Source organism: Gracilimonas sp. BCB1 (assembly GCF_040117685.2).
Taxonomy (GTDB): Bacteria; Bacteroidota; Rhodothermia; order Balneolales; family Balneolaceae; genus Gracilimonas.
Window position 1 is genome coordinate 1 of the sequence record NZ_JBEDYP020000007.1, and the last position, 57,671, is coordinate 57,671.

Below are 57,671 nucleotides of genomic sequence, written 5' to 3' on the forward strand. Positions count from 1 at the left end.
GTGTAACCTACTCGTTCAGTTAGCCATTGGGTGTTTAACCACTGGTGCAGCTTTGAACATCTAGGTTTTCGCATTTATCGTGAAACGCTTTCGCGTTTTTCGTGCGCCGCTTCAAAGGATAGTCAACTTAGTCTTATCAGATTTACTTGAGATGCTATGGCTTGTTAAAGTAAACAATCCAAAATTGCTTATAGATAAGCTCATCAAAGAATTAGAATCAAGACTAAATACAAATCTCTCCAAAGACGAAGACTTCCAAAAGTTCCTCCCTATAATTCAAGAAGTCTTAGCTCAGAAAAGCGAAAAGTTTAATCCACCTAAAGATAATTTTGACGAGTCATACAATGAACACCTTAGTGAGTTATCTACAATTTATCCAATATTAAGCTATCGATTAAGGGGTAAAAATAGGCTGATTAATATCAGTAAAACTGTTGCACAACTTGAAAAAGGATATTTAAATAACTTAAAAGAAGCAGGTTTAGAAGATATAAATACTCTTCAGATCACCAATTACTTGTCTTCTGAAATGAAGGAATACAATTTTAGTCAAGTTACTGAAACAATTGAATCGAACATAAAAGAAGTTTCTTCTAAGTGTGGACTGAAGACTTATTTTAAAACGAAAAAGTACCTAAATGATATTGATGAATTAATAAATGAAAATATAGATTCTGGCTTTGCTATAGCATTCGAGAAATTAGAGTCTTTTATAAAAGAGAGTAGCTTAAAAGATCAAGTTAAATGACCCAAGTTTAATTTCTACCATAGGGGGACAAAATTATTTATCAATTGACGCCTCAATTTTGCCAACAATATCTGTTAATCTAATACCTAATCCTTCAGATATGTCGGTCAAGGTAGTAAGAGTTGGCTGCCTTAAACCGCGCTCCAGATAGGAAATATAATTAACATGCAAGTCAGATAATTCAGCAAGCTTTTCTTGGGTGAGCCCTTTCTCCTTTCTCAACTCCCTTATCACATCACCAGTTGCTTTTTGTATCTGTTCACTTTTTTTCATGCCATGAAGTAAGGCATGAAGACTTTTTGAATACACACACCATAGTGTGTTTTTATTTATTCTTCATTACATTTCTAAGAATTCAGTAAAACAAAAACTTAGACCTTATGAAGACATCTCTTATGTACATCAAAAGCATTTCACTATTAGGCTTAATTCTTGTTATTGCATCTTGTGCTTCAACAACTCCACTTTCAGAAGACCAGCGAGAGGTCGTAACTGTAGAAAACCACTCATTAAGCCAAGCGGAGGCTTATACTAAATCTCTTTTATGGGTTGCTGAGACTTATAACTCCGCCAATGAGGTATTACAATTGCAAAATAAAGAGACTGGCACTTTGGTTGTTTCTGCCCTTAATACCATAACAAGGGCAGGTGGCTTGGTAAGCTTTTCTGTTTCATACAATATGACCATCGACTTTAACGAAGAACAGGTGCGGTTTACACAACGAATAGGAAGCCCACAAGACCCGTCCATAGGTGGTATTTCCTCTGCGGACGCTGAAAAGATGCATCAGCATTTTGAGTCGCTTCGAATAAGCTTGCTGGATTACCTTACAAAATCGGATGATTTTTAGAAACTCATTAACTGCCTCTAAAAAAGATACTACGAGTTCAATAGCTCGATATAATTTGCACATAGTTATACTCAGACTGCCAGCAACAAACCTATGGACTCCACTTTCTCCATATTCTCTCATTAACCATTTCAGGATTTTACTTTCTCTTCCCATACCCATCTCAAATTAGTGTGTTTTGAAATTTCCATGCTTCCGAGAGCGGTACCTGATCCCAGCTTTGACCAAGTCAGGTAAATCAATACACACCTTGCCTGATTTAGCCCTCAAAGCTTCGCTATTAGGAGAGCCATACTTTTGGTGCAAAGCAATCTGATTAGACTCCTCATCCAAGACCACTTCCAGAGATTCAAGGAATATATAGCTGTATTCAGCAGCTAATTGCTTTAGGCTGCGTGCATTGCTTATAGATATACCCAAGCATGACGCAACACTTTTAGAAGCCACAGGCCAGTATTTCTCTCTGTTTAACTTTAAAGCTTTAGAGGGTATTAATTCATCAAGCGGTAGGTTTTGTGACAGGCTTCTCAATTTTAGCCCTTCCCTCATTAACTTGATAAACCTTTCCTGGGGGTTGTTCTTCCTGTTAGTAAAGTTTTTATAGCTCAATAAGCCGATACAGGCACCGGCGCAAAAAGCTTTAACAGTTTTCAGGTCTTGATGCCATAGTTCTACTGAAACTCGATACTCTACCCTCGCAACACTGCACAGGTAATCTACACCCCTCTGAGCATATAACTCTCTATTACTATCAAACCCCAACCAATTAATTTCAAGGAGGTTGTTAAGATTATTAGTAATCGACCTTTTGGACTTGTAACCAAGTGTCCGCTGTAAAAACCTTATATCTTTTGCTTCGATTTTAAAGAACGGCCCGTAATAAAATTTCAGATTGAGGTAGAGTTCGAATACAGGGCCTCTGGTTCGATAGTCGGAAAGCATGTATTGAAGAATACCTACTGGCACAACCAGCTTATTCAATTCCCTTTTCATCCTACCATCTCTATGATATCATCCCGATGATAGAAAATCTTATTCCCCACCTTGCTGTATTTCAGCTTTCCGGAGCTTCGGTATCGCTGCAGGGTAGATTTGGAAACTCCGAGAAAGTCTATGGCCTCATCATTGGTGAGCAGCTCTTTATCCGAAGTATCAGAAGGTAGCTCCTGTAGGTGCCCCAGCTTTTCCTCCACTATCAGGGAAAGCCGTTCATCTATCAGGCTCACAAATTGGGACTTGGTAAGTATGATGAGTTCTTCCATCGGTCGGTTTCATTTAATTCGACTCAATGGTATTCAGATAAGCTCACCGGATTAAGGGAAAACTATTTTCCCATTTCCCCATTTTTTATTTCCAGCCTAAATGACCCCTTATAGTGCTTTCATCTGGATGGAGGTTTATTTCAGCATACTCTTTTTGAATGAATGTAATTATCTCCCCTGGCTTCGCATTCTCTCCTAACTCATTAATTGCTTTTTCATAAAACTGATCTGTTTGTTTGTACTTTTTCTTTCTGCCAACCTTTTTCTTTTCGACAGCTTTATCCTTCTTTCCTGACTCCTTTTCCAGTTCCTCAATAATTGGAATGAATGTGTCTTTAAATCGCTCTTGAATGCTTTCATGGTTTTCTCGCTTTATCTCTGGCAATATCATATTCAGAGATATAGCAAGTTCATTCGTGTATGACTTTTCTCCTGTTAGTATTGGCCTTACCATCTCGTTTATAACCTTCTTAGCCCACTTATTCTGTCTTGGCCAACTTTCAGCCTCACTTAACCCCTTGAAAGGAATAGTGCGGGCAAAGCTATACACTGCTTCATTTATTTGTTTATACAGCAGAAATTTTTCAGGAGGTATCATAAGAAGTTGTCCTTCATTTCATTATCGAGCGCATCCTGATCGAACTCATTTAGATATTTTTCTGTGATATTTAGAGTGGCATGACCAAGGGCTTTAGAGATGTTGTAAAGGTCCCAACCTTTCACCCTCGCTATATCCGCAAAGGAATGCCGTGCTACATGGAAGCTTATTTTCTTTTCAATTTCTGCATCCTTGGCAATCTTCTTTAAATACTTATTGGCTAAGGCATTCTTTGAGGAGATTTGATTGTAGAGCTTCCGGGCATCGGACAAGTCTTTTTTGGGATTGAGCAGATCAAAGATATATTCGGTCTTACTTATCCCTTCCCACTTTTCCAGAATAGCCACAGCCTGGTCAATCAGATATACCTTTTTAGGCTTGTCTGTTTTGCTCATTCTGTACGAGATGTACTCACCTGACCAATCATCCCATTTCAGCTGACAAACATCAGAGAACCTGATACCCGCACAATAGAAGGAAAACAAAAAAGCATCTCTCACTTTATTGATCAGCTCCTTGTCACCATACTCCAGTTCAACTATCGATTCTATTTCTTCCACAGTGAGACGCTCTCGGGATGGAGTATCTTTTTTAAAGCTCAGTTTTTCAAAAGGGTCTTTCTTAGGAGCTATGATGTCCTCATCAATAGCCTTTCTGTAAATCGACCTCATGGTTTTAAGGTTGCTGGTAATGGTCGTGGCGGAATTGCCCAGCTCTGTAGCTAAGTAGGTTTCATATTTCCGCAAATAAACCGTTGTGATATCATCGAAGTAAAGCTTCCCTTTTTGAAATTCAGATAGCTTTATGAATACTGACTTATACCTTTTACTCGTGCCGATCTTCTTTTTCTTACTGAGCTCCTCTGCATAATCTAAGCCATACTGGATGAAGTCTTTATTACTACCTTGAGCCGAGTCATCTGTAAGTATGTCCTTGATTCTGGTAGCAGAGGGCGAAACTCCTTTTAGTCTAAGCTCGAGTGAAATGGATTCACATTCTGCAAGCTTGTCGGCTATAATCTTATTTATCTTTTGAGCCTCTTTCCCATCCCCCAAAACCTTTTCTCTTTTTTCACTCCATTTACTCTTATGAATATTAATTCGGGTAGAATGATATAAAGTTTTTTTAGAATCCGCTATGCTAATGTAAATTGGGTATGAGCCATCTTTGTTTTGACGATAGGTATAGAGAATAGGCTTAATCGTAGCCATCAGGCTAAAGGTTGTGTTAAAGGTAAATTGCAGTTCAATCGAACTCAATCAAAAGCAAATATACTAAAAAGCTGCTTTTAAGTTACCTTTAAGAAGTAAATTGAAACAAGCGAGATTCAGGAAAGCTCAAAAACGTAGTCCCGGCGGGGTCACTTGAACATTCAACATTAAATGTTGAAGTGTAGCCTATTTCACATTTCGTTCGGTTTATCAGGGAGTTTCCCCATCAACCTCAAAGCCTAACATCATTCCGGCGTCCAGGTGTTCGCCGATGTGGCAGTGCATCATCCACTTTCCGGGGTTGGACATTTCAATCAGTAAATCTACCGTAGCACCCACAGGGATAATCGAAGTGTCTTTCCAAACCATGTTGGGATTTTCTACCCCGTCCATGCTCAGCACCAGGTGGCGCTGCCCGTGAATATGAAAAGGATGGTTCATGGGGTGAAAGGTATCCGGGTCGTTAAATAAGCGAAGCTTGATCACATCCCCTTTCTTGAAATCCCAGTAGATATCCATGTTCTTTTGTCCGGTTGCCGGATCCCGAAGAATCCACTCCACCTGCTTGCCGGTAGAAAGCCAGTTCATCATCGGCATGGTATCATTCCACTCGATGTGAGGCACATAAGCGGTATCCAGCTGCATGGACTGCATAATGGGAATGGGCAGGTTTTTAACCGCTACCGTCATTTCCAGCTCCTTATCCACCGGCTTATTAAAATAGGGCTCAAATTCGGCTATATCTTCTTTCACATCTTCATTTACCCGCAGGGTATTGAAGGCTTCGGTGTGGTTTTCCTCCACTTTGTTCTTCGAAACCGTAACCATTCCAAGCGTATCTTTGTGGGGATAAAATTCTCCCCTAAAATGATTGATGGCCTGAATGGAATTCAGGATGGGGTAGGTGCCCGGCTCTTCATATAGCACCTCTACAATATATCGCTCGGCCACGGCAATGGGCACGTTCTCGGTATACACCTCTTCTTCAAACTTGCTGACATCCGAGCCAACCACTTTCACCTTTGCTCCTTCGAATACCATATTAAACGTTCGGGTATTGGCCACGTTGGTGATGTAGAACCGCAGCACTTCATTTTTATCGACATTCAGCTTGTAATCCGTTTTTCCGTTTACCAGCATCACATTTCCAAAACGACCCATCAAAGCGTGAGTTGGGCTCGATTTCCCCCATGGAATCATCCCCTGATCATCGATAAGTATATCATCCAGAATCAGCATTTCTTCACGGTTCACCGGGCTGTAGTAATCCTCTTCGGGCGGGGCGACCAACATGTTTCCATACAGCCCAAGGTCCTGCTGAATGTATTCCAGCACATGCGGATGATACCAGTACACGCCGGCATCCCGGAAAAACAATTCGTAAGTAAAAGACTCACCTATCATCACCGGGTCCTGGGAAAACATGGTTCCGTCAAAGCGATAGTCGTGCCTTAGTCCATGCCAGTGAACGGTTGTCGGAAATTCGATTTGGTTGTTGAACTCTACCACTACCGTACTGTTCTGAGGAGCTTTTAACAGCGGACCGGGATATTGACCGTTATATCCGTACATCACATAGTCTTTCCCCTCCAGGGTACGACGAACAATGGATGCCTGCAGCTCAACCGTATCTCCATCGGCCAGCTCCATAATCTCTCGTGGTTTTGCAAAGGGAATATCCTCTTTAGTAAGCCCAAGTCCGGCAATTAAAGGTTCCACCGGTGGCAGCTCGTTATGCATACCCGGCAACATGGGCATTTCCATATTCATCGGAGGCATTCGCCAAACGGCTTTGGAGGTGTCCATATTCATAGCATGCCCGGCCATATTATGGTGTTCATGCTGTGCTTGAATAGAGAGGGAGGCTCCTGCAAAAAACACCAGCAGGAGGAAAAATTTAGGGTACAGCTTTTGCATTAATAATATCCGTATTTGGCACAAGGTTCCTGGGCAAAGGGTCCGTGGCCGGCCATGGTATGCATGAGTCCGCTTCGGGATAAACCACGAAAGGCAATGGGCCCAGACCACATCGAAGAATTACTTTTTGGCACTGCTTTTTCCAGTGTGATAACCACAATGTATTTATTCCAGTCTACCGTGCCGCTTGTTTCCAGATTCTTATCCAAAGAACCCAGCATCTTTACCTTATCTAAGTTGGGGGTCGTAACCCATGCCACAAAGGTTCCTTTTTTGGGCTTATTCACTTTGTTCAGTTTTATATCCAGCCGATGGCGGTATGAGCCGTCTTTGGTGATGGAAATACCGAAGGGGTTAGGGTTGAATTTCATTACCGCTTTCCCTTTTGCAAGACCGGTTCCGGGCACATTCTTTGTAGTTACCAGGTCGATGGTATAGTATTCAGAACCGACTTCTGAACATTGCAGAGGCGGAGCAATATCCGCTGCGCCGGTCCCGGCTTCAAGCTCCGGGCTCAAAGCCAAACAACCGAACATTAGGGTGATAATGAAGGTTCTTTTCCAGATCATAACGACCAACCTGTTTACTTCAACAATTTAGTTTCCTGTAGGACCTTCATCCCAGTTTTGAGCACTGGAGATATTCGGCAATCCCCAACCGCGACCATTCCAGCCCTGGAAGTCTTCCAGTTTAAATGCCCAGAATCCTGTTCCCATATCACTAACCACAATCAGGCCGTCTTCATTGCGCACATCCACACCAAAAGCTCCGTTACAGGTGTTATCTCCACACATTCCGGACTGATGTTTTCCGAGAAAGGTATCGTAATATGCTATGGTTTTAGGCTCATCGGGACTGAATAAATCCACCACCAGCAAGCCATCTTCATAACCGGATACAAATAAATACGGCCAGCGCACTTCGTGATTGTGCACCAGGTTTTCGTAATCAAAATTCCAGGAGCTTATGGGGTCACTGATATTCTGAACTTCACCGTCAAGAGCAGGTTGCAGGTCAAAAATGCGTAGCGGAGCGTGCATGTATTCTGTTTCCCCCACAATGTAGCGACCATCAGGAGACGGAGTAACCGTGTGCCCCCAAACAACTCCACTTACACCGGTCACCGAAGCCAGCAGGCTAACCGAATCCATTTCCGTCACATCAAACACAAAATAACCGCCGGCTCCACCACCGTAAAAACGATCTTGCTGACTGTCAGGATGATATCCCACATAAAAATCATGGTATCCTAAAGAAGCACCGGCTAAACGGGCAGGGGTATCCGGGTTAGGAATAGTGCCGGCAAGGATATCTTCTTCCCCTTCAACGAACTTACCCAAGTCATACACATAAGCATCATCCCCGGATGTTGTGGCAAACAAAAGCGGACGACCATCTGAATGCTTGTACATAAATATATTGTGGAAACCTCCGGGATGTTCGGCATTTCTCACATACCCCACCGTTTTTACCTTGTTCACATCCGGCAAGCCGGTTACGTCAACAACCACGGCGCCCGCATCGGTATTAGGTCCACCCTGAAAAAACTGCAGCGACTGTACCACATAATATCGGTTTTTATGTTTGAAATATTTCGGATCCATTCCACCCAGTCCAACGTGTAATTCTTCATTCGGCATTCTCCACCGATAAATAACTTCTGCTTTTTCAGGATTGGAAAGGTCGATGATATCAAAACCTTTCTCAGCTTGCATTCGGCCCACATAAGCATATGGGCGGCTTACTTCTTGTTCAATTACAATATCTGTAACGCTTAGAGGCGCTCCCAGTGGTACATGAGAAAGCACCTCAAGATTATCGCTTCGCTTTGGCAGTTCATCGTTTACCTGAGCGAAGGCTGTAAACCCGCTCACGTTTAGAAAGAGAATCACCACATAAATAAATGACTTATACATATATCCCGATTTAGCATTAATAAGAAGCTGCTAATTACGAAATACCATCGGGAAATGGAAGTGGCTTCACAAATCTTATCAAATTAAGATAGGAGCAAAAGAATCAGAGTGCTTTTTCCTTACCTCTCATCACAGCACCCAGAATAGCGGTGAATAATGCGGCTCCAATGATAGACCAAATAATTGGGAAAGGACTACCGCTGATCTCAATGGTCCAAAGTTCGGGAAGGCCCAATTCGCTGGCAATCCATTTGCCAATGATGGCACCTATAAAACCAACCCCGGCTGAGATCAGGCAGCCTCCAAAGCTATAACCGCTGATGCTTTGTCCAATTCCTCCACAAATAGCTGCGATCAGCAGTAACAATAGAAATCCAAAAAATGACATAATACTTAGGTAAGATTTTAATTTCGGTTCAGGCTTTCTGTTCTAATACTACAGCCGGCTCCAGAGGTTTCACGATTACGTGCTCGTCCACGTCAAACAAAAGCCGGTTATCCGTATGAACAATGTACTTATCTCCCTTGAAAAGTACATGGTAGGTGATGTCGTGTCCGCGAAATTCCCGTCCCACAATAATACCGCTTTCGTTACCATTCTCTTTGCACCGTTCAATGGTCAGATGCTCCGGGCGGATGGAACATAAGATCAAGCCCTCGGCTTCTTTGTTAATTTTAACCGGCCCCAGGCGGGTTTCCACATTATCAGACCCATCAGCGTGAGCACGAAAAAGGTTTGTCCGGCCTAAAAACTGGGCTACAAACTGAGTTCTGGGATGATAGTACACTTCTTCAGGGGTCCCGATTTGCTCAATCTGCCCGTTATTCATAACTGCGATTCTATCGGCAAAAGATAGTGCTTCTTCCTGATCGTGAGTAACCAGAATAGCACTCATCCCGGATTTCTTGAGAATAGCCCGAACTTCTTTTCGGGTGGTATCGCGGAGCATGGCATCGAGCCCTGAAAAAGGCTCATCCATTAAAACCAGCCGCGGCTTGGGAGCGATGGCCCGGGCAAGTGCAACCCGCTGTTGTTGTCCACCGGAAAGTTCATCAGGCATACGGTGCTTATACTTTTCCATCCCTGTTCGGCAAAGGACCTCTTCAGCTAAAACCGGCCTTTTTCTCTTCTCTATTTCCCGGAGTCCAAACGCCACATTATCCAGCGCATTCATGTGTGGAAAAAGGGCATAATCCTGAAATACAAATCCTATTTCTCTTTTCTGTGGGGATAGCCTTTTCCGGGTACTTTCCACCAACTCATTTTCGATGTGTACTTCACCGGCTTCGCATTGCTCAAAGCCTGCAATTAAGCGTAACGTTGTGGTCTTCCCACACCCGCTGGGGCCTAAAAGTGCGAATATTTCATTCTTACCAACCTCGAAACTGACATCGTTTACAACGGGCCCGCTTTGGTCGAATGATTTCGTTAATCCGGATATTTTTAACAGAGAGTTTTCCATGTAGTTGCTGAACCAAAATATCTTCATTTAGATTCAGTCTACATAAGATACGGACTAATCTGATACTTCTGAAAGTTTTGGACCGTGAATATTTGTGAAACAGGTCGGGATAATGTAAGTTTAATTCGTTTCGGGTATACCATTTACAGATAATTATCAACTAACTACTATTCTTATGAAAAAAGTAAGCATCTACACCTTATTGCTGGCAGTGGCTTTGGTGAGTTTCCAGGCATGCGGAGAAAGCGAAGAAGAGCGAAGAGCTAAAGAACAAGCACGTCTTGACTCTCTAAGACAGGTCCAGGAACAACGGATAGCCGAAATGATGCAAGCCCGGGAAGACAGTATTGCCCAGGCCCAGCAGAAACAGGAAATGATGGAAGAACAACAAGGTCCTCAGTTTGCTGAAGACGGTACTTATGCTGTTCAGGTTGGTGCTTTCCGTTCTGAAGAAGAGGCCAATGAATATAAGGCCACACTGACCAACCGTGATTATCCACACGTATATACGGTTAAAATAGGGAAGGAAGAAACCGGTGATGTGTGGTTCAGGCTGCGGGTTGGTTTTTTTGCTGAGAAAGCTGAAGCTGAAGAATTTGGAGCTGAACTGGGTAGTGAACTGAATACCGGTTATTGGGTTTCTAAAGTTCAGAGATCGGGAAGCTGATCCTGTTTTGAGCCCAAATAATTTATAGTTGTATCTCTCCCAAGCATTTGCTTAATTACAGATGCGCTCAAGTAGCGTCTCTCTTGATGAATAGTCAGCCCCACACATTAGATAAATGTGCGGGGCTATTTTTTTGCATCTTTTTTATTCCAACTTCGTAACCTTCCACTCCGAAAAACTTTCCTAATTCTACGGTTTACGTTATTATGCAGCTTCAACATCATTCACCAACCTCAATAAAAGTGGAATGAAAAATTTCAGTATTGCTACACGCCAACATGATCACGTAAGTATACTGGATATCAGTGGAGAACTTGATGCGCATACGGCTTCTCAGCTTGAGAATGCACTTAAATCGTTAATTGATGAAGAAAGCTATGCTATCATCGTCAACTGCTCCGGTCTGGATTATATAGCCAGTGCCGGTTTGGGTGTTTTTATGGCTTACATCGAAGATGTGAGGAGTTTAGGCGGCGACATCAAACTTACAAATATGAACGACCGCGTTTATAACGTATTCGACCTGTTGGGCTTTCCAACCCTGTATGATATCCTGGAAGATGAAAAAGAAGCCTTAAATAGCTTTGACAATTAAATAACCAAGAGAGTGGCTGGAAATAATAACATACAAACCCTTTCTGTTGAAGCTTCTACAGAGCATCTTGCCAAAGTGCGGGATTTTGTAGCTGCCCATGCCGAGAATATCGGACTCAGCCAAAAAGATATATCAGAAATCCGGCTGGCAGTGGATGAAGCCTACACAAATATTATTAAACACGCTTACAAAAATTCCCCCACCGAAAAAGTGAATATAGAAATTGGCTCCAACGCCAGTCAGCTATGGATTTCATTGATGGATGAGGGAAAGAGTTTTGATCCGAGCACCTACAGCGAACCGGATCTCATGCAGCGCATCAAAGAAAAGAAACGTGGCGGTATGGGAGTTTACCTGATTCGCAAACTCATGGATCAGGTACAGTATAACCGCAAAGGGCATACCAACGAAATACGTATGGTCAAAAACCTTTGACACATCGTGGATACTAAAACTTCTCTTTCGAACACTGAAGAACGACAAAGCCGCTTTGAGCTTCGCACCCTGCTGGAAACCAGCCGAATGCTCATCGAGTCGCAGGAACCGGATTTTGTTCTGAACAACCTTTTGCTGATTACCATGGGAAAACTCCTCGTTCCCAAAGGCATGATCCTTATTAACAAAGGCTCGAACCATTTTTATCTGGTAAGCAAGATTAAGGGTAAAAGTGATCTTGCAGAAGAAGATGTTGTTCAGCTTGAATTTCCCGAAGGCGAGCTGGATCGCACGGTAATTAAAGCCGAGGAATTTCCTGAAATTTCCAAAACGCTGGGACTTCCTGAGGATAGTATCTTTTTTAACCTGAGAACCACTAACCACCATTTGGGGTTTTTGTGTCTCGCGCCTAAAGGAAATAAGCAGCCACTAACAGCCAGTGAGCTGGAGTTCATAGAAAGCCTGACTATTATTTCCTCCGTAGCCATTGCCAATTCCCGGATGTTCCAGGAGCTGCGTCTTATAAACCGAAAGCTCGATCGTAAAGTACATGACCTGAATACCCTTCTGGAGCTCAGCAAAGATTTCAACATGATGGTGGACCGGGATGAAATTGCCCGAACCTTTAAGTTTGCCATGCTCGGGCAAATGTTAATCCGGACCTTCTTTTTTGTGTTAGAAATTGACGGAGAAAAATCTATCGTTTCCAGCAGCGGCTTGAAGGAGCAACCCTCTGTGAAAGAGCTGAATACTCTTTTTGAACTTGAAGATGTTTTCTATTGCGATGAAGAGCATGACTGCCCTTTTTTGGAGAAAAATGACATCAAACTGTTAATCGCCCTTCGGTTTCAGAATGAAAAAATTGGTGTTGTAGGAGTTGGCGCCCCGGCAAATAATGAACCTTATGGCAAAGAACAGGTTAACTTTTTACAGTCGTTAGGCAATCTTGCTCTGCTTACTATCCAGAAAACATTATTGCTCGAAGAGCGGATAGAAAAACAGCGAATGGAAGAGGAACTTAACCTCGCCAAAACCATTCAGCAAGGGCTCCTTCCTTCGCCAATTCCAACCATTGAAGGTTTTGATTTAGAGGCCACCAATATTTCCTCCCGTCAGGTAGGGGGCGATTATTTTGATGTGCTTGAAACTCCGGATAACGGACATATACTCGCCATTGCGGATGTGACCGGGAAAGGAGTACCGGCTTCGTTGTTGATGGCCAATCTGCAGTCGATGTTACATGCCTTAGCTCCTATCGACATTACGCTGGCTGAGGCTACAGGAAGTATAAATGACATCATTCATAAGAATACTCCGGCTGATAAATTCATTACTTTTTTCTGGGGAAAAATATCGGCAGATGGCAGGCAATTCAATTATGTGAACGCCGGGCATAACAACCCGATGCTATTCAAAAAAGGCAGCAAAGAACCGATAGAACTTGATGCCGGCGGGGTAATTTTAGGCGCTATGCCTTCTATGATGCCTTATGATTCTGCCTCCATTAACCTGGAAGCCGGCGACACACTGATTTTTTATACCGATGGTGTAACCGAAGCGATGAACCCTGAGCAAACCGAAGAATACGAGGAAGAAAGGCTTATCCGGTGTATTCAATCCCATCTTGAAAAATCATCGGACGAAATAATGAATGCCGTTATTGATGATATCATGGACTTTTCGGATGGCATCCAGTACGACGACATCACTATACTGGTACTAAAGGTCAATTAAAGGTTTTAAAACCTAAAACCCCGGTTCCTGTTGCAGTCTTCTCTCTGTTATGCGCCAGTATGGTCTGATAGGTACTATATCGATTCATAATTTCATTCACATACCTCACCGTTTCTATACCCCGGCAAAATCCATATCGGGCATTTTGATAGTACTTGCGCTGCATCAGCTTTAACAGAGATTCTGATACATCTTCCCATTTATTAGGATCTTTGTTATGATCAATAGTGAGCCGTCGGGCATCAGCCAGGTGACCGGAGCCGGCATTATACGCAGCCAATGCAAAAGACCATTTATTCGTGGAATCCATATAGGCATAATGGTCAAGATGAGAAGCCAAAATTTTAGCACCTTCCCGAATATTCACTTCCGGGATGTACAGTGAATCGGATGAAATTTCTGAAAACCTTGGCAAAACCTGCATAATTCCAACGGCCCCTGCCCAACTCACCGAGCTTGGATTAAACTTCGATTCCTGCGCAGCTATAGCAGTAAGCATCACCCAATCTACATCCATTTCATCGGCAACCTCACGAATCATGTTATCATATGGAGAAATGGTACCGTACTGCTCTCCCCGGTAATTGGGGCTGTAATAATCAGCAATTTGGTTCCCCGACTGAAAGTATTTTTTCCGTAATACATTTAGAAATGCAGAACGTTTGGGGACCCCATCCTCATCAAAACGAAAATGCTTGTAGAGAAAGCGATTTAGTTGGTACTCAAGGTCGGGGGCATTTTTACGGACTGCCCATGCAATGGTATCACTTTCGGCTATAAGAGGCCCTTTAACCAGTCCGTTCATGTATTTATCGGCTGCATCAAAAATATTATCATCGGCAACGGTAGCTTCATACGTACCATCTGCCACTTGAAATAGTACAGACTCGGTGTCCATATCTTCCGGAATAATATTGATGTTCACCGGGAATCCTTCATCCTTTAACTCTTTTAATCGGACGTAGTACGAACTGTTTCTGCGCACGCTGATGGGAATCTCCTCCATATCAGATATGCTTTCAGGCTTAAAACCCAGGTCATCAGAAATGACAATCAGCTGATCAACCATATTATACGGACGTGTAAACTCTACTACTTGCTTTCTTTCGGGAGTGATGGTGTAATTGGCCGCTATAATATCACCACGACCACTATTGAGCAGATCATAAGGACTTTCATCGGGACCGGTAATCACAACCTCAAGGGCAAGGTCATTTTCTTTAGTGAAGGCTTTCAGCAGCTCATATTCAAACCCCACCTGAATTCCTTTATATAGAAAATAGGAGCCTGAACTGTAACTGGTAACCATACGGAGTACGCCATTCCTTTTAATCTCTGCAAAGTCTCTCTCAATAGGTTCACTTACAGAAACAGGAAGCGTTTCGCTGTTCTCGGGTGTGTCTGAAGATTGTGAACAGCTTAATAAAAGCATCGCTCCACAACCGGTGAGGAGCAAATACTTAGACACTCCAATAATGTTGTCTCTTTCAAATAGCATTAAGTGATGTTGTTTTCATTATTGTTTGAAATCAATTCTATAATGAAGTCACAATTCCATCTGCCGGAAGTAATAATACGCCTATTTAAGCTGAATTCCTGAATTCTTAGTAATGTCTAATCTAATTCAGCATTTCTAACGCTGAAATAACCGAAAAGGTTCACGAAATACCCTTCACCCCTGATTTGTATAGACTTACCGGCATTCTATATATCAAATAGAGACAAAATCTATTTCATATTGGGTAATATGAAGGGAGCAGCCCGGGTTATTCTTCGATCTCTCTCTTATGTTTTGGCTTCTTTTTCCAGGTAAGCACCACTCCGACTAAGGTCACAAATATAGCTACAAAGGAAAGAATAGCCGGGAGTTCTCCGAGGATAAAAAACGCAAGAACGGTCGCAAATACGGGCTCCGTCAAAATTAAGGTAGAAAGTAAGGTCGGTGAAACAAATTTGACGGCATAGTTAAGGGAACCGTGACCCATCAGCTGTGGGCCAATAGCTAACCCAAGCCCTACCCAAATCACAACCGGGGATATGTGCTCCGGAATTCCCTCCACAATCAGCATAATGGTAACACAAGTTGCTGCAGCATAACCATAAACGGGAAATACATATCCAAGCCAGGATCGGTTTTGTCGGATTTTTCTTCCGATCAGAAAATAAACAGCAAAGATGGCCGCTGCCCCGAAAGCCATCCCATTACCAAGCAAGGGATTAGCGAAAGTTGACTCTGTATTATAATCAGAGATTCCCAGTAGAACGGATCCTGCAAAAGCAATAAACACTCCAATCCAAACGGTGGGAGCAAACTCCATCTTATATAATATTCGTTCGGCAACGATCAGCATAATGGGGTGAATGGTAACCAGCACCGAAGCTGAAGCTACCGATGTGTAGTAAAGTGAGCTGATCCAAAGTATGAAGTGCAGTCCTAACGCAATACCGGCAAAGGCCATCCATTTGGTTTCATTACCCGCCGGCTTCACATCGTATTTATCGCTCTTTTTTTGATAGATGTAAAAGGGGAGCAGCATCAGAAAAGCACCTACCGTACGTATGGACACCAGCAAAAGAGCCGAGTGTTCGGTGGCAAACTTCACTAAAATAGGGGCAAAACCAAAGGTGGTGAGCCCAACTATAAGAATCAGATAAACTTTAGCTTTTGAATAATCCTGGCTCAAAATACTCCTATCGGATTCGGTCCATTGAGCGGACTAACTCCTCATCTTTTTTGATAAAACGAAGTGCTAAAACCTGAAACAGGAGTCCTGCAATTACAAGCCCGGTTCCAAGCGCCTCATCCCAAAGGTAGGTTCCGATTCCTCCCAGCGAAAATAAAACACCCACACAAAACCCAAGCCCGATTACCTGCAACAGCGCCGCTCTTTTCACCCAAGTTATCTGATTTTTCCGGTTATTATAGAGGAAGATGGAAAAGACGTTTATGATTAAAGCCACTAACAACGAACTTGCCAGGCCAATACCAATCCAGAGCTGGGGATCGTTCATGGCTTTCTCGTAAATGGGGGTAAAGTAAACCGAAAGGTTAAGCATGGATGCCAGTGCCAGAAATACCGTTTGTAATCGTTGTATCACAGAATGTTGTTTTTAATTTTTCCTCTAAGATAAAAGTTTTCGCAAACAAAAAAGCCCACCATCCTTTAAAAAAGATGACGGGCTTTTACGGCTCATTCTTGAATTTTAACCAACTGAAGGTTCTAAAGCAGCTTTGCCTTTAGATTCGCCGTTCAGCTCACTTTGGTCTTTAATAATACCGGGCTCGGTTGTTCCGAACATAATGGTATTTATTTTTCTTCTGCCCCGTTCAATTACACTGTAAAGTACCGGAACAAGAATCAGCGTTAAGGCTGTAGCGAAAATCAAACCAACAATAACAGCGATTGCCATAGGCCCCCACCATGCAGCTTGTTCACCTCCCCAGAAAATGTATTCACTGAGGTTTGAAAAGAAGGTAATCGGGCTGCCAACTAAGGTTATGAAGTCAAAGTTGAAACCTATTGCCAGCGGCACCAAACCAAGGGTTGTGGTGATGGCCGTTAAGATTACCGGCCGGAAACGAACTTTTCCACCCTCAATCAAGGCGCTGCGCAGGTCCATACCGTCCCGGGTTCGCAAAATATCTACGTAGTCAATAAGTACAATGGCGTTATTCACTACTACCCCGGCCAGCGAAATAATCCCGAGTATGGCCATCAGTCCAAGCGCCATCTGGAAGGTCACCAATCCATAGAATACACCGGCTGTTGACATAATCACGGAACTGAGGATGATGACTGGCTTGGCTACCGAGTTAAATTGTGAAACCAGGATGAATGCAATAAGGAATAAAGCTATGAGAAAGGCTTTACCCAGGAACTCAAACGACTCCTGTTGATCCTGCTGCTGGCCTGTCCATTCGTACGAGTAGCCGCCGGGTAATCCATCCAGATAATCCTGTAAGAGCACCTGAGCTTCAGCCAACACGGCATTTGACTGGTAACCGGAACGAACATCTGCGCTCACGGTAATAACCCGCTCCGATTCTTTATGTCGAATTCCTCCAAAGCCGTCTCCAACTTCCCAGGTTGCTACTTCTGAAAGAGGTACCTGCACTCCTTCATGGAAAATAGTCAGATCTGAAAGCGTGCTGAGATCGTCTCTGTATTCATCCGAGAGACGCACTATGATTTCGTATTCTTCTTTTCCATCCCGGAACTTCGAAGCCTCTACTCCGTTGATAGCCTGCCGCACCGTCATCCCAACTTCATTGGTATTCAGATCAAATAATGCTGCTTTTTCACGATCTACATCAACCTTAACTTCCGGTCTGGCTTCCGGTAAATCAGTTTCAAGTCCATCCAGTTTGGCGAAGATAGAGTCTTCTTCCATAATCTCCAGAACGCGATTGGAAATGCGCGTCAGCTGATCCATTTGAGGACCGGAAATTTCGAGGTTAATCGGAGGCCCGGTAGGTGGACCGTCCTGCGGTTTTTCTACGGTGATTTTAGCACCGGCAACCAATCCGGAAAGATCATTCCGCATGTATTCCATCGCTTCAAACACGCCTTTCTGGCGTTCCTCATAATCCACAAAATTGATGGCTACCGTTCCGAGGTGGGTCGAATTCCCTCCCGAAGCGGCCGGATCGCTTGTAATCGCTGCACCCGAAGTAGCCAGAATGGTATTATAATCTACGTTGTAAGGCATCTGCTCAACTCGAGCGGCTACTTTATCCACCACACTTTTGGTGAACTCCACATCCGAACCAATGGGAGTTTCAATTTGCACGTAGATGTCTCTCGGCGGAATGTCTTCCGGGAAGAATTCTGATCCCGGGAAAAACGCTCCAAACACAATGAAGCTGGAAACCAATACAGCTACCGAAATTCCAATGGTTGAAAGGCGATGGTTTAATGCCCACTCCAGTGTGTCTTCATATTTATCGAGCACTCTGTTCAGGCCTTTGAGTTGCCACCAGTTTCCAACCGGTTCCAGAAAGTATTTGTTAATAGCCCAAAGTATCACCCCAAGAATGATGAGCATCGTCCAGGTAACAAAACTTGATATAACCAGTAGTAGCCCTATAACACCTAAAAAGCCATAAAGAATTCGCTTCCCTTTTTTAGTCATCACTGCCTTACCCTGTTCGGTATCTACCCGCATGAATAAAGCACAGATAACCGGGTTGATAATCAACCCAACAAACAACGAACTACCCAAGGTGATAATCAAAGTTTTGGGGAGGTATCCCATAAATTCACCGACAATACCCGGCCAGAAAATCATAGGAGCAAAAGCCGCGATGGTGGTTGTAGTTCCTGTAATAATGGGCAATGCTACCTCACCGGTTCCTTTCTTGGCAGCCTCAAAGTTATCAAAGCCTTCCTCCAGGTAGCGGTAAATATTTTCCACCACCACAATGGCATTATCCACTAACATCCCCAGTGCCAGAATCAGAGAGAACAGCACAATCATGTTCATGGTAATTCCAAGTGCGCTCAATACGATGAACGACAAGAACATGGAGAGCGGAATAGAGATGCCTACAAACGAAGCGTTTCTCACCCCAAGGAAGAACAGCAACACACCCACTACCAGGATCAAACCCGAGATGATGTTATTCTCAAGGTTGGCTACCATACTAACCACATCTTTACTCTGGTCGTTGGTGATTTTATACACCGTACTTGGCGGCAGAGCCGGTAATGCTTCTTCCAGAATAGCTTTCACTTCGGTGGAAGTATCCAGAATATTTTGGCCGGTTCTTTTCTTAATGCCAAGCGTTATTACCGGAGATCCGTCGAGGGTGGAATAGGTTTCCCGCTCCTTATACCCGAAAGTAACATCGGCTACATCCCGAATATAAACCGGCTTGTCATCATCAGCTTTAACAACAATGTCTTCAAGCGGAGCCGTCGTTTCGTACTGCCCCGGAACACGCAATAAGAAGTTTTTAGTCCCTACGGTAATATCTCCGCCGGGCACCGTTACATTCTCCTGTTGTATGGCCGCGATAATATCGGTGAAGCTGAGATTGTAATACTTCATTTTGGGGAGATCTACATCTACCTGAACTTCACGCTCGAGCCCACCCGTTAAATCAACTCCTAAAACGGAAGGGACGGCTTCAATGTCTTCCTGTAAATCTTCGGCAATTTCTTTAAGGATGTCGAGACTGTAATCGCCCGACAGGTTTACCTGCATAATGGGGAACTCGGAGAGGTTTACCTCCTGAATAGTCGGGTCTTCGGCATCTTCCGGCAGCTCCGGTTTTGCCAAATCCACTTTTTCCCTCACTTTTTGCAGGGCTTCATCAATATCAATCCCGGTATTGAACTCCAGGTTGATATTTGAATACCCTTCCGAAGATGTGGACGTCATGGTTTTAACATCACTGATGTTACTCAGTTCATCCTCAAGCTTTCGGGTAATCAGGCTTTCCATATCCTCGGGAGACACCCCGGGATAGATCGTTACCACAAAAATATTCGGAACTGTAATGTTCGGGAAAGATTCTTTAGGAATGGTGATGTAAGACACAATCCCCAACACGGCCACCAGCATTATCAATACCAACACGCTAATGCGGTTGTTTACCGAAAAGGATGATAACCAAAATTCTTTGCGGTTCGAGCTGTCCGGTATCGACCTTTCAACTCCGGCACCATTTGTTATATCGTCGGTACTCATCGTACTATTTCTCCAAAATCGTTTTTAAAATCATTAATTGGATGCAAGATCACTATTTCGGGCTTCTACAATATTTAGTCTCACACCATCATTAAGAAAGGCAGACCCAATCGTAATTAACTCTTCACCGGGCTGAAGTCCGTTTCTGATAATAACATCTGACCGGTAAGAAGGGCCTAACTCCACAATCCGTCGCTCAGCAACAGGGGCACCGGATTCATTTTCTGCCTTCACATAAGTGATGTACCCTTCATCTTCTTTGTAAATGAACTCTTCACTAACAATCAGCACATTTTCTTCCATCAGCGTATTCAGGCGAAGGTTGGCAATCATATCCACCTTGTAGCTTTTTTGCTGAACCGGAAGCAATACTTCAATTCGAAATGTGCGGCTTTGCGGGTCGATGCTGTTCCCTACAAAAGAAATTTCTCCCTGAAGGGTATCTGCATTCTGCGTATCGAACCATACTTCAACATCATCGCCAGACTGAACCACATCTGCATAGCGTGCAGGTACGCCGGCCGTCACGATGTATGTATTGGTTCCGATTAACCTCACCACAGGCATTCCCGGACTTGCCATTTCGCCTTCCTCCAGCATGTACTGCTCTACCGTGCCTGCAAAAGGAGCGGAAATAGTGGTGTTTTCCAGATCTACTTTAATCGACTCCAATGCCGACTTATTTTGCTGGTAATTGAACTTCGCATTCAAAACGTCAATTTCAGAGCCAATTTCACTTTCCTCATACACCCGCTGCAGACGCTCATAATTCTCTCTGGCTTGTTCAGTTGCTGCTTCCAGACGGGCTTTTTCCTGCTTCAATTTGGAATCATCAATCTGAAGAATGGTTTGTCCTTTCTTAACCATGGCACCTTCCGGAACCGACTGCTCCATCAACCGACCTGCAACTTCAGCAGATATCATGATGTCGTTTTTAGTTTCTACATTTCCCACTACCCGAAGCTGGCTTCTGAATGTCTCGGGTTGAAGCGTTCTTGTTTCTACGTTCACCATTTTCCCAACAACTTCGTCATTGGCAACTTCCGGAGTTTCTCCCGAACAGGCAGTAATAATGGCTGCAAAAACAGTTATTAAAATCAGATTAAATTTTTTCATTTCGATTGAGTTCGTGTCTTTATTGTTAAAAATCATTCTACTTCCATTTCTATGGTATCTACAAAAGGCACCTGTCCGGTTGCCAGGTCGTATTGGGCTTTGGCGCTCAGGTATTCAAAAACCATCAGCGCATAATTTACTTCAGCCTGCCGAACCTGAACCTCTGCATCGGTAACTTCAATTTGAGAACCGATTCCGTTTTCCAGCCTTGACAGCGCACGCTGATATCCTTCTTCCGCTTGCTCGAGCGCTTGTTTTCGAGCTTCCGCTGTCTCAAAGCTTTTATTCAACTCCTCAGCCGCTGAAGCAACTTCGTTTTCAGCAGACAGCTCGGCTGCACGAATTTGCTCTTCAATATCCTTCCGGGAAATTTGGGCACGCTGAACATCTGCCATTCTCTTAAAGCCTTCAAATATGGGCAGGCTTACATTAATCCCAAGTGTTTGAAATCTCGTGTTGTTTTCGAAGAAGGTGGGACCGCCCGGTTCGGCTGCGCTCCATTGCAAGTTATAGGATGCTGTGATGGTTGGCAGAAACCGACTCTTTACCGCCTGAATTTCTTTTTCATTCAGGTTTAATCGTGCATCCAAAATGCGCAGGTCGCCCCGCTCATCCATAAATGAGCTCATGGTTTCTTCCCTCTGGTAAACAAAGGGGTTCATCTGGTCGACTCTTTTGATCTGGGCATTCTCCTCAGCACCGGCATCTTCCGATACGATATCAAAAGCATTTAAATTTCCTTTCACTTCAAAATCAACCTGTAAAGGCAATCCCAGCGCCACCTTCAGGCCCCGGTAAGCTTCGTCAACTGCATACTGAGCCTCGATTAATTGCGGTCGCTGATTGCTGAGCTGCACTTCCAGCTGAAGTACGGCGTATTCGTCAACCAATCCGGCCTGCTGGCGGGCGCGATTTTCTTTCAGGTTCTGCTCAATTCGCTTGATCTGAGCTTCCTGCAAACGCAGCTGCTCTTTAGCCACCAACACCTGGTAGTAAGCTACCCTTGCCTGTGTTATAATCTGCTGGGTGGTTGCGCGCAGATTTTCCTGCTGAACGGTCTTGAAAATTTCTGAAGTTGATAATCCTACAAAAACCTCCCCCCGGAAAATGTTTTGGGTTACCGTAAATCCGCCCTGCCAGTTATTATCAGTACCGAATGCAACCGGCACCAGTTCATCGGGATCTGCATTTTGATCAAATATGATAGCGGGAATAAAGTTTACGGGAACTTCAAAATTCCGGGTGTAGCTCATGCTTGAAGAAATGTTGGGGTACACTTCGCTGTAGGCAATATCAACGAGTTCATCCGCATCTTTTACGGAAAGCAGTGCCCGGCTTATCTGTGGATTATTGGCTACGGCCACTTTGATGGCATCCTCCAGACTTAGTTCGGCATCAGCAAATAGTGAGTCGCCTTTTACCTGTCCAAATGCCGTTGATTGTAAGAGCAAAAGCAATCCTGTTACGAGGAAAGTAAATCTCATGGGTGAGTGAGTTGTCATTTGTTTAAGTGGTTCTGAAAATTGGTTCAAAAAAAGCGGTGGCTTCTACGGTTCTATTTAGATTCTGTTTCAAAAATTGACTTCGAGTCAATGTCTTTTTTACTCTCATCCGTTGCGATTCCACAACCAATGAGTTTCATGTAGCCTTCAAACAAAGAATTCATCTCTACCTTGTTCTTTTCCAAGAGATGAAAATGCGGGGTGTTCTGGTGTAAATAAGCCAGGTTCACCATTCCGTGGGAGGTACTCCACAAAAGAATGGCCAGCTCTTTGGCATCATACGAATCGTTGATGGATCCGTCTTGCATACCAATCTGAATAGCGCGAACCATGCTTGTAAAAGAAGTGTCCATATTGGATTGGCACATTTCTATATACTCACTTTCTCCAAGCTGATCGGTGTCCTTCAGATTATCAAAAAAGCGCATGGAACGGAAAAACTCCGGATGGGAGCGTACAAAATTCAGAAAGGTTGCCCCGATGGTATATACAATCTCAATACCGGGAAGATCTCGTGTTAACACATCCGAAATCTGCTTGGAGAGCATATTGGTAGCTTTATTACAGATACCCAGCACCAGATCATTCTTATTCTTGAAATAATGGTACAACGACCCTTTGCTAACCTCTGCCCGCTCAGCAACTTCATCCATATTAAGGTGATCGAGTCCCTTCTCGAGAATCAACTCCTCGGCCGACTCCAGGATAAGCACCTTCTTTTGTTCTTTCTCGCGCTCTTTGCGCTCCGATGTTCCCATATATTGACTTTAAGTCATTTTTTGAATTGAGGTCACAAAACTACTGACATTCTGATTTAGTTCCTAACTTTTTCAGATAAAAATTTATGACTATGAATTCACTATAAATGTCTTACTTGGCTGCTTTAAACTTCGACCTCTTTTGCTTTTCCTTCATAAGGAGAAAGTCGTGTCGATAAACACTTTAAGCGTGAATGAGTGACAAAATGATTCCACGCCCCGTTTAGCCTTTCCATTGAACCCCAACATTAGGTTCGGTTTAAATCACAATTCCCCTTACCTTTTGCCTCACCAAAAAAATCAGTCTTTGAAGCGACCGTATTTAATTGACCTCAGCCTGATCCTTGTAGCTATTATCTGGGCATTGAACTTCAGCATTGTAAAAGTTTCTCTGCGCGAGATGGACCCCTACAGCTTCAATGCACTTCGGTTTATCTTCGCCACTGCTTTACTGTGGTATGTAGCCCGCAAAAGAGGGCATACTCTTAAAGTAGAGAAAGAGCACTTCTGGAAACTGGTGGGCATCGGGATAGTCGGGAATCTGTTTTACCAACTGTTTTTTATTATTGGAGTAAATTACACCTATGCTGCAAATGCTGCCGTAATGCTCGGCACCATTCCCATTTGGGTAGCCCTACTTTCTCAGTTCTTTACAGATGAAAAACTTACGCTTTTGAAAGGCTTTGGGGTTTTATTTGCCTTTGCCGGAGTTACACTCATCATTATGGGTGGGCAGGATACCCTTTCGTTTGAATCCGAAACTTTCCTCGGCAATATCATTACCCTTGTAGCCGCTGTGTGCTGGGCTACCTACACCATCCTTTCCCGAAAATACCTGGCTGTTTATAGCCCAATACAGTATTCGGCCTTTATGTCGGTGGTTGGGCTGATCGCTTTATTGATTGTAGGACTACCTTTTCTGGTTAAACTGGACTGGAGCCAAATTTCATACATCGGCTATGGCGGGATTTTCTATAGCGGGGCACTATCCATCGGGCTGGCTTATATTATATGGAACAACGGAGTAAAGATGATCGGAGCAGTGCGCACGGCTGCTTATCAAAACCTGGTGCCGGTTTTAGGCCTGATATTCGGGCTGGTTTTATTAGGTGAAGAACTCTCCGTTCTTCAATATATTGGAGCCGGATTAGTTATTACCGGAATAGTGTTAGCACGATTAACTGTAACTTCCTTTAAGAAATCTGTAAAAACAAAGTGAGACCCAATTTGAAATCGATCACAAAACGACTGTTCAGCACGCTTCTTTTTTTAAGTTTAGTATGCAGTGCAATGTATCCAGCTCTTGCACAAAACAACCAAAGCAACAATCAAAGTGCGACCGGCTTAAACCTGAATTTCGACATTTTCGACGGAAGTTATTATTCCGATCCACTTGGCATTCAACTGGCTGCGCGACAGCTTCCATATGATGGCACTATTGACAAAAGCACTTATGAGCTGGGAGTTAACGACCTGCTCTCGATTCGGGTAGAGGCCTCTAAGAATTTCTTTATTCGCGGGGTGATGGTCAATCCTGCAGGAGATGTAATTATACCCTCTGTGGGGCCGGTAAACGTTGACGGGCTCACGATCAGCGAAGCCGAACAAAAGATCAAAGAGGAATCAGAAGATTATGTGAAAAATGCCTCTGTGGTCATCACCCTTGAAAGTCCCCGCCCCATTTATATTCAGGTCACCGGTGGGGTTCCATACCCCGGAAAATATATGATCCCCTCTCAGTCCAGAGTTGACCAAGCCATATATTCGTCCGTAACGGATGGAAGCCGCGACCTGAGAAATGCTTCCCTTTCCAACTCCAGTGACTTTTTGACGAAAGGAAATTATGCCTACCGGAACATCAAAATTGAACGGGAGGATGGGTCTGTAGTACATGCCGATCTGGTTTCTTATTTCAGAATCGGGGATGGCGAATTTAACCCGAAAGTAAAAGACGGGGACATCATCACCCTGAAAAAACAAAATATTGAAACTCCGAAAGTCAGTATTTCCGGTGCTGTAAAAGCAGATTATGAGTTTCAGCATATTGATGGAGATACCCCGAAAAAGTTATTGCAGTTTGGCGGCGGATTTGAAGTAATTGCCGACACCAGCTACCTGATGGTATTCCGAAGAACGGATACCGGTGCTGAGAAAATTATCGTTGAACCTGAAAATTGGGACACTTTCAAACTACAGCCCAATGACCGGGTAGTAGCTCCATTCAGTGACGAAAAGAACACCTCCGCCTCAGCCTGGGTATATGGTGAAGTTGAAATTCCCGGCAACTTCCCGGTCTATTCTGGAGAAACGACAGCACTTGAGCTGCTGGAACTCTCCGGTGGCTTGACGAACAATGCACTCCCACAAGCGGCTTATCTGATGAGAAGTGGCGGCTTCCGAAATGAAATTCCGAATAAGTTCAATGCCGACTTAATGCGCCGGACTTCCGATCAGGTGATTCAGGGTTTGGAATATCTGGAAGCAGAAACCAAGCTGAGCCGGAATAAAGTGTACATCGACCTGAAGGATGAGAGCCAGCTTTCCGGCCTGAAGATTTTTGATGGGGACCGTTTGTACATACCCAGAGACGAGAGTACGCTTTTTGTATTTGGACAGGTAAATAATCCCGGTTACTTCCCTTACACATCGGGAGCCAATGCCATGGATTATGTATCCCGCGCCGGAGGGTTTGCCCTATCGGCAGATAAAGACAGAGTGTTCGTAATCAAAGCCGGCAACGCCACCTGGTACCGCCCGGGCGAAACCGAAATCCAGTCCGGCGATCGTATATTTGTGGACCGACAGCCGGTAGAAGAACTAAATGCGTTACGAAGCTATCAAATTCAGAAAGAGAGCATCAAAAATACCCGCATCCAGCTGATTATGACAGGTATTACCACCATTACCGGAATTATAACTACGTATGTGGCTATTCAAAATATCAGGAACTAATCTCTAGTCCTCAAAGTGAAGTTTATAGGAAAGAATAGCTGTGACTGCTAACATTTTTGCAGTCACGCTTTTCTGATTGTAGCAGTAGATGATATCATTTCTTAATTCTTCATCAAGTCCATCCGGCATGCCATTTTCGAAAACCTTATCCAGGCTTTTAGAAAAAACAGAATTTGCTCGGTACCAATCTTCAAATGGGTTCATATTCTTTTTATCAAGACCTGCTTTACGTAACAAATAATTCTGAAGCCTGTTCTTAAAGCCCAATGTTTTTTGAATAGCATCGTTCGAAGGCTTAGCCTCGGTAGCAGCCCACTTGTACGATGCCAATTCCGGCTGACACTCATTCATCCAATCCAGATAGATGGCTTCTTTGTATTTAAACCTGTCGGGGATGCTTAAACAAAATTTCAGCAGTTCCTTGTTGTAAAACGGGGATGCCGAATCAGCAATATGAGAGCAGCAACGATCTCCATTCATGGTTCCGTTGATTTGCCTGTGCTCTAAGGAAAACACCTCCACGTCAGCCCCGTCAAATTTGTCGGTTTTCATCTTTTGGAGAGTCTCGATCTTAGAAAGAATATGAGGATCAGCATTAAAGAAGAGCTTGCGGTAGGCATCCTTAATATCAGCATTCTTTAGTGTAAATGAGCCAAACAACACATCCCCAATTTGACCGGTGTGTAGGACTCCCTTGCCTGAAAAATCAACCTGCTCCAAAGCGTGTTGCTGATGAGCTGCTCCATAAAACCCCACTAACCCGTCGTTCGCTTTCACAAACTCATATTCATTCCCTGCCAGATAATCACCATTTCCCATAGATATGAACCGGTGTGAAAAACCAAGATCATTAGCAATCCGTGCAGCTATTTTCTGGTCCGGAGTATCAGGCTTAGAAAATGTAAGTGATTGAATGGGATTATCAGCAAAACCAGCCCCCATCATGGCATTTACTCTTGAATCGAGGCCGCCACTTAAAAGGGTTATATGATCACGGGAATACTCAACATCTTTTCCCCATTCCTTTTGTACAGCATCAAGTATTCTTTCATTTATACCTTTTATAAAGTCTTGCTTATTCCCTTTCTGAGGGTGTTTCTCAATACTGAAATATTTCTTTTGTTCAATACTGAAGGTGTTCAAGTCTACAGTGGTAATAGAACCATAGGGCAGTTTTCTGACTTCTTTTATCGGAGTAAGGTCGCCCAGCATATATCCACAAGTGAGCAGGCACCGGAATCCATCCGAATCCGGGGTAATAGAAAAACCGGCAGCGCGTGAAGACTTTGTAATAGCTTTAAGCTCGGATGAGAAAAAAGCCACCTTCTTTTCTTTGTCATGAAAGAAGTATAGTGGTTTAGTGGAAAGGTGATCCGTGAAAATATGAAGCTCAGATTCTGATTGATCGTAGATAAAGCCGCAAAATTGCCCCTCTAATTTTTCTACAAATGAAACACCGGCTTGTCTATACTCATCAAAAACCCAATTCCTGAAATCATTTTCCGAGTGATAGCAAAACCCTTCCAGCCCGATAATTAAATCATCTTTTTTGATCAGAAACCGATCATTCTCAAGGCTATTTAGCGTACTTCTACCATAGACGAAGGCTTTTTCGGAATATTCTTCATTAAGAATGCCGGGTTTTTCAGAGCTGTAAAAATGTTTATAGATATTCTTACCAAAGCTCTGATTGGGAGATGCTATGCCGTATATTCCTGCCACCTAATTCACCCGTTTGGTTAAGGAATAGATCCACATCAAATTGATCGATTGCACAACGATACTGACGATGCTGAATAGAATCAGGGCCAGATAAATATCACCCACTCTTGCACCTACTACTAATGCTATTACCCGGCTCACAAAAAGAGCCATTTCAAAGTAAAACGACTTGTTGTGCTCATTATAGATAAGAGGAATGTAAGTGAGGGGAGCAATCATAAAGATAACGAACAGAAAAGGGGCCAAAATCTGCACAAATTGCCCGGAGGTGTACCATTGCTCTCCAAATACAACCTCAAAAATTTGCGGTCCAAAAATAGTGAGCAGGCCAAACGGTACGATTGACAGGAGAAATAGCCGCTTCAACGTCTCTTTTACGTATGGCCTGATGCTTATTCCTTCATTAAACATCTCTGAGACTTTCTGGCTTACCACCTGGTAGAAAGCCCGCCCGATAAGCTGCACCGGAACGATACAAACCATATAGCTAAGCCCATAATACCCCACAACATCTTCAGCAAAAAAATACCCGATCAGGATTGGGGTGACACTCAACGAAAGGTTGTTTACCAACGCATGAGGAGCATTCACTTTCAAAAACTTCTCGTACTTCCTCATCAGATAGCCGGCCCGTTTAAAAGAAAAAGCCGAAGTAAAGTAACGGTCTATTTTCGCAACCCTTCCGGCCAGATAACCAGACGAAATCAGCTCTCCCGTGAGCTTACCAACAATCAGGCCGCCGCTTAAAAAACCAAGGAAACCTAACCCTACCTGCACAGCACCGGTAATTGATGATTTAATAGTTTTACTAACAGATATAGGTTTGTAAAGCTTCTCACGGTTTAATGCATTTTGGGACGCCTGAAAAATCACGAAGAGTATAATGTTTAGTGGCAACAGATAAATGTATGACCCCATCGATTCTACATTCATTAAAAACAATAGCTGTTGATCAAATAGCAACAAACTAAAAACCAGGATAGCACAAATCCCCGATGCTAAAAGGAGCGCTACTTTAAACAAATGCTGTGCATTATACCGGCTTTTGGTAATGAGAATAGCGTAATCATACCTGCCTGTAGCGAAAGAGCTTACCAGCGAAAGTAAGGCCAGGTAAATGGTAAAGGTGCCGAAATCACCCGCGCCATACATCCGGCTTATGATGGGCGACACCAACACCGGGATGAACATGGAAAAGCTGTTCCCAACAAAAAGCGTAAAAATATCCCTGAGATCGGCAGGTACTTTTTCCAGTAGGGCTTTCATTTATTCGGCTTATATTCTGTTATATTTTTGAAGATGACTCAAATGTGTGCCTGCAATCTGAATTACGAAAAATCTGATTAATCTTGAAAATAGCTTTAATTAGTCACCTTTACCCAACTGAACTTCACCCGGCCCATGGAAAGTTTATTAAAGACCAATTTGAGCTACTCACCAACAGCTCGGAACACGAGGCAGAGCTTTTTGTACCCACCCCTTATTCTATTCCTTTCACCAAAAGAAATAAACGAAATAATGCCCCGCTTGTTGACCCCGATGAAAGTACGAGAATAAAATATCTTTCCTTCCCGAAAAAACAATTCCCAAAGTCCATTGCTTCATCCCTTTCAAAAAATGTACTCCATAGTCTGCAAAATACTTCTGCTGATTTAGTTCACATTCATTGGCTATACCCTGACGGACTTTGCATTCCGATGTTAAAAGAGGCCGGGTTTAAAACGGTGCTAACTATTCATGGAAGTGACTGGTACCAAACCCGGAATGACCCTGTATTAGTGGAATTATTACACGAAGTACTGCAAAAAACAGATCGGGTTTTGTATTCTGGTCCACGCCTGAAAACCGATATAGAAGGGGTTTATCCTGACTTGGCTGCTAAATCTGAGGTCATCTATAACATGGTAGATGAAAAGGTGTACCGCGTTCCGGATAAAGAGGAAAAGAAAAGAACAGTGAAAGAAGTAGGTTGGGATTCTTCCAAACTGAATACCCTAACAGTTGCCAATATCCGGGAAGAAAAAGGAGTCGATTTGTTGGTTGAAGCAATACGAACAGATCCAAAGCTCAAAGAAATAGATTTCCACGTTGTTGGAGCTACCAGGGGTGATGAATACAGTGATCAATTCTTTCAATCTATAAGCAAAATTTCGAATATACATTACCACCCTCCTGTTCCCCCAAACGAACTTCTGAATTACTATTCGGCTGCGGATATTTTTGTTCTGCCCAGTCGCAGGGAAGGTTTCAATGTATCCATTCTGGAAGCGATGAGCTGTGGGCTACCTGTTGCTTGTACGGATGTGGGAGGGAACTCAAAACTTGTTGATGAAAGCACCGGTGTTTTGAGTTTAGAAATTACCCCTGGAGAAATTTCAGCAGCTATTTCAAATCTGTTGTCTTCTCTGAAAAATTATAATTCATCTCATATCCACAATACCATTAAGAGTCGCTTTGGAAGAAAAGCCTTTCAAAGCAGATTATTGTCCCAATATGAAAAGGTATTATCGGAGTAACATTCGGTACATTTTTTCCCCAAAAACTTTACCAACGTAAAATCTTAAGATCAGCATTTGAAGTTTTGACTTCATCTTCAGCCAAAACAAAAAACCTTTCTCTCTAAACCTGTGATCGTGTTTTTTATATAAGTACCGGGCACCCTGAATTTTCTTATCAAAGTTGGTGCTGATTTGATTGACCGACCTGAATTCTTTGGTTAAAACTTCATCCACATAATCTACCGTGTAATGCTCAGCAAACCTGATCAATAAATCATATTCCTGGCTGGATTGCAGATTTTCATCAAACCCTCCGATTTCTCTAATGAAATCTGTTTTGAAAAGCATGGTTTCTATGCCTGATACCGAAAACCTGTTTAGTAACAGATTATAGATATCACCCTTAACTTTGTTCTCCCTGATAATGAATTCTCCCGACCGGCCGTCATTTGCATGACAGGTAACCATTCCTAGATCCGGATCATTGGATTGTTTAAAACATTCCACCTGCGTCTCCAGTTTGGTTGGCAGAAGCACGTCATCGTCATCCAGGAAATTAATGTATTCCCCTTTTGCTTCCTGAATTCCCCTATTGCGGGAATAGCAGGCTCCCCGGTTTTCTTTATTTCTATAATATTTCACCCCTGGAAGTCCCTCAACCCTATGCCGGATATCAACATCTGAAGCATCATCAATTACTATGATCTCCACTTCGGGATAGCTTTGATCTATCACAGACTGAATTGCTCTTTCAACAAGATCAACTCTATTGAATGAGGGTATTATTACAGAAACAAGAGACATTTAAAGGATTATGAAATGAACCAGTGGCTTAATCGGGTAACTATTGCCTTATTTTTTCTAATACAAAACCTAAAGTAAGTATCCTTCCCCATAATATTCTCGATATTTCGTGATAGTCTTCCGGAGCAGATTTTGAAAATATATCTGCTTCTTTCAACAAGGATATGCTTTTTTTTAGTCTTTCTTCTATAAGCATTGGTAAATCAGGTTTTTGCTTTTCAGCTCGCTTACTAAGTAAAGCCAAAACCCTTGCTGTTTTAGTTTTGACAAACTTAAAGATATCTCTTGCTACAAAAGGTGGACTTGAAGATACTGACATCCCGCCGTCTGTTGTTCTTACTTGAGATATTCCGGGAGTTAACTTTGTGATTACCTGCCTGTGAAAGCGATTAAAGAAGCGGGTGCTTCTTGGTAAGCTATAGCCAATAGATAATAACTCACTTTCCAATAAAGGAGAATACGTTGGGATTATTGAATTTGCAGCATGAGACAGTACCGAGATCTGCTCTTTTATTTTCAAGTGAAGATATATTTGATCATAAGTTTTCGTGTTCATGCTGGTTTCCAGTTCCGACATCTTATCGAAAATATTACGCTCTTCTGGTTCAACTATCGACCTCATGTCTTCATCTAACCGCTGGCCTTGTATAGATACCCTGTTAAATCTTACATTTAAAAGTCGTGCTAAGCGATTTTTTCTGCTTTTGTAGAACGGAAAATCCTGCTGCCACCAGAAATCTTTATAAAGCTCTCCGCCAACTCCGGTTATAGCAAGATCATATCCTTTTTGTTTTCTCCAGCCCTGAACCTCATATAGCGATCTAATCGCGAATATATCCCACAATCCATCACTTAAAGCAAATAATGAGCCTAACTCTTGAGTGGTCTTAATGTCTTTCACCTTAATTATGTCGAGCTTAATACCCAACTGCTCTGACACTGCTTTTACTATCTTTCTCTCCTCATCGCTCCCGGCGCCTAAAGAAAAAACTGCATCAAAAGGAATTTTTAAATAACTGAGTACAGATGCTATAAGCCTGGAATCAACACCCCCGGTTAAGTCGATGGAAACTTTTTTGCCCTTCAAAAACTCTCTTCTTTCTTTAAAGAAAGACACAAAAGCATCGAGTGGTTCTTCTGAAGTGTCTTTTTTTGGCTCTAACTCTATAGACTCCGAACTATCTATGAACCCTCTTTCATGATCAAGATTAAAAACCTGATGGGTGAATTCCTTCCTGAGCCCTTCTATGAAAGTCTGATTGTGATAAAGAATCCCATCTCTTAAAAAACCCAGTATTGCCTTTCTATTCAGGTCTTTCTTTGAAAAGCTATTATCGTCCAGACATGAAAGAAATGATGAATAAGTATGCCTGTCATGTAAAATAAATCTACGCATACTCTTTTTTGCTTTAGAAGTTAAGCCAGATTCATGAGATAAAGCTGACTATTACCAGCCCTTTACCCCAAAAAACACCTTTCGGAATAATTGATATAAAAACCCGCTAAAATGCCCCACCTGCATCACTATAACACTGCACGCCATGTGCAATAGCAGTGAGACCGAACCCGGTGCCTTTCTATCTCCGGTCCAATTCTCTTTTATAAACTCTTTCCGATTTGATAGCACCACTCGCAAAGACTCAACTAAAACTACGGCTCCCAAAAATCCGGCAACATAGGGGAAGTAAAGGTCGGTTACACTCATTAGGTCTGCGACCAGATAAATGACAAGTGAAAGGATAAACAGAAAAGGAGTCAGCCCCCGAATGGGAGAACTTTTGGGATGAAGTACTTTGGTGAGAAAGCGTCCGCGACCGTATCGAAAGTACTGCTTAAATAATTTGGTGTAGGAGTCGCGTGGATAATACCAGCTTTTTATTCTTGGACTTACAAATACACTTTCGCCGAAATTTTCGATCAGACGCAGGTTTAGCTCGGAATCCTGATTGGTAATATTCTTTGTATTAAAACCACCGATCTCCCGCAGATCTTCGGTCCAGAAACACCCCAAAAATACCGTATCGGCATAGCCTTCGTAGGTATCGTCCATATATTTGGCACCGCCGTTTCCAAGAAAGCTTTTAACGGCCAGGGCGGTTCCTGCCTGAATTGAATTGGATGCTACATAACGCTGAGACCCTCCAACGTTCTTTGCTCCCGTTTCCAGAAACACCTCAATATTATTCTTCAGGTAATCTTCCTGATACAGGCAATGTCCGTCTGCGCGGAGAAAGACCTCACCCTTAGCCTGTTCTATCATCCGGTTCAACGCAAAAGACTGGTACTGTTCAGGATTATCAATCAATCGAACACGTTCATCTTTTTGTGATATTTCCTGAACAATTTCCCGTGTCCGGTCTGTACTTCCTCCGTCTGCTACCAAAATCTCTTTCAGATTGGGATATTCCGTTCCTAAAAACCCGGACAGAACCCGTTCTATATGATTTTCCTCATTCAGAACAGGAATACCAACAGTGACGGTGGGCAAATCTTTATCCGTAATTATTTCTTTATTAGTTGCTTCTTTTTTGATTACGGTCCTCTCTGTTATAGTGAATCTATCACTTTTTGAGTGTTCGTTGTTTTATCTGCGATTAGTTTATTTACCACAAAGATTAAACCTATGAGTATGAAAAGAATACTGTTTACAAGCATTCCTCCCAAGAAATTGTAAAATACAAGATAAGAAACAAAGGTAGCAAATAGTGCAATAGAAATGACATGCATATCTGACTCGCTATCAGATTCTCGGATTGATTGAATCGCCGTTCTAAATATTTTGGCTAATAATGCTATGAATATGACGAACCCAATCAGCCCTAACTCAGCGAAAACGGCATAGTATTCATTGTGAGGCTCAAATATTCCCTGGGTTGTTTCCGGAGGGTGATAGGACTTGAATTCAGTTGAAAAACCCCGAAAGCCCACGCCTAACAAGTAGCTGTCAAAGATCATATAAATAGCTGTCACTGCCAGTAAAATCCTGAATTTTGAAGAATCATCAGAAGAACCTGCAAAAATATCAACCAATCGCTCTAAGAATGAAAAAGTGAGCTGCTGAACAGCTCCGCTTATTGAGAATGCAATCATAAATGCTATTCCCATATATATTACCAACCGGAAATCTTTGGTAAAGTACATCACACATACTGCTCCAAAGAAAATCGAAACCCAGGAACTTCGGGAATAGGTTAATAAAACTGATCCTACTATTACACCTATACATACAAAAATAAGCATTCTTATTTTGAATGTATCCGACTTACAAAACAGGGTAATAAGGAGCATTAGAGGAAGGAAGTAATTGCTTGCAAAAATATTAGGGTCCAGCTCTCCGCCGGAAGACCTAACCAATTTCCCTCCCTGACTGGCAAAATTAAAAGCCGCTATTTGAGGGTTTATATAAATGGCCAGCAAATTATATGTGGCAATCGCCAGTGCAGTCACTACAGCTATTATGCAAACCCACTTTAACTGTGATGGTGTGTCAATGGTGTTAAACACCACATAAGTCATAATAAGAAGGGCAATAAAACGAAATGCAATTAAAAGAGCTTCTTCCCTGTCCGGTGTATACGTGATGGAGAGAAAAATAAGACACAAAAAAAGAAGGTAGTAGCTTTCAAGACCATAGATATGAATTTCTACTTCTCCATCTATAACTTTTTTAGCTACCAGCAGCATAAAAGAACAGATAAATGCCAGCTGAAAAACAGTAATCGGTAGAGGAGATCCTTCTTCTCCGGCAAAAATCACTCCGGTCAGTAAAGCTCCAACTAAAAGAGGGGCTACAAGAACTACCCCGTTAAATAACCGATCAATGGTCAGCATTTCTAAAACTTAAAGCCGAAGTAAATTTTTGATACCGCTCATAATCTCCGGGATTCTCTTCTTTCCATTTATCAAAAAATACTTTCAGAAAGGCAATAATACATCCAAACAGAAAAGCCGCGATCATAATATAGGCTCGTTTCGGGCTGTGTTTATACGTTGGTAAAACGGCTTTATCAATTACCATCAGCCCGGATGTGGCTTCTTCGTAACTGAGCTTTTGTTGCTCATACTGAGGATAAAGCACCTTATAAATTTCTTCCTGAACCATCACTTCCCGATATCTCCTCAGATATTCCACAAACAAGGCAGGCATTTCTTCTACCGGTTGAAAAATATCAAACTGCCCGTCTGTGGTTTCCAGTCCTTCACCGGAGCCTTTGATCAGATTATTATAGCGTCGTTCAAGTGCTCTTTTTTGGGTTCTTAAATCGGTAAGCTTTGAACTGTTTTCACCCAGAACATCCTGCAGGTAGTTAATTTGAATTTCCAGCTTCACCAGCTCCGTTCGTACTTCTGCAATGGCTCCAATCTGAGCGGCAGCTTGTTCTTCCACTTCCAGAATACCATACCGGCTTTGGAAAGCAACCAGACTATCTTCGGCTTCCTCCATATCGGCAAGATTTTGCTCGAGCCGGTTTTTGATCAGCAGATACCCGTCTTCTACATTCTTTTTATTGAGCCGTTGCACCGTGGAATCTACCACTTGGTAGTACCTATTAACCAGATTATAAACGCGCTCCGGATCATCTCCGAGGTGAGCTAATTTCAAGGCAATGATTGAATTAAAACCAATCCCTCCCTCACGGATATCTTCTATTTCAATGCTGTTATCAAACATTTTTCGCTGTGCTTCAGGAATATCATTTCCATAAACTTCCCCGAGATTAAATTCCTCGATCAGCAGATCCTGAATTTCCGTACTTCTCAGTAAAACCAGCACTTGTTCTGCAGAGATACTACTTCCACCCATCTGAATATCTGCCAGTCCGCTAAGAAGCCCACCTCCCGACAGGTTAATCGAATTCCCATCGGTAACTACAAACGAAACCTCAGAGCGGTAAGTCTTAGGCCAGGCAAAAGCTAAAATGGTTCCTATAACGGTAGCCGTTAGCACGATTATAGCTATCGTCTTCTTTCTTAAAGCCAGCGTTGTGGCTACATCTAAAATATCTACTTTTCTGTTTTCGCTCATGGTTTAATTAAACTCGGTTCCCACCACTTAATAAATATAAAATTGCCATCCGCACTGCCACCCCGTTGGTTACCTGGTCTAATATAACCGCGCGGTCACTATCGGCCACTTCACTTTCCATTTCTACGCCACGATTTATAGGGCCGGGGTGCATAATTTTAAACTCGGGATATTTTTCCAGATGAGAAAGTTTTATTCCAAACCGCTCATGGTACTCTCTTGTTGAGGGAAAAAACTCCGTCCCCGATTCCTGCCTTTCCAGCTGTATGCGCAAGGCCATGGCTATATCACACCAGGCCAGCGTTTCTTCCAGATTGTAGGAAACCTCAACTCCCATATCCTTCACAAAAACAGGCATCAGTGTTTTTGGTCCACATAAAACCACTTCGGCTCCCAGTTTTTTCAGCCCGATAATATTCGACCTCACCACCCTGCTGTGGGCAATATCCCCGATTATTGCAATTTTCTTGCCTGTCAGATCGGGGTGAATGGTTTGCATGGTGAACATATCCAGCAAGGCCTGCGTGGGGTGTTCGTGAGCTCCGTCTCCGGCATTCAGGATAGCTGCATCCACACATTTGGTAAGGAAATGGGGCACCCCCGGACTCTCATGCCGCACCACCACCATATCAATCTTCATAGAACTAATGTTACGGATGGTATCTTTTAGCGACTCTCCCTTTTTGGTACTGGACGAGCTTGTAGAGAAGTTCACTACATCTGCGCCCATACGTTTCTGAGCAAGCTCAAAAGAAAGACGTGTGCGTGTACTGTTTTCGTAAAAGAGGTTTACAATGGTCTTGTCCCGAAGGGTTGGGACTTTAGGCACCGGACGATCTAAAATTTCTCTGAAGTACTTGGCCTGCTCCAATACGTAGAGGATATCATCAGCCGAGTAATCCGTTAGTCCCAGCAGGTGCTTTTGTTTGAAGGGATATTCTCCGGACGGTTTATCCATTCTCCGCTACCTCCACTTCTACTACATACACGGCATCCTCGCCGTCTAACTCATTCACTTTTACCCGTACTTCTTCATTTTCATAGGTGGGCACATACATCCCCATATAGTCTGCGGCTACCGGCAGCTCCCGATGCCCTCGATCAATCATACAACAAAACTTAATGCTTCTCGGTCGGCCATAGGCCATAAGTGCATCCATTGCTGAGCGTACCGTGCGACCGGTGTACAGCACATCATCAACCAACACAATATCACGGTCGTATAAATCGAAGGGAATCTCAGTAACTTTAACTTCGGGCATTTTCAGTTTGGAGCGATAATCATCCCGATAAAAGGTTACATCCAGCACCCCGAAATCGATGGATGTATTGAAGGATTTCCTGATTTCTTCCACGATGCGTTTCCCCATGTGAACACCGCGCGTCTGCATTCCTACGATGGCAAGGCGGCCAACATCATCATAGCCTTCCAAAAATTGATGGGCAAACCGCAGGTAAATGCGATCCAGATCTTCGGCCGTCATGATTTGTGCTTTCTTCAAGCGGGGATACCTTCTTTTTTTGAACGCTAAAGTTAGCGTTTGTATGCTGTAAATGCCAAAGGAAAGTAACAGAAAGCTCAGTCTTAAATATCAGCCATGAAATGCTTTCTGTCCAATTGCGCGTTATAATTCCTCTATTTTGACACAAATGGTAATGTAAAAGGATATCTAATAAAACCGACTGGCTAAAGTTACCTTTCTTTTAGCTCCTAATCTCGGTATTATTGGCACCCGAAAAATCGCTTTTAATACTTAAAAATGTATCCATGAAAATACACGAGTATCAGGCCAAAGAAATTCTTGAAAAATACAACGTCGCAGTTCCGGCCGGAATTGCAACAACTACCGTAGAAGAAACGGTTGAGGCTGCCAAAAAACTGAAAGAAGACGGAGCCTCCCTTTTTGTTGTGAAGGCTCAGATTCATGCCGGCGGACGAGGTAAAGGCCGAACTAAAAAGAATAACGCCAAAGGAGTTATCCTCTGCAAAACCATCGATGAGGTAAAAGAAGCAGCCGAATCTTTGCTCGGAGATGTGCTCGTGACGATCCAAACCGGGGAAGAAGGCCAGCTGGTGCAGCGCCTGTACGTAACCGATGGTGTTGACATCAAATCCGAGTTCTACCTGGGTATTTTGATGGATCGTGCGGTCAGCAAAAACGTGATCATGGCCTCTACTGAAGGTGGCGTTGAGATTGAAAAGGTTGCAGAAGAAACACCTGAGAAAATCGTTAAGGAATGGGTTGAGCCGGGGATGGATCTCCAGCCAAACCAGGCACGACGTATTGCTTTTGCATTAGGACTTGAAGGAGACGCACTCAAGAAGGGCATCAAATTTGTGCAAGCTCTGTACAAGGCTTATGAAGAGACTGATGCCAACATGTTCGAGATTAATCCGCTGATTGTCACTCCGGATAATGACGTTTACGCGCTGGATGCCAAAGTAACTTTTGATGACAATGCGCTTTATCGTCACAAAGATCTGGCTGAGCTCAAAGATGAGTCGGAAGAAAACCCACTGGAACTGGAAGCTCAAAAGTACAACCTCAACTACATCAAGCTGGATGGAAATGTTGGGTGTATGGTAAATGGTGCCGGACTTGCGATGGCAACCATGGATATCATCAAGCTTTCCGGTGGTGAACCTGCTAACTTCCTCGATGTAGGTGGTGGAGCTAATGTTGAGACCGTGAAAAACGGTTTCCGTATCATCCTTGAAGATCAAAACGTAAAGGCCATTCTGATCAATATTTTTGGTGGAATTGTTCGTTGCGATCGTGTTGCAAACGGTGTAATTGAAGCTGTAAAAGACCCTGAGATTGCTGAGAAAGTAAAAGATGTGCCTATTATCGTACGTCTTCAGGGAACCAATGCTAAAGAAGCCAAAGAGATCATTGATAACAGCGACCTCAATGTAATTTCTGCCGTATTGCTTAAAGAAGCCGCCGAAGAAGTTTCCAAAGTGCTGGCTTAAGCAGATAAGAATTAAACAATTCTAAGCCTGATCTGTAAAAAGATCAGGCTTTTTTTATTTATAATTGGTTAATTGTCATCTTACACAACGCTTATGAAACCATTTGATATAGAAATAACCTCCATCTCAAAGGGGCCTGAAGAGCTTACCTATCAGCTTCCGATCAATGCGACCGTTCAGAAGCAAATTCCCGCCAAAAACCGCTCTGATTATTTTATAGCTGAATTGGAGAACAGCGTGTTTTGGGTGGATAAGAAGAAAGGCATCAACACCGAGATCAATCATATCGTAATCTGCACCAAGAAAAAGAGTCAGTTTGTGGAAAAGGATATGAAAGACGTAATCATTGCCATTGCCTACGTTCTGGACGAATCGGTGAACACAGACAAGGTCTTAGATCTTAAAAAGATTAAGTATGTAGCGGACGGAACGGCTTCTGCCACCAAAAAGTGGGGACTCTTCTGATTAATTAAACGCTATGCAATAGTTTTGCGCTAACGTCCTCGTAGAACCTCTCGTATTCTTCAACCACTACATCCTGATTGTATCTTTCTGCCTGCTTTCTGGCATTGGCTGCCATTTTACTATGAAGTTTAGGATCGGAAAGAATTTTAACTCCGTATTCGGCCATGCAATCTACATCATCCAGATCGCACAGATATCCGGTTTCTCCATGAACATTCACTTCCGGCAGGCCGCCAATATTGGAACTGATTACAGGTACACTGCAACTCATGGCTTCCAGGGCGGCCAAACCAAAAGTTTCTGAACCTGAAGGAATCAGGAACAGATCGGCGATCGAAAGCACATCTTCCACTTGCTCCAACTTCCCGAGGAAGCGAACATGCTCACAAATTCCCAGGTCACGACATTGTTGCTCAGCTTTCTGGCGATCAGGCCCATCTCCAACCAGCAGCAACTTGGATTCAATACCCGATTCTAAAATCTTAGCAAAAACGGTGATTACTTCCGGCACCCGTTTCACTTTCCTAAAGTTAGACACATGGACAATTACCTTTTCATCGTTCGGGCATATGGCTTTCTTAAAATGACTTTTATTGGACTTTTTAAAGCGATCCAGGTCAATAAAGTTGGGAATTACCTTGATATCCTGCTTGATGCTGAACCGATCGTACGTTTCCTGCTTCAGAAACTCCGAAACGGCCGTCACGCCATCACTTTTATCTATCGAGAATTCTACCACGTGCTTATAACTCGGGTCACTCCCAACCAGTGTGATATCTGTTCCATGAAGTGTGGTGACCACAGGAACATGACGGGCTTTTTCTGCCATAATTTGCTTGGCTAAATACGCGCTGGTTGCGTGAGGTAAGGCATAATGAACATGCAATAAATCCAGATCCTGGTACTCAATAAGATTTACCATTTGCGTAGCCAGGGCAAGATCATAGGGTGGATATTCAAACAATGGATAGGAATTGATAGACACCTCGTGGTAGGTAATACCGGTTTCGAGCGTATCGAGCCGGGCCGGTTTTGCATAACTCATCATGTGAATATTATGACCTTTTTTAGCCAGTGTTTTCGCCAACTCAGTAGCAACAACACCACTTCCGCCAAAAGTAGGGTAACAGACAATTCCTATATTCATTCCAATAATTAAGGTTATCGGGTTAGATGTATTGAACTCAAAAATACATAAACTATTGCAGTGATTAGCAGCTCAACACAAGGTTTAACAGTTTGGTTTCAAACAAATTGATTTCCTTATCGCCCAAAAGAAAAAACTATGCGAGCATTTCTTATACAAGCGTTCATTTTTGTATATTTATGAATTGTAACAGCATAAAAAACCGCACATAACTCCAATGGCAGGACATTCGAAATGGGCGAACATTCGCCACAAGAAAGCTAAAGAAGACGCTAAGCGCTCTAAGATTTTTACCAAACACATCAAGGAAATTACTGTAGCAGCCCGCGAAGGCGGCGGTGATGTGGATGGAAACCCCCGCTTGTCTCTTGCCATCGAAAATGCCAAAGCGGATAACGTCCCTAAAGACAATATTGAAAGAGCCATTAAACGTGGCACCGGTGAGGATACCGGCGGAGCAAGCTATGAAGAAACCACTTTTGAAGGATACGGCCCGGGAGGCATTGCCTATTTTATCGAAGTCACTACCGACAATAATAACCGAACTGTAAGCGACATCCGGCACATTTTTACCAAACACGGGGGTAATATGGGCACCAATGGTTCCGTTGGTTATATGTTTGAACAAAAGGGCATGATTCAGGTGTCTTCAGAAGGACTTGATGATGAGGAGTTTATGCTTGAAGCTATTGACGCTGGTGCTACCGATGTAGATACCGACGATGAAATGTTCATGGTTTACACGACCCGTGAAGAACTTTTTGAAGTGCGAAATCGTCTTGAAGAGTCCGGTTATGAAATTGAAAATGCTTCGTTAATACGGGAAGCCGTTACCGAAACCAAGGTGGATGAAGACACAGCCGTCTCAAATTTAAAGATGATGGAAAAGTTTGAAGAGAATGACGATGTCAACAATGTATTCACCAATATGTTGATGGATGATGAAACCGTAGCCCTTGCTGAAAACCTATAATTTAGAATGACCCGCACGCTTTCATACATAGCGCTTTTATTTTTGCTGACAGCTTCGGCTGTATCGGATGGCCGGGAAGCCAACAAGGCTTATGAGAAAGGTGATTATCAACAAGCGGAACAACTTTACCTTTCTGCCATAGAACAAGACCCTGATAACGCCCGGCTGTATTTCAATCTTGGGAATGCACAGGCCAAACAAGGAAAAGTGGAAGAAGCCATTCAATCATATATGGAATACAGAAGCCTTGCGCAATCACCTGAAGATAAAGCAAAAGCAGAGTATAATATCGGTACGTTGTTGACCGAAACACAAAAATGGAAGCCGGCTGCAACGCATTTCAAAAATGCGCTGAAGCTGAATCCGGGCGATGTAGACGCAAAGCATAATTATGAACAAGCCCTTGCCAAACAACAAGAGCAGGAAGAGGAACAGGAAGGGCAGGATCAAAACCAGCAGAATCAGCCACCGCCTGAACCCAGCGAATTTGCTTTAGCCATGAAAGAACAAGCTGAAAAACTGGTAGCTCAGCGCAAGTATGCCGAGGCATATAATTTAATGCAACGCGCCCTTGATGCCGATGATACCGTACGGGCTTTTAACGATTTCATCGAACGAATTAAAAATGTATCAGACATAGACTCAAATTGACCATGAAGAAACTGATTGCTTTTATTTTTTTCCTTTTGGTTACGACCGTTGTTTTTGCACAATCGCAGAGTGCCGAACATTACTTCCATGGCGGGGCTCAGTCGTTCATTAATTCTGATTTGCAAGCCGCTATCGATCAGGTTCAAACCGGGCTTAATCAATATCCGAATAATCCAAAACTGAGTGCCCTGATGCAGAAGCTTCAGGAAGAACAGAAGAAACAGCAACAACAGCAGAATCAGGATCAGCAGCAGCAACAGAACCAGCAAAATCAACAACAACAGGATCAAGAGCAGCAAAATCAGGAAGAGCAGCAGGAACAGGAAAATCAGGAGCAAGAGCAAAGTGAAGGAGAAGAACAGCAGGAACAAGACCCTCAGGAGATGAACCCGGAAGACCTGAACTCTCAGCAGATCAGTAAAGAAGATGCGGAGAAAATCCTGCAGGCCCTGGCCCAGAAAGAGAAAGAATTACTGAAAGAATTCAAGAAGAAAAAATCGGATGGAAGCGCCAAGCATGACAAAGATTGGTAAACGAACTCTTCTTCAATCCTTATTGACGTTTCTTGCTCTGGGTTGTTTTGTCACCATTCAGGCTCAGGACGTAGATGTTGAAGCCTCACTTTCAGAAGTCAATATCTATTCCGGCGAACAGGTTAGATTACAGATTATCATTTCAGGTACCAGCATGGGATCCGTTGAGCAACCTGTACTCCCTGAAATTGACGGACTTCGCTGGCTCAGAGGCAGTACTTCCCGTGGACAAAAATATTCTCTTGTTAATGGAAGTCCGACCGTTACCTACACGTTCGGTTATGCCCTGATTGCCCAAACACCAGGCAGCTACACCGTTCCGGCCATACCGGTGAATGTAAATAACGAGACCTTTCAGACCTCCCCCATTACCTTTGAAGTGCTTGACCCATCTACCATCAATTCGGGTGATGCAGAGCGAGCTCCCAATATTTACGTGAGGCTGGAACCGAGCACTATGAACCCCGTTGTTGGGCAACAGGTGATCGCCGATGTGGTGCTCTACTTCAAAAATGATATTGAAGTCTCTTCCTATCAACCAACACCGGGCTGGAAAGCAGAAGGGTTCTGGAAAGAAGAACTTGAGTATCCCCAACGGGCTCAAACTACTTCGACTATTGTAAATGGTATTCGCTACCAGCGGGCCCGATTAATTCAGTATGCCCTTTTCCCTACAAAATCAGGAGAGCTTACTTTAAGTCCTTTTGAGATTTCCGTTTCGGTCCGCAAACAACGAAACTCCGATCCCTTTGGGCTGGGTTTTGGGCAGGAACGGCTTAACATCGAATCCATCCCGGTATCCCTTGACGTTCAATCTCTTCCGGAAGCCCAAAATGCAGAATTCATCGGGGCAGTTGGGGATTTCGGGATCAGCAGAGAAATCTCCCCAAAAAATGCTTTTGTAGGAGAAACTATAGAGATTACCACCCGCATAAACGGCGCCGGCAATGTACCCCTGGTTAATAAACCGGAATACGACTTTCCCGAAGAACTGGAAAAATATAATCCGCAGGAAGGTTCTACCATAGACCGAAGAAACCGGCAAATTTCCGGTACTCGAACTTTTACTGATATCATCATTGCACGGAATGAAGGCACCTTCACCATACCCGAAACCCGAATTGCCCATTTCAACCCAAACTCCAACCGTTACGAAATTACCCGTCTGCCTGCATTAACCTTCACCGCCAAGCGTGATCCTAATGCAAGCACCGTTGTCCAAAATGATTTACGGTTAGACATTCAACCCATTACAGGACTGGCCCAATGGACTACAGCCTCTGCCACTCCGCTGCATGAGAAGGGCTGGGTGTGGACACTCATATTTTTTCCGATAGTGCTTACGGCCGCAGCTTATGGTTACAAGCAATATCATAACCGTATGAACACCGACACTGCTTTTGCACGGTCCCGAACGGCTTCTGATACAGCTACAAAAACTTTATCTAAAGCTGAACAAGCAGCAGACATCAAAGAAGGGTATCACTTGATTGAAAAAGCGCTGGTCCAATTTATAACGGATAAACTGGATCTGCCACCTGCAGGACTTTCACATAAGGATATTGCTCTGGAGATAGAACAGATTGCAGATACGGAAATGACTGCTGAACTGAAGCGATTGCTTACCAAATGCGAGACCATTGCCTACGCTCCCAATACCACCCAGGAAACCCTCGACTCTGACATAGAAAAGACAAAAGCATTAATCAAAAAAATTGGTAAGCTGGCATGAAGAAACTACTTACCTGCTCGGTTTGGCTTTTGCTTTCCTTTACGGCTTCGGTTGCACAGCAATCGCCCCAGGCCACATTTGATGAAGCCAACACCCTTTTTGAAAATGGTGATCTCGCAGAAGCCTTTTCCCTTTACCGGTCCATCGAAGCGTCGGGCCATGTTTCTGGTGCACTATATTTGAACATGGGGATTGCAGCCATTCAGCTCGACTCACTCGGCCTTGCCAAATTCTATTTCCTGAAAGCAACCGATTTCATAACCACGGCGTCACAGGCAGAAACAGCACTGGATTATGTGAACAGTCAATTCAGCAGACAATCGGCTATGCTGCCTAAATTACCCTGGGATCGCGCGGTACAGTGGATCAATGAGGTGCCTTCAGCGGCCGGTTTATTTCTCATCGGCTTTATTGTCACAACCGCCGGGTTGATCCTGCTGTACCTTTCCTGGTTTTACAACTTGAGCTTTCAGAATATATCAAGCTACGTCATCGCATTGGTACTAACGGGTTCAGCTTTAGCCGGACTGTCTTTCTATGCCGATTACGTTAATCAGCGGTACGATGCTGCCGTTTTGATTAATAATTCTCAACGGGTATTACAGGCTCCAAATACTGATGCAACACTGGAAAGTATCGCTTACGAAGGATACGATCTAACCGTCGATCATTGGAAAAGCGAAGAACAACCTGACTGGCTTTACGTACGGCTTGGCAACGGCCAGTACGGATGGATTCAGGATAGTGGAGTAAAAATATTATAAGCCTTCAATCCTCGCAGAAGTTTATATCAAGCTTGACTATTTTTGCGTATATAGGTGCTTAAAAATTAATACAGATAAAACACAAAATAATTTCCCTTCATTAATGAGTATTACTCAAGAGTATATAGATCAGAATAAAGACAAATTTGTTGATGAGTTATTTGATTTACTGCGAATTCCCAGCGTCAGCACCGACTCCAGTAAGAAAGAGGAGATTAAAGAAGCAGCCGGATTTTTAGTCAGCCAGCTGAATAATCTGAATCTTGATACAGTAAAAACCTACGAGACTCCGGGTAACCCGATCGTGTACGCTGAACACTGTCCTCACGATGATCGCCCTACTGTATTAATTTACGGCCATTATGATGTTCAGCCTTCTGATCCTGAAGAGCTCTGGGATACCCCTCCTTTTGAACCCACCGTTAAAGACGGTCTGATTTACGCCCGTGGAGCCAGCGACGATAAGGGCCAGGCTTTTACACACTTGAAAGCGGTGGAATCTTTTGTAAAAACCGGACAGGAACTTCCTGTAAATGTGAAGTTTATTCTGGAGGGTGAAGAAGAAATCGGCTCTCCCAATCTTGTTCCTTTCCTGGAAGAACATCAAGACCTGCTGGCTTGCGACATGGTTCTTATTTCTGACACGGCCATGTTCGGTGAAGATCAGCCTTCTATTACTTACGGTCTCCGCGGACTGGCATATATGGAAATTGAAGTGGTTGGGCCTAATCGCGACCTTCACTCCGGAGTGTATGGCGGAGCTGTTGAGAACCCGGTGAATGTATTATGTGAAATCATTGCTAAACTGAAAGACGAAGATGGAGTGATCCGGATTCCCGGTTTTTACGATGACGTAGTCCCCTTGACTGAAGCGGACCGTGAGGCCTTTGCACAGCTTCCTTTTGATGAAGAGAAGTACAAGAATACGCTGGATGTGGATGCACTGCACGGCGAAAAAGGATATACCACACTTGAACGATCTTCAGCCCGCCCAACCCTGGACGTAAACGGAATTTGGGGCGGCTATACTAAAGAGGGCGCTAAAACGGTGCTTCCCTCTAAAGCAAACGCTAAAGTAAGCATGCGCCTTGTGCCGGATCAGGATCCCCATAAGATTGCCCAATTATTCAAGAAGCATGTGGAGTCGCTTGCACCTGATACCGTTAAAGTTACCGTTAATGAGCATCACGGTGGATATGCGTCGGTTACCGATCTTGATTTCTATGGTCTTAAAGCCGGTGCTCAAGCATTTGAAGATGTGTATGAAACCGAAGCTTTGTTTTCACGAGAAGGTGGTTCCATCCCAATTGTTGCCGACTTTAAGCGCGTGCTGGGAGTTGAGTCCATCCTGATGGGTTTCGGGCTCACCAGCAATGCCATTCATTCTCCTAATGAGAATTTCTCGCTGAAAGATTTCCACCGGGGAATCAAAACCTCAGCCAGATTTTTAGAGTTGTTGCCTGAGTATGCTTCGTGACTAATTGAACACTGATAAAACTGATAGAACAGAACCTTGTAATTTTTAACTATCCGTTTCCAAAATGATTGGGGTATTATTTTCGAAATTATACAAGGTGAGTCTTCGGAGGTTGTAATAGCCTGTCCAGTAGTTTCGCAGGGCCTGAATGTAGCTTCGGCGGGCACTATCTTTCTCATTCTGGGCGATGAAGAGGTTTGTTACATCAATCTTACCAATCAGGTAGCGGTTTTTGGCTACTTCATACCTCCGGTCAGCAATTACATCCGAAGTTTCTGCCAGCTCAACCTGGTTGCGAAGCTGTGAGAATTCCCGGACCGTACTGCGAACACTCAGGTCGAACTGCAGCTTTTGGTAGGCAATGGTATTAGCCGTTGCTGCCTGCTGATTTCGCGCCGCCTGAATTTCGGCTGTGTTTTTTCCCCAGTTAAAAATGGGAATCTGAAATCCCACTGTGAAAAACTGCCGGTTCTGAGGGTCACTATATACATCACTGAAATCTTCCGCCGTTTGGTTCAACCCATAACTGGCCTGAATGGATGCTGAAAAGCCGGCCTCCTTTCGGGCTTGGTCGTATGATTGATTTGCCTGAATTTCACTAAGCTCAAATTCCAGGGAGGTACTGTTATTCTCTCTGGCCAATTCGAGAGCCTTATCCACGTCAATATTCAGCTCGGGAGCATCTTCAGGGGTAATTACTTCCACTTCAGTTTCAGATGGAATGCCCAACAACGCTTTAAAGTTTTCTTCAGCCCGCTGAAAATTCAAATTGGCCGTGGTAAGAGATGTTTCTGCATTCCGTAGTGCAAGCTCACTTTGCAGCAGATCATTCTCCGCGATACTCCCTACCTGGTATCGCCCCTGGGAAATATTATAAATGGAATCGTTTACCGTTACATTAAACTCCGCCACTTCAACATTAATCTTTGCCAGCAGAAAATCGAAGAAACTCTGAGTTACATTGAAGGCCAGGTCTTCCATGTCTTCAACATACTGCTTTTGCGCAATTTGATATCGAAGCGGTTCAATCTTATTTCTCCATTTCAGGCTGTTGAACTGAAACAGCGGTTGAAAGTAAGTAGCTACCAGAGGGGTACTTTGCCACCGATAAACATTATCACCGTTAATGCCTCCATCAAACAAAATAAGCCGGTTGATTCCGCTCGACAGTGATAAGCGTCCCCCCGTGGGCATGATGTTTTGATTTATGGAAAGGTTCACTGAAGACTGTGACTGACTTTCTTCCTGATAGGTGGTTGAACCATCATCCAGCCTGTTTGCTGTGATAGCTCGGCTATAGCTGGGAATGTCGCCATCTAAATCAAGACTGGGCAGTAAATCGGCCCTAAAGGATTTGTACCTCCATTTAGCCGAAACCAACTCGAAAGTAGCCGCACGGGCCAATGGACTATTTTGCCGGGCAACTTCAATGCTTTCTTCGAGGGTTAATGTTTGCTGAGACTGAGCTTCCAGACCGGAAGAAAAGAAAACCAGGGCAATAATCAGAAATCCGAAAAAACGTTTATTCATGTCGTAATGCGTGTACAGGGTCGTGTTGGGCTGCTCTTTTTGCGGGGTAGTATCCAAATACCACTCCAATAACAACGGCTACACCGAATGAAATTAAAATTGAAATTGGGGTTACTATGGTAGCAATTTCGGCAGACGCTTCAATGGCATAGCTGAATGCCATACCCAGAATAATGCCAATCACCCCTCCCGAAACGCTAATGGTTAGCGCCTCCGTTAAAAACTGAAGTTCTATATCTTTTTTCTGGGCTCCAACGGCCATGCGGACTCCAATCTCCCGATATCGCTCCACCACCGAAGCGAGCATTATATTCATAATCCCAATCCCGCCTACTATCAATGAAATAGAAGCTATGGAAGAGAGCACCAGGTTAAAAATTCGCTTCGTTCTTTGCTCTTGCTGCAGTAGTTGTTCGGGTACAATAATTTCATAATCAACAACCCCATTATGGCGTCGCTTCAGCATTCTGGATAATACCTCAGCAATAGATACGCTATACCTGGAATCGGTAACCCGAACAATCAGCTTATCTAACTGATGGTAATTATCTGTACCGGCTTCTTCCTCTTCGCCATCACCCCCAAAAATCATAACCCGCATTCCGCTGCCGGCCGAAGCATCAATATCATCTTTAGTAACCAGCCCACGGTTTTTAAATCTCAAAAGAATGGTTGTAGCGGGTGTAAAAATATCCAGATTGTAATTACGGATCCCCAGGCTTTGAATATTTTCCGTTGTCAGCTCCTTTTTCTCCAATACTCCTATTACTGTTAACCAAAGGTTACCCGCTTTTATTTTTTTACCTATGGGATCCTGTCCTGCAAAAAACTTGGCCCGAACATCTGATCCAATAATAGCTACCGGTGCGGAGTTTATAATCTGCTCTTCGCTGAAGTTATTCCCGTTTTGAATATGGAAGTTATTAATATCAAAGTACTCGTCATTTACTCCAACAATTTTACCGCTCCGCATGCGGGCATTTCGGATAAAATTCGTATCGAAGATAATTTCCGGACTGATGTATTCCACCTCCGGCATAACATCTTTTATGTTATACAAGTCCTGAAGGCTTAAACCGGGCGAGTATTTTCTTTGGTTGCCTTCTTTTTCCCCTTCCTCTCCAACGGTTCCTTCAACCTGCTCCATCACCGGCTGAATAATGACGTTATTAGTGCCCAATAGCTGCATTTGAGATAATATTTCCTGTTGGGCACCGGTACCGATAGCAAGCATCGCAATGACTGACGCCACTCCGAAAATAATCCCTAAAGAGGTGAGTAAAGCTCTCAGCTTGTTGCGCTGAATGGCTTCAATCGCAATATCAAAATTATAAAGTAGTTTGTTGAGCACGTGAGTTCCTTTACCGCTTAGTGATTGGTTCACTGAGCATCTTCCTTTCCACACCATTGGTGTCTTCCGGAACCGTCAAGTACAACTCATCATCCATGGAAACTCCATTGTAAATTACAACCGAGTTGTCGTTCATTTCTCCTAATTCAACCTGCTGCATCAGCGGATAAACTCCATTCTTTTTGAAAACGAAGCTTAGAGAGTCAACTGCATGTACCGCCTCAAGTGGTACAAATAACGCATCCTCCATTTTGTTGATCAGAATTTTGTTGCTGGTTGTCATAGCCGGGCGAAGCAAACTGTCGCTTTCATTAATTTCTATGATCACCTCAAATACCTTAGAATCATAATTTTTCCGCTGCTCACCAATATTTGCAACATCCGTAACCGTTCCTGTTAGTTTTTTGTCGGGCACGGCATCCAGGCCAATAGTTACTTTTTGTCCTAACGCTACTTTTTGAATATCTACCTCATTGATGTAGGTCACCGATTCCATCACGGAGAAATCAGGTAATTCAGCCACAACCGGATTCCATGCACTAATTTGTTCACCTTCTGTAATTTTTGATCCATCCCAGTTCCGGCGGTATATAAGCATCCCCTGATCAGGAGCATACACAGTGAATTGAGTCATCAACTCTCTGATCTTTTTAATTTCGTTCTGCTTCTTGCTCAGTTCTGCTTCTACTTCGCGAAGTTTGGCCTCATTCTGTTTTACTTTGGTTTGATAGTTTTTCTTTTCCTGCGCCAGCTGACGACGGGCTTTATCCAAAGCAATTTCGGCCTGCCGCTGTACCGCGGGCGACTCATACTGAGACTGATCTAATTCAATTTGGCGTTCTTCTAAAGCAAATTCCAGGTTAATCAGGTTATCCCGTGCCTGCGATAATTCCAGCGTACTGTCCAGCTGCGCTTGCGTAACCTGAGATTCGGCTGATTGTAAATCAAGCTGGGCATCCTGTAGTTTACCCATGATTTCCGAACGATCAAGCTCCGCAATAAAATCTCCCTCTTTCACAATTGTCCCTTCAGGAATCAGGCGTTGAATGGTCACATTACTGACCCGAAACTCTCTGATACCCTGGGGTCCCATTATTTCTTTGGAGTTTTTCGCACGAAGTTCTCCCGTACTGGTAACATCCACTACAAATTCTCCCTGAGATGGCATGGTAGTGAGCTCAACCGCTTCTGTTGTTTCTCCCCCGAATACAACCCAGGCAAGCATTGAAATGACGATTACTCCAACCGGAATCAAATATTTCTTCTTCATGTGATAAGTAGTTTAAAAAGTGAGGCCAAATATACCTTTTTTACCTAATGACGAATATACTATATAAATAGTTTTACAAGTACGCTAATGTATTGATTTTATTGCCCTATTTCCTAAATAAAATCCGGAATATACCTCTTGCCATCAAAAAGTATCAAAGAAAAGGGGAGAGATGACTTTTAAGGAGTAGTTCTCTTGAACAGGTAAAGGTGAGCAGCAACTACTCTTCTACCAGGGTGTTGTCAACCAATCCCGTTTCAAGATCATAGCTTTGGCCTGGTTGGGTATTATCTAAAATCTCTTTTGGGTCGTTGTTCTCATCAACAATAACAACCCGGGGCTTATGGTCTTTAGCTTCTTCCGGCGTCATTTCAGCATAGCTGATTACGATAATACGATCACCCACCTGTGTCAATCTTGCTGCGGCACCATTCAGGCAGCAAACCCGGCTTCCTCTTTCACCGGGAATGGTATATGTCTCTAAGCGTGAACCGTTCGTGATATTCAGCACCTGCACTTTTTCGTAGGGGAGCAGGTTCGCTGCATCCAATAAATCCTGATCGATGGTGATGCTACCTTCGTACATCAGGTTGGCTTCGGTTACCGCCATTTGGTGCAATTTTGATTTAAACATCGTGATTTTCATCGTACTTCACTCAGAGGTCTAAAATTATATTATCAATGAGGCGCGTTTTACCTAAATAAGCTGCGCCGGCAAGGATATATGTTATGCCGGCTTCTAATTTCTCTACCGGCTGCATATTATCCATAGAAAACACATTAAGATAATCATTTTTGAAGCCTTTCGCTTCCAGTTCGTCCTGTTGGTGTTTCAACAATAACTTTGGCTGATCCACTCCATCGCGAATGTGCTTTTCTACATACTGCAACGCCCGGTATAAACCCGGAGCAATTTTTCGCTCTTCATCACTCAAGTAGGCATTCCTGCTACTCAGGGCAAGCCCATCATTTGCACGTGCAACAGGCGCGGCCACCATTTCAATATCATGGTTGAATTCTTCCACCATTTGCGAGAGAATTTGGAACTGCTGAATATCTTTTTGTCCAAAAACAGCAACATCAGGATCAATGATGTTGAAGAGTTTATTTACCACCAGCGCAATTCCTTCAAAAAAACCAGGGCGACTTCCACCATCCATATGTTCATTCAGCACCTCAATGGTGATTCCGAAATATCGTTTACCGGTACCATACATAATTTGATCATTAGGGGTGAATACCGCTGAAACTCCTTCCCCTTCACATGCTTTCAGGTCTTTCTCCATCTGCCGAGGGTAGCTGTCAAAATCCTCATTCGGGCCAAACTGAGTTGGATTTACATATATGGAAACAACAACTTCATCGGCTTTTTCTTTTGCCAGGCGCATTAAGGACAGGTGCCCTTCATGCAATGCTCCCATGGTTGGCACAAAAGCGATGGTTTTTCCGGCAGCCTTCAATTCAGCTACGATGGAACGGATATCCGATATGGTAGAAACTTGTTTCATATTCAAATAAAAAGAGACGCCTGTGTGGGGGCGTCTCCGAATGTAGGAAATGAAAAATACATGCTATACCGTACGGTCGGTATCGAAGTCTTCCAGAATCTCTTTAATACGATTCAGGAAAGCACCACCATGAGCACCGTCAATAATACGGTGATCGTAACTCATGGAGAGATACATCATATGACGGATAGCGATCACATCACCGGCGTCCGTTTCCATCACAACCGGACGCTTCTCAATAGCACCCGTACCAATAATGGCTACTTGCGGCTGGTTAATAATGGGCGTTCCCATCAGGTTACCCACACTTCCGTAGTTAGTCAGGGTGATGGTTCCGCCCACTAAATCGTCGGGACTTAACTTCTTGCTTCGGGCTTTTTCGGCTACCTCATTTACGGAGTTAGCCAAACCAACGAGGTTTTTCTCCTGTGCTTTTTTGATAACCGGCACAATCAGTCCGCCTTCTCCACCGGTTCCAAGCGCAACCGCCAGCCCGAAGTTGATATCTTTCTTCAGGTGAATTTCATCATCAACAACCGAACTGTTAATAAGCGGGAACTCCAGCATGGCGTTAATGATAGACTCCACAAACAGAGGAGTAAAAGTAAGCTTGGTTCCTGTTTTTTCCTGGAACTTGCCTTTGTTAGCATTTCTCCACTTCACCATGTTGGTTACATCCACTTCGGCAAATGTGGTAACGTGCGCAGAAGTTTGCTTAGATCGAACCATGTGTTCGGCAATCATCTTGCGCATGCGATCCATCTTGATCACTTCCACATCACCCGAAGGAGAATGCTTCACATCCAGCTGACCGGCAGAAATAGAGCCATCAGAAGATTTTGACCCTGATGAAGGCTTGCTAAGTCCTGCAGAAGCTGCCTGTTTCTGCTGAGCCGGAGCGGACACTTTGCCGGCTTTTCGGTCTTCAACATATGCGAGAATATCTTTCTTGGAAACGCGTCCACCCTGTCCGGAACCGTCAATATTTTCCAGCTCTTCCTGGCTGATTCCTTCCTCTTTGGCGATGGAGCGAACCAGCGGAGAGTAAAAACGACCATCACTCCCCACGCGCTGGGGCTCAGAGCCACCGGAAGTACCGTTGGTTGCAGCTGCTACAGGCTGGGCTTCCTGCTTCTGTTCGGCTTTAGTTTCTTTTTTCTCTTCTTTCTTCGGAGCCGGCTTACTTGAACCTGAACCTACAGATGCTCCTTCTCCGGTTGCAATAACTGCTATTGTCTGCCCCACTTCAATGGTATCATTTTCTTCAGCAAGAATTTCAACAAGTGTTCCTGCCGCCGGGGAAGGCACTTCACTGTCCACCTTATCAGTAGAAATTTCCAGCAGTGTTTCATCTTCCTCAACCTTATCGCCAACCTGTTTCGACCAGCCAATGACGGTAGCTTCCACAACCGACTCACCCATTTGAGGCATCTGTACTTCGATGCGCTCGCCTTCGTCGCCACCACCTGAGGCAGCTGCTGGTGCTTCTTCAGTTTTCTCCTGAGCTTCGGCCTCCTGCGTTTCTTGCTGTGCAGTAGATTCTTCCGCTTCATCGGATCCACCTGAGGATACATCTCCGGCAGCATCTGCATCCGTTTCAATAATAGCGATCGGTTTACCTACTTCAATAACATCTCCTTCTTCAGCAAGCACTTCTACGAGTACACCTGCTTCGGGAGAGGGCACCTCTGTATCCACCTTATCGGTGGCTACTTCCAGTAAAGTTTCATCTACTTCTACAGTGTCGCCAACATTTTTGGCCCACTCTATAACGGTGCCTTCCATTACCGATTCGCCCATTTGGGGCATAACCACTTCTACCTTCGCCATAAATTCTTTTGTTTTACTGCCTGTAAGGCGGTTTTAAGGAAAATTAAACGGACTCTAAAGTTCAGGATAATTCCAATTAGTTCAAAATAAGTATCGTTCCTTTAAAAATGGGAAAAGCGCTTTTTCTGAGGCTGAACAAAGCCGGATTATTTTATACCCGATAAATTTTACTTCAACCTGAGTATACTTCGTCATTGAATGTTCGTTATTCCCTGTTCAATGTTCTTAAAGGTTTGTCCTCAGTTCTGTTTTTATTAACTTCGCAAAGTTAGTCAAACAGCATAAATAAAAGTCTTGGCGCTATGATATCGGAAGAATTACAGGAAATTATTGATGAAGCTGAAATCCATATGGATGAAGCCACTGCTTATTTTAAAAAAGAACTCTCTCATGTGCGTGCCGGGAAAGCCAATCCCGCTCTACTCGAAGGCATCAAAGTTGAATACTATGGTTCACAAACTCCGCTTCAGCAGCTGGCCAATGTAAGTGCTCCCGAAGCGCGGCTACTGGTTATTCAGCCTTATGATAAATCAAGCATGGAAGATATTGAAAAGGCAATTATGTCGGCCGGGCTTGGGCTGAACCCAAACAACGATGGCGAACGCATTCTCATACCGCTTCCCGTACTAACCGAGGAACGACGTAAAGAGCTGGTTAAGCACTCCAAGGATATAGCGGAAAAAGCAAAAATCAGTATCCGAAACACCCGTCGGGATGCTAACGACGCCATCAAGAAAAAAGTAGAGAGCGAATCTCTTTCCGAAGACTCCAAGTACGAGGCCGAAGATGAAGTGCAGCAGCTCACTGATAAATACACTGCCAAAGTTGACGAACTCCTCGAGAAAAAAGAAAAAGAAATAATGACGGTTTAGCCGCTCAAATCCCAATGAACAATTCCCAAATTCCAGTTTCTTGCTTATTAACCTCTTCTTTTGGGATTTGGAATTTGGTGCTTGAAAATTAGTCTATGTATATATCCGAACTTGATCTTCAGGGATTTAAAAGCTTTGCTCACAAAACAAAAGTGAAGTTTGACAGCGGGATTACCTCTATCGTAGGCCCCAATGGCTGTGGTAAATCCAATATTGTGGATGCCCTGAGATGGGTTTTGGGTGAGCAACGCCCCTCTTTGCTGCGTTCTTCGGCTATGGCGAATGTAATTTTCAACGGAACCGCTCAGAAGAAGGCTCTCGGGATGGCTGAGGTTTCGCTGACCTTTGTGAATGACAAAGGCATTCTCCCCATCGAGTACAGTGAAGTTACCATTACGCGCCGGTTGTACCGTTCGGGAGACAGCGAGTACCTGATTAATAATACCTCCTGCCGGCTTAAGGATATTATGGAGCTGTTCATGGATACCGGAATGGGTTCAGATGCCTATTCGGTGATTGAGCTCAAGATGGTTGAGGAAATCCTGAACGATAAGAACAACGACCGTCGTCGTTTATTTGAAGAAGCTGCGGGGGTTACCAAGTATAAAGATCAGCGCAAGAAAACTATCCGAAAGCTGGAATCGACCCGAAAGGATTTACAACGGGTGGATGACCTGCTGGTTGAACTTCGCAAAAAAGCCCGCTCTCTCGAAATTCAGGCCGAAAAAGCGGAAAAAGCCAAAGTTTATAAGGATGAACTTGAGATCAAAGATAAGGCGCTTACCCTTCACGAGTTCAATAAGATAAAGTCTGAGCTGGAACCGCTGAAAGAACGTATTCAAAATGCGGACAAGGAAAAGAAGGACATCAGCAAATCGATGGGAGAGCTGGAAGAGGCTGATGAAAAAGCCCGGACAGAACTCATCGAAAAGGAAAAACAGCAGGCTGAAGCCCAGCGCCGAGTGAGTCAGTTGCATAATGCTATCCGGGAAGCCGACACCAACCTCCGCATCACCAAAGAAAAAATTGAGAACGAGAAAAAGGTGATTGCCGAGTACGGCAAAGACATTGAGCAGGGCAAAAAGGATTTAAAAGAACTGAACGAGCTGTTGGATTCAAGCCGAAAGAAGCTGGAGTCGTTTGATGATGATTTAGAGAAGTCGGAGAAGGCCCTCGAGGATTCCAAAAAGAAATACGGCCAGATTCAGCAGCAGTACAACCGTGAGCGTTCTGAGTTATATGAAATTGAGGTCCAAATCAGTGCTACAAACAATGAGTTGAATCAGCTTCAAACCAAGCGGATTAAAATTGAGAGCCGTCTGGAAAATACCGAAGGTGACCTGGAACGCATCAATGATGAGATTGTAGATCTGAACGATGAGATCGACAACATGAATGGTGAGCAGGGCCTGATTGAGAAGAAGCTGGAGAATTTGGTTGTTGAAAGGGATGAACTGGAAGAGGAATTAGAATCAGCTCGTGAGAAAAGAGAGCAGTTTGCGGAGAAGCAAAACGAAATTAAAGACGAGCTTCGAACCCTTCAGAGTAAAAAAGAGTCGCTGGAGTCTGAAATCCGGCTGATGAACGACCTGGCCAGTTCTAATGAAGCCTTCCCGGGAAGTGTAAAATTCCTGATCGAAAATCACCGCTTCGACTTCAAAGACATGACCACCGTGTCCGAGATTTTCAATACCGACGAAAAGCACGCCGTTGCTCTCGAAGCTGTTCTGGGTGATGTGCTGAACTTTGTGGTCGTCAAAACCCTGGATGAAGCCAAACGGGCAGCTAAAATCCTTAAAGAAAATGATAAAGGCCGGGCTACTTTCATTCCACTCGATCAGCTCTCAGCGACCTACCCGGTTAAAGATGGCAGCTTGTTTGATGAGGTGAAGTCAAAGCGTGAATACTCGGCTCTGAAACAACTACTGTTGGGTAATGCCAAAGTTTTTGACTCGGTTGAAAACGCTTATTCTGCTACAAAAAAGGATGACGAACTGGTAGGTGTTACTTTTGCTGGTGAGGTGGTTACCAACTCCCGGTTTTTCCAAAGCGGAAGTAAAAGCAAGAACGCCGGTATCCGGGTTGGACTTAAAGACAAGATCGAAAAGCTGGAGAAAGAAGAAGCG

General features: G+C 43.6%; 52 protein-coding genes (1 of these 52 running past the window's edge). 19 read left to right on the forward strand and 33 right to left on the reverse strand.

The window, feature by feature from the left end:
• Positions 1-79: 79 nt before the first annotated feature.
• A complete protein-coding gene (locus ABFW99_RS02580; protein WP_440707413.1) occupies positions 80-748 on the forward strand; it encodes a hypothetical protein in 669 nt (222 codons plus the stop codon).
• A gap of 33 nt (positions 749-781) precedes the next feature.
• Here the strand turns inward: ABFW99_RS02580 and ABFW99_RS02585 are convergent, their stop codons facing one another.
• On the reverse strand, positions 782-1,021 hold the full coding sequence (locus tag ABFW99_RS02585) for a helix-turn-helix domain-containing protein (protein WP_349354022.1): 240 nt from the start codon (positions 1,019-1,021) through the stop codon (positions 782-784).
• A gap of 107 nt (positions 1,022-1,128) precedes the next feature.
• Between ABFW99_RS02585 and ABFW99_RS02590 the strand changes: the two genes are divergently transcribed.
• Positions 1,129-1,599, forward strand: a complete 471-nt coding sequence (locus tag ABFW99_RS02590; protein ID WP_349354021.1) for a DUF4468 domain-containing protein — start codon at positions 1,129-1,131, stop codon at positions 1,597-1,599.
• A 168-nt stretch (positions 1,600-1,767) separates the two neighbouring features.
• Here the strand turns inward: ABFW99_RS02590 and ABFW99_RS02595 are convergent, their stop codons facing one another.
• From ABFW99_RS02595 to ABFW99_RS02635, 9 genes are all read right to left on the reverse strand, one after another.
• On the reverse strand, positions 1,768-2,580 hold the full coding sequence (locus ABFW99_RS02595; protein ID WP_349354020.1) for a hypothetical protein: 813 nt from the start codon (positions 2,578-2,580) through the stop codon (positions 1,768-1,770).
• An 8-nt stretch (positions 2,581-2,588) separates the two neighbouring features.
• Positions 2,589-2,861 carry a helix-turn-helix domain-containing protein gene (locus ABFW99_RS02600; RefSeq protein WP_349354019.1) on the reverse strand — a complete coding sequence of 91 codons (273 nt, stop codon included), beginning with the start codon at positions 2,859-2,861 and terminating at the stop codon, positions 2,589-2,591.
• Positions 2,862-2,946: 85 nt separating this feature from the next.
• On the reverse strand, positions 2,947-3,459 hold the full coding sequence (locus tag ABFW99_RS02605; RefSeq protein ID WP_349354018.1) for a hypothetical protein: 513 nt from the start codon (positions 3,457-3,459) through the stop codon (positions 2,947-2,949).
• A complete protein-coding gene (locus ABFW99_RS02610) occupies positions 3,456-4,670 on the reverse strand; it encodes a site-specific integrase (RefSeq protein ID WP_349354017.1) in 1,215 nt (404 codons plus the stop codon). Before ABFW99_RS02610 ends, ABFW99_RS02605 begins: the two co-directional genes overlap by 4 nt.
• A 210-nt stretch (positions 4,671-4,880) precedes the next feature.
• Positions 4,881-6,587 (reverse strand): multicopper oxidase family protein, encoded by a 1,707-nt coding sequence (locus ABFW99_RS02615; protein ID WP_349354016.1) that lies wholly within the window; start codon positions 6,585-6,587, stop codon positions 4,881-4,883.
• Entirely contained in the window at positions 6,587-7,156 is a 570-nt protein-coding gene (locus tag ABFW99_RS02620) for a hypothetical protein (protein WP_349354015.1), read from the reverse strand. Before ABFW99_RS02620 ends, ABFW99_RS02615 begins: the two co-directional genes overlap by 1 nt.
• Positions 7,157-7,183: 27 nt before the next feature.
• Positions 7,184-8,503 carry an LVIVD repeat-containing protein gene (locus ABFW99_RS02625; protein WP_349354014.1) on the reverse strand — a complete coding sequence of 440 codons (1,320 nt, stop codon included), beginning with the start codon at positions 8,501-8,503 and terminating at the stop codon, positions 7,184-7,186.
• Between the two features lie 103 nt (positions 8,504-8,606).
• The gene (locus ABFW99_RS02630) at positions 8,607-8,891 is read right to left on the reverse strand and encodes a GlsB/YeaQ/YmgE family stress response membrane protein (protein WP_349354013.1); all 285 of its coding nucleotides are present in this window, start codon (positions 8,889-8,891) and stop codon (positions 8,607-8,609) included.
• Positions 8,892-8,919: 28 nt separating this feature from the next.
• On the reverse strand, positions 8,920-9,993 hold the full coding sequence (locus tag ABFW99_RS02635) for an ABC transporter ATP-binding protein (RefSeq protein ID WP_440707414.1): 1,074 nt from the start codon (positions 9,991-9,993) through the stop codon (positions 8,920-8,922).
• Positions 9,994-10,141: 148 nt separating this feature from the next.
• Between ABFW99_RS02635 and ABFW99_RS02640 the strand changes: the two genes are divergently transcribed.
• The 4 genes from ABFW99_RS02640 (at position 10,142) to ABFW99_RS02655 (ending at position 13,397) form a co-directional block, all read left to right on the forward strand.
• On the forward strand, positions 10,142-10,633 hold the full coding sequence (locus tag ABFW99_RS02640; RefSeq protein ID WP_349354012.1) for an SPOR domain-containing protein: 492 nt from the start codon (positions 10,142-10,144) through the stop codon (positions 10,631-10,633).
• A gap of 247 nt (positions 10,634-10,880) precedes the next feature.
• Complete coding sequence (locus ABFW99_RS02645; RefSeq protein ID WP_349354011.1) at positions 10,881-11,228, forward strand: STAS domain-containing protein; 348 nt, start codon at positions 10,881-10,883, stop codon at positions 11,226-11,228.
• Between the two features lie 12 nt (positions 11,229-11,240).
• Positions 11,241-11,663 (forward strand): ATP-binding protein, encoded by a 423-nt coding sequence (locus tag ABFW99_RS02650; RefSeq protein WP_349354010.1) that lies wholly within the window; start codon positions 11,241-11,243, stop codon positions 11,661-11,663.
• A gap of 6 nt (positions 11,664-11,669) precedes the next feature.
• Positions 11,670-13,397, forward strand: coding sequence for a GAF domain-containing SpoIIE family protein phosphatase (locus tag ABFW99_RS02655; RefSeq protein WP_349354009.1), 1,728 nt, complete (start codon positions 11,670-11,672; stop codon positions 13,395-13,397).
• Here ABFW99_RS02655 and ABFW99_RS02660 read toward each other — a convergent pair.
• The 7 genes from ABFW99_RS02660 to ABFW99_RS02690 all read right to left on the reverse strand — a co-directional run bounded on the left by ABFW99_RS02660 (position 13,390) and on the right by ABFW99_RS02690 (position 23,466).
• Complete coding sequence (locus ABFW99_RS02660; protein ID WP_349354008.1) at positions 13,390-14,895, reverse strand: transglycosylase SLT domain-containing protein; 1,506 nt, start codon at positions 14,893-14,895, stop codon at positions 13,390-13,392. The genes ABFW99_RS02655 and ABFW99_RS02660 overlap by 8 nt on opposite strands.
• Positions 14,896-15,163: 268 nt before the next feature.
• Positions 15,164-16,081, reverse strand: a complete 918-nt coding sequence (locus ABFW99_RS02665) for a DMT family transporter (protein WP_349354007.1) — start codon at positions 16,079-16,081, stop codon at positions 15,164-15,166.
• A gap of 7 nt (positions 16,082-16,088) precedes the next feature.
• Positions 16,089-16,496, reverse strand: a complete 408-nt coding sequence (locus tag ABFW99_RS02670) for a DUF4293 family protein (protein WP_349354006.1) — start codon at positions 16,494-16,496, stop codon at positions 16,089-16,091.
• Positions 16,497-16,601: 105 nt separating this feature from the next.
• Positions 16,602-20,090 carry an efflux RND transporter permease subunit gene (locus ABFW99_RS02675; RefSeq protein WP_349354005.1) on the reverse strand — a complete coding sequence of 1,163 codons (3,489 nt, stop codon included), beginning with the start codon at positions 20,088-20,090 and terminating at the stop codon, positions 16,602-16,604.
• 33 nt (positions 20,091-20,123) lie between these two features.
• The gene (locus ABFW99_RS02680) at positions 20,124-21,206 is read right to left on the reverse strand and encodes an efflux RND transporter periplasmic adaptor subunit (RefSeq protein ID WP_349354004.1); all 1,083 of its coding nucleotides are present in this window, start codon (positions 21,204-21,206) and stop codon (positions 20,124-20,126) included.
• Between the two features lie 32 nt (positions 21,207-21,238).
• Positions 21,239-22,690 carry a TolC family protein gene (locus ABFW99_RS02685; RefSeq protein WP_349354003.1) on the reverse strand — a complete coding sequence of 484 codons (1,452 nt, stop codon included), beginning with the start codon at positions 22,688-22,690 and terminating at the stop codon, positions 21,239-21,241.
• A 71-nt stretch (positions 22,691-22,761) separates the two neighbouring features.
• On the reverse strand, positions 22,762-23,466 hold the full coding sequence (locus ABFW99_RS02690; protein ID WP_349354002.1) for a TetR/AcrR family transcriptional regulator: 705 nt from the start codon (positions 23,464-23,466) through the stop codon (positions 22,762-22,764).
• A gap of 307 nt (positions 23,467-23,773) precedes the next feature.
• On the opposite strand from ABFW99_RS02690, the gene ABFW99_RS02695 reads away from it, so the two are divergent.
• Together ABFW99_RS02695 and ABFW99_RS02700 are read left to right on the forward strand one after the other, a co-directional pair.
• Positions 23,774-24,685: a DMT family transporter gene (locus ABFW99_RS02695; protein WP_440707415.1), complete on the forward strand. Its 912-nt coding sequence runs from the start codon at positions 23,774-23,776 to the stop codon at positions 24,683-24,685.
• 71 nt (positions 24,686-24,756) lie between these two features.
• Positions 24,757-26,418 (forward strand): SLBB domain-containing protein, encoded by a 1,662-nt coding sequence (locus ABFW99_RS02700; protein ID WP_440707416.1) that lies wholly within the window; start codon positions 24,757-24,759, stop codon positions 26,416-26,418.
• A gap of 3 nt (positions 26,419-26,421) precedes the next feature.
• Here ABFW99_RS02700 and ABFW99_RS02705 read toward each other — a convergent pair whose 3' ends face one another.
• Complete coding sequence (locus ABFW99_RS02705) at positions 26,422-28,140, reverse strand: asparagine synthase-related protein (RefSeq protein ID WP_349354000.1); 1,719 nt, start codon at positions 28,138-28,140, stop codon at positions 26,422-26,424.
• Positions 28,141-29,406 (reverse strand): lipopolysaccharide biosynthesis protein, encoded by a 1,266-nt coding sequence (locus tag ABFW99_RS02710; protein ID WP_349353999.1) that lies wholly within the window; start codon positions 29,404-29,406, stop codon positions 28,141-28,143.
• An 83-nt stretch (positions 29,407-29,489) separates the two neighbouring features.
• Between ABFW99_RS02710 and ABFW99_RS02715 the strand changes: the two genes are divergently transcribed.
• Positions 29,490-30,656: a glycosyltransferase gene (locus ABFW99_RS02715; RefSeq protein ID WP_349353998.1), complete on the forward strand. Its 1,167-nt coding sequence runs from the start codon at positions 29,490-29,492 to the stop codon at positions 30,654-30,656.
• Here ABFW99_RS02715 and ABFW99_RS02720 read toward each other — a convergent pair.
• From ABFW99_RS02720 to pyrR, 7 genes are read right to left on the reverse strand one after another with little or no spacing between them, the layout of a single operon-like run.
• Positions 30,645-31,442 carry a glycosyltransferase family 2 protein gene (locus ABFW99_RS02720; RefSeq protein ID WP_349353997.1) on the reverse strand — a complete coding sequence of 266 codons (798 nt, stop codon included), beginning with the start codon at positions 31,440-31,442 and terminating at the stop codon, positions 30,645-30,647. The two genes, ABFW99_RS02715 and ABFW99_RS02720, sit on opposite strands and share 12 nt — an antisense overlap.
• A 40-nt stretch (positions 31,443-31,482) precedes the next feature.
• Entirely contained in the window at positions 31,483-32,838 is a 1,356-nt protein-coding gene (locus ABFW99_RS02725; protein ID WP_349353996.1) for an asparagine synthase-related protein, read from the reverse strand.
• 51 nt (positions 32,839-32,889) lie between these two features.
• Positions 32,890-33,930 (reverse strand): glycosyltransferase family 2 protein, encoded by a 1,041-nt coding sequence (locus tag ABFW99_RS02730; RefSeq protein ID WP_349353995.1) that lies wholly within the window; start codon positions 33,928-33,930, stop codon positions 32,890-32,892.
• 59 nt (positions 33,931-33,989) lie between these two features.
• Positions 33,990-35,273 carry an O-antigen ligase family protein gene (locus tag ABFW99_RS02735; RefSeq protein WP_349353994.1) on the reverse strand — a complete coding sequence of 428 codons (1,284 nt, stop codon included), beginning with the start codon at positions 35,271-35,273 and terminating at the stop codon, positions 33,990-33,992.
• Positions 35,260-36,468 (reverse strand): GNVR domain-containing protein, encoded by a 1,209-nt coding sequence (locus ABFW99_RS02740; protein ID WP_349353993.1) that lies wholly within the window; start codon positions 36,466-36,468, stop codon positions 35,260-35,262. Before ABFW99_RS02740 ends, ABFW99_RS02735 begins: the two co-directional genes overlap by 14 nt.
• A 7-nt stretch (positions 36,469-36,475) precedes the next feature.
• Positions 36,476-37,426 carry an aspartate carbamoyltransferase catalytic subunit gene (locus tag ABFW99_RS02745; RefSeq protein WP_349353992.1) on the reverse strand — a complete coding sequence of 317 codons (951 nt, stop codon included), beginning with the start codon at positions 37,424-37,426 and terminating at the stop codon, positions 36,476-36,478.
• Positions 37,419-37,970 (reverse strand): bifunctional pyr operon transcriptional regulator/uracil phosphoribosyltransferase PyrR, encoded by a 552-nt coding sequence (pyrR, locus tag ABFW99_RS02750; RefSeq protein WP_349353991.1) that lies wholly within the window; start codon positions 37,968-37,970, stop codon positions 37,419-37,421. The genes ABFW99_RS02745 and pyrR overlap by 8 nt, the downstream gene beginning before the upstream one ends.
• Before the next feature lie 266 nt (positions 37,971-38,236).
• On the opposite strand from pyrR, the gene sucC reads away from it, so the two are divergent.
• Positions 38,237-39,442 (forward strand): ADP-forming succinate--CoA ligase subunit beta, encoded by a 1,206-nt coding sequence (gene sucC / locus ABFW99_RS02755; protein ID WP_349353990.1) that lies wholly within the window; start codon positions 38,237-38,239, stop codon positions 39,440-39,442.
• Positions 39,443-39,535: 93 nt separating this feature from the next.
• Positions 39,536-39,907 carry a hypothetical protein gene (locus tag ABFW99_RS02760; protein ID WP_349353989.1) on the forward strand — a complete coding sequence of 124 codons (372 nt, stop codon included), beginning with the start codon at positions 39,536-39,538 and terminating at the stop codon, positions 39,905-39,907.
• Between the two features lie 4 nt (positions 39,908-39,911).
• Here the strand turns inward: ABFW99_RS02760 and bshA are convergent, their stop codons facing one another.
• Positions 39,912-41,054 carry an N-acetyl-alpha-D-glucosaminyl L-malate synthase BshA gene (gene bshA, locus ABFW99_RS02765; RefSeq protein WP_349353988.1) on the reverse strand — a complete coding sequence of 381 codons (1,143 nt, stop codon included), beginning with the start codon at positions 41,052-41,054 and terminating at the stop codon, positions 39,912-39,914.
• A 217-nt stretch (positions 41,055-41,271) separates the two neighbouring features.
• On the opposite strand from bshA, the gene ABFW99_RS02770 reads away from it, so the two are divergent.
• From ABFW99_RS02770 to ABFW99_RS02795, 6 genes are all read left to right on the forward strand, one after another.
• Entirely contained in the window at positions 41,272-42,027 is a 756-nt protein-coding gene (locus ABFW99_RS02770; RefSeq protein WP_349353987.1) for a YebC/PmpR family DNA-binding transcriptional regulator, read from the forward strand.
• Positions 42,028-42,033: 6 nt separating this feature from the next.
• Entirely contained in the window at positions 42,034-42,678 is a 645-nt protein-coding gene (locus ABFW99_RS02775) for a tetratricopeptide repeat protein (RefSeq protein ID WP_349353986.1), read from the forward strand.
• Between the two features lie 2 nt (positions 42,679-42,680).
• Entirely contained in the window at positions 42,681-43,211 is a 531-nt protein-coding gene (locus ABFW99_RS02780) for a hypothetical protein (protein ID WP_349353985.1), read from the forward strand.
• On the forward strand, positions 43,195-44,943 hold the full coding sequence (locus tag ABFW99_RS02785; protein WP_349353984.1) for a BatD family protein: 1,749 nt from the start codon (positions 43,195-43,197) through the stop codon (positions 44,941-44,943). The genes ABFW99_RS02780 and ABFW99_RS02785 overlap by 17 nt, the downstream gene beginning before the upstream one ends.
• The gene (locus ABFW99_RS02790) at positions 44,940-45,707 is read left to right on the forward strand and encodes a GW dipeptide domain-containing protein (RefSeq protein ID WP_349353983.1); all 768 of its coding nucleotides are present in this window, start codon (positions 44,940-44,942) and stop codon (positions 45,705-45,707) included. Before ABFW99_RS02785 ends, ABFW99_RS02790 begins: the two co-directional genes overlap by 4 nt.
• A gap of 103 nt (positions 45,708-45,810) precedes the next feature.
• Complete coding sequence (locus tag ABFW99_RS02795) at positions 45,811-47,184, forward strand: dipeptidase (protein WP_349353982.1); 1,374 nt, start codon at positions 45,811-45,813, stop codon at positions 47,182-47,184.
• 45 nt (positions 47,185-47,229) lie between these two features.
• Here the strand turns inward: ABFW99_RS02795 and ABFW99_RS02800 are convergent, their stop codons facing one another.
• The 6 genes from ABFW99_RS02800 to sucB all read right to left on the reverse strand — a co-directional run bounded on the left by ABFW99_RS02800 (position 47,230) and on the right by sucB (position 54,673).
• Positions 47,230-48,771: a TolC family protein gene (locus ABFW99_RS02800; RefSeq protein WP_349353981.1), complete on the reverse strand. Its 1,542-nt coding sequence runs from the start codon at positions 48,769-48,771 to the stop codon at positions 47,230-47,232.
• Positions 48,707-50,098 (reverse strand): ABC transporter permease, encoded by a 1,392-nt coding sequence (locus ABFW99_RS02805; protein ID WP_349353980.1) that lies wholly within the window; start codon positions 50,096-50,098, stop codon positions 48,707-48,709. Before ABFW99_RS02805 ends, ABFW99_RS02800 begins: the two co-directional genes overlap by 65 nt.
• On the reverse strand, positions 50,076-51,335 hold the full coding sequence (locus ABFW99_RS02810; protein ID WP_349353979.1) for an efflux RND transporter periplasmic adaptor subunit: 1,260 nt from the start codon (positions 51,333-51,335) through the stop codon (positions 50,076-50,078). The genes ABFW99_RS02805 and ABFW99_RS02810 overlap by 23 nt, the downstream gene beginning before the upstream one ends.
• 220 nt (positions 51,336-51,555) lie before the next feature.
• Positions 51,556-51,981 (reverse strand): aspartate 1-decarboxylase, encoded by a 426-nt coding sequence (gene panD, locus ABFW99_RS02815; protein WP_349353978.1) that lies wholly within the window; start codon positions 51,979-51,981, stop codon positions 51,556-51,558.
• A 10-nt stretch (positions 51,982-51,991) separates the two neighbouring features.
• The gene (panC, locus tag ABFW99_RS02820; RefSeq protein ID WP_349353977.1) at positions 51,992-52,843 is read right to left on the reverse strand and encodes a pantoate--beta-alanine ligase; all 852 of its coding nucleotides are present in this window, start codon (positions 52,841-52,843) and stop codon (positions 51,992-51,994) included.
• A gap of 63 nt (positions 52,844-52,906) precedes the next feature.
• Complete coding sequence (gene sucB / locus ABFW99_RS02825; RefSeq protein ID WP_349353976.1) at positions 52,907-54,673, reverse strand: 2-oxoglutarate dehydrogenase, E2 component, dihydrolipoamide succinyltransferase; 1,767 nt, start codon at positions 54,671-54,673, stop codon at positions 52,907-52,909.
• A gap of 302 nt (positions 54,674-54,975) precedes the next feature.
• On the opposite strand from sucB, the gene frr reads away from it, so the two are divergent.
• Positions 54,976-55,545, forward strand: coding sequence for a ribosome recycling factor (frr, locus tag ABFW99_RS02830; RefSeq protein ID WP_349353975.1), 570 nt, complete (start codon positions 54,976-54,978; stop codon positions 55,543-55,545).
• A 95-nt stretch (positions 55,546-55,640) separates the two neighbouring features.
• Positions 55,641-57,671, forward strand: partial view of a chromosome segregation protein SMC gene (gene smc, locus ABFW99_RS02835; RefSeq protein WP_349353974.1) — the 5' portion only. 1,500 nt of this gene lie beyond the right edge of the window; only the first 2,031 of its 3,531 coding nucleotides appear in the window; it begins with the start codon at positions 55,641-55,643; its stop codon lies beyond the right edge, outside the window.

Excerpts from the sequence above, each read along its gene's own strand:
- ABFW99_RS02635 (WP_440707414.1), bottom strand. The coding sequence starts at position 9,993 with ATGAAGATATTTTGGTTCAGCAACTACATGGAAAACTCTCTGTTAAAA.
- ABFW99_RS02725 (WP_349353996.1), bottom strand. The coding sequence starts at position 32,838 with ATGCGTAGATTTATTTTACATGACAGGCATACTTATTCATCATTTCTT.
- ABFW99_RS02660 (WP_349354008.1), bottom strand. The coding sequence starts at position 14,895 with ATGCTATTTGAAAGAGACAACATTATTGGAGTGTCTAAGTATTTGCTC.
- ABFW99_RS02735 (WP_349353994.1), bottom strand. The coding sequence starts at position 35,273 with ATGCTGACCATTGATCGGTTATTTAACGGGGTAGTTCTTGTAGCCCCT.
- ABFW99_RS02685 (WP_349354003.1), bottom strand. The coding sequence starts at position 22,690 with ATGAGATTTACTTTCCTCGTAACAGGATTGCTTTTGCTCTTACAATCA.
- ABFW99_RS02710 (WP_349353999.1), bottom strand. The coding sequence starts at position 29,406 with ATGAAAGCCCTACTGGAAAAAGTACCTGCCGATCTCAGGGATATTTTT.
- ABFW99_RS02720 (WP_349353997.1), bottom strand. The coding sequence starts at position 31,442 with ATGTCTCTTGTTTCTGTAATAATACCCTCATTCAATAGAGTTGATCTT.
- ABFW99_RS02740 (WP_349353993.1), bottom strand. The coding sequence starts at position 36,468 with ATGAGCGAAAACAGAAAAGTAGATATTTTAGATGTAGCCACAACGCTG.
- ABFW99_RS02585 (WP_349354022.1), bottom strand. The coding sequence starts at position 1,021 with ATGAAAAAAAGTGAACAGATACAAAAAGCAACTGGTGATGTGATAAGG.
- panC (WP_349353977.1), bottom strand. The coding sequence starts at position 52,843 with ATGAAACAAGTTTCTACCATATCGGATATCCGTTCCATCGTAGCTGAA.
- ABFW99_RS02615 (WP_349354016.1), bottom strand. The coding sequence starts at position 6,587 with ATGCAAAAGCTGTACCCTAAATTTTTCCTCCTGCTGGTGTTTTTTGCA.
- ABFW99_RS02790 (WP_349353983.1), top strand. The coding sequence starts at position 44,940 with ATGAAGAAACTACTTACCTGCTCGGTTTGGCTTTTGCTTTCCTTTACG.
- ABFW99_RS02810 (WP_349353979.1), bottom strand. The coding sequence starts at position 51,335 with ATGAAGAAGAAATATTTGATTCCGGTTGGAGTAATCGTCATTTCAATG.
- frr (WP_349353975.1), top strand. The coding sequence starts at position 54,976 with ATGATATCGGAAGAATTACAGGAAATTATTGATGAAGCTGAAATCCAT.
- ABFW99_RS02690 (WP_349354002.1), bottom strand. The coding sequence starts at position 23,466 with ATGGGAACATCGGAGCGCAAAGAGCGCGAGAAAGAACAAAAGAAGGTG.
- ABFW99_RS02760 (WP_349353989.1), top strand. The coding sequence starts at position 39,536 with ATGAAACCATTTGATATAGAAATAACCTCCATCTCAAAGGGGCCTGAA.
- ABFW99_RS02610 (WP_349354017.1), bottom strand. The coding sequence starts at position 4,670 with ATGGCTACGATTAAGCCTATTCTCTATACCTATCGTCAAAACAAAGAT.
- ABFW99_RS02745 (WP_349353992.1), bottom strand. The coding sequence starts at position 37,426 with ATGGATAAACCGTCCGGAGAATATCCCTTCAAACAAAAGCACCTGCTG.
- ABFW99_RS02590 (WP_349354021.1), top strand. The coding sequence starts at position 1,129 with ATGAAGACATCTCTTATGTACATCAAAAGCATTTCACTATTAGGCTTA.
- ABFW99_RS02625 (WP_349354014.1), bottom strand. The coding sequence starts at position 8,503 with ATGTATAAGTCATTTATTTATGTGGTGATTCTCTTTCTAAACGTGAGC.
- ABFW99_RS02620 (WP_349354015.1), bottom strand. The coding sequence starts at position 7,156 with ATGATCTGGAAAAGAACCTTCATTATCACCCTAATGTTCGGTTGTTTG.
- sucB (WP_349353976.1), bottom strand. The coding sequence starts at position 54,673 with ATGGCGAAGGTAGAAGTGGTTATGCCCCAAATGGGCGAATCGGTAATG.
- bshA (WP_349353988.1), bottom strand. The coding sequence starts at position 41,054 with ATGAATATAGGAATTGTCTGTTACCCTACTTTTGGCGGAAGTGGTGTT.
- ABFW99_RS02700 (WP_440707416.1), top strand. The coding sequence starts at position 24,757 with ATGTATCCAGCTCTTGCACAAAACAACCAAAGCAACAATCAAAGTGCG.
- ABFW99_RS02605 (WP_349354018.1), bottom strand. The coding sequence starts at position 3,459 with ATGATACCTCCTGAAAAATTTCTGCTGTATAAACAAATAAATGAAGCA.
- ABFW99_RS02645 (WP_349354011.1), top strand. The coding sequence starts at position 10,881 with ATGAAAAATTTCAGTATTGCTACACGCCAACATGATCACGTAAGTATA.
- panD (WP_349353978.1), bottom strand. The coding sequence starts at position 51,981 with ATGAAAATCACGATGTTTAAATCAAAATTGCACCAAATGGCGGTAACC.
- ABFW99_RS02785 (WP_349353984.1), top strand. The coding sequence starts at position 43,195 with ATGACAAAGATTGGTAAACGAACTCTTCTTCAATCCTTATTGACGTTT.
- ABFW99_RS02630 (WP_349354013.1), bottom strand. The coding sequence starts at position 8,891 with ATGTCATTTTTTGGATTTCTATTGTTACTGCTGATCGCAGCTATTTGT.
- sucC (WP_349353990.1), top strand. The coding sequence starts at position 38,237 with ATGAAAATACACGAGTATCAGGCCAAAGAAATTCTTGAAAAATACAAC.
- ABFW99_RS02600 (WP_349354019.1), bottom strand. The coding sequence starts at position 2,861 with ATGGAAGAACTCATCATACTTACCAAGTCCCAATTTGTGAGCCTGATA.
- ABFW99_RS02680 (WP_349354004.1), bottom strand. The coding sequence starts at position 21,206 with ATGAAAAAATTTAATCTGATTTTAATAACTGTTTTTGCAGCCATTATT.
- ABFW99_RS02780 (WP_349353985.1), top strand. The coding sequence starts at position 42,681 with ATGAAGAAACTGATTGCTTTTATTTTTTTCCTTTTGGTTACGACCGTT.
- ABFW99_RS02640 (WP_349354012.1), top strand. The coding sequence starts at position 10,142 with ATGAAAAAAGTAAGCATCTACACCTTATTGCTGGCAGTGGCTTTGGTG.
- ABFW99_RS02675 (WP_349354005.1), bottom strand. The coding sequence starts at position 20,090 with ATGAGTACCGACGATATAACAAATGGTGCCGGAGTTGAAAGGTCGATA.
- ABFW99_RS02795 (WP_349353982.1), top strand. The coding sequence starts at position 45,811 with ATGAGTATTACTCAAGAGTATATAGATCAGAATAAAGACAAATTTGTT.
- ABFW99_RS02770 (WP_349353987.1), top strand. The coding sequence starts at position 41,272 with ATGGCAGGACATTCGAAATGGGCGAACATTCGCCACAAGAAAGCTAAA.
- ABFW99_RS02775 (WP_349353986.1), top strand. The coding sequence starts at position 42,034 with ATGACCCGCACGCTTTCATACATAGCGCTTTTATTTTTGCTGACAGCT.